Genomic DNA, 54,536 nt, shown 5'->3' on the forward strand with positions numbered 1-54,536 from the left:
TCGGGGGGTCGCCCCGCGGTTTGGTCCCCCCACCCTTGGCAACACCCCCCCTGGGGCGGGGTGTTGGCGGGGGGGGGGCGCCCACCCCCCCCACCACGCCAGACAATGGTTTGGAAACGCAAAACAAAAGACGCCGGCTGCGTCCTGCAAAGTGCAACGCAAGCCACGAGATCGTACGGAATCGTACAAGCTCTTTCGCTTTGCGGCAGTCTTGCTATCGTTGGCTGGGAGAGATGGGTGGAGGCTTCCGTGGGGCAGATCAAGTCGCCGCTAGGAATCGGTATTGACACCGACGCTGCCGTTCATACCATCATGGCCGACTATCATTCCGGCGACATTCTCTCGACCACCGTCGTCATAGCCGATTTGCGCAAACGCTTTCCCTGGTTCCGGCAAACCGACGAGGAGCTGGTTGGCTTCATCGTTCGGGCGCTGGACGGTCGGGATATCGCGGTCAGCTTCGACCACCGCGGCCGCTAGGCTGATTTTACGGCAAAACCAGCCGGCCGCGGAGCTTAAGCTCCGCGGCCTCGTCAGGCTGTGATAACCGGGCGCTTACTTGCCGCAGTGGTTGTCGTTCACCGTCGGCGCCATCGTGCCCGGAGCCTTGCCGGTCGCATCGGGCAGAGCCCCCTGCGGGCCCGGCGGGCAATTCCGGTCGGCATTCGAATTCGTCGTTGAGAAATCGCGAATGCTATTGGTGATGGTCGAATCCGTGCCGGTGTCAGGGCCGCCATTATCCGGGACTACGATCGTCCGCCCGCTACCGTCGGCAGCGGCTCCGGAAGGGTCGCCGACGTTCTGCGCCATCGCTGACGTAGCCAGACCGATCGTAAGCGCCGAAGCTGCGAGAATTTTCGTGAGCATGATGCTTCTCCTTTTTACGAGGGTCGTCGCGTTGCGACTACGAAAACAACCGTTCGGGCGAGCGAAGGTTCCGACAAATTTCCTATGAATTCAGCATGTTCTCAGGTGTTCAAGGTGGCCGCCATGCCATTCTCCGCGGGCACGCATCTGTGGACTTTTCTAACGGCACAGCCCGGCATTTTGCTCGCCGCATGAGCGTACGCCTTACCGTTCCGCCGGAACAGGAATGCTTCTTGCGAGTTCATACCTTTGTACGATGCGACGCGCTGATGCGAATGGCGGCAGCGCAAACAAGGAGAGCAGACATCATGGGCCTTGGAACCATTCTCATCATAATCTTGGTCCTTGCCTTGCTTGGCGGCTTCAGCGGCTTGGGCGGCGGACCGTTCTATGGCACCGGCTATTACGGTGGTGGCGGCCTCGGCCTGGTGCTGCTTATCGTCATTATCCTGGTCCTGCTTGGGCGCATTTGATGCACGTCGCGCAAAAGTGTGCAGCGGTTTTGTGATAGCGACATGCATAAAACAGGAACCTAAAGCGCATCGCATGAGGCCAGTCGAACGCGACGCGCCTTAGTGTCACGCTCGCGACAAAAACGCCTGCCGCTTGGTAACAAGCGCCGGGCGTTTTGGAGACAAGATTTCCATGATCCTTGGCCAACCAGGATCCCTGGCTAAAAAGGGCGACCCGGTGCCGAACCTTTCGGCACCGAGGACACCACCATAGCAGCAGCTTAGTGTTGGCGATCGGCGGCCAGCGCTTCTTTCAGATCGGCGCTGAGCACGCCTTCGTTGAACAGCGACATGATACGGGCGGCCAACCGCTCGCGGACAGGACTGTCGTCCGCAACACCCAACTCGCGGCAGCAGTCGTCGAGCGCTTTTTTCAGCACGCTCAGTTCGGCTGGAGTTGCTGCACCTTGCATCGACATGCCATCCTCCCTTGAAAAAGGGCGAAAGCGCGAAGCGTCTTTCAAGCGTCCACTCGCCATGTCTGTGTGGACGACTCCAATTCAATTAGCGCCGCTCTCGTCCAAACTCAATGTACGGAAATTACCAAACAGACAGTTTGGGAACGACTGCCTTGCACCTGCATTGTTGCTGCGATCCAACCCACCCCTCATTTGGATCATTGGGCGTAGCCCACGACGCCCGAATGGAGCCCGTTGCATCCCTCGCGACGGGCTCTTTCGCGTCCGGTGACCTCAATTGTCGTTTTCGTACCAAACCGTCTTTGGTACGTTTCCAACTCTAACTTTCAGTCGGATGTTTTCGTAGGCAAGCGGCAGGAGAAACTGTCGTGCATCGATTCATTTTTTTATTTAGTAGGCTCCATACCTTTCAGTGCCTATATGAGCGTTATCGTCCGCAGGTTATACCGGGCGCGGACGGCTGGGAGATAAAAAAGCTCTTGCCCTGTTTTGGGGCTAGCTATGTCTGATCCAGCAATTTCCAATAGAAATCGATACAGAAACAAGCTGTTGCGCCGGATGAGCGCCGGCGATTTCGCATCTCTCGAGCCGCACATCGAGCGCTGTTCACTGGAGTTACGGCAATCGCTCGAAGTGTCCGGATCCCCGATCGAGGCCATTTATTTCCTCGAGGACGGCATCGGTTCGGTGGTTGCGAAAATGCCGAACGGCAGCGATGCGGAAGTTGGCCTTGTCGGCTTGGAAGGTATGACCGGCTCGGCCCTGATAATGGGCGACGACCGTACGGTCCATGATTGCTATGTGCAGCTGGCGGGAGAAGCCGCCAGGATCGACGCCGAGCCGTTCAAGGCGGCGCTGACGCAAAGCCCGACGCTGCGGCTGTTCTTGCTGCGCTACGTGCAATATCTGCATGTCCAGACCGGCTATACGGCGCTGGTCAACGCGCGATCGAAACTTGAAGACCGGCTGGCGCGCTGGCTGCTCATGTGTGACGATCGGGTGGACGGCGGCCGGCTGACGATCACTCACGAATTCCTGTCGATCATGCTTGGCGTAAGGCGTCCGGGTGTCACGGTCGCGCTGCAGCTGCTCGAGGGGCGAGGGCTCATCCGGTCCCGCCGCGGCGAAATTATCATTCGCGATCGCGATGGTCTCGTCGCACTGGCGGATGGCGGCTACGGCCTGGCCGAGGCCGAATATACCCGCCTGGTCGAGCATATCGGCGAGCGCTGACGGCGCTTTCCTGGCCGATTGCTGCCGCAGGTCGAGGCCCCTTGCGACACTACACGGCGGGTCGGAAAAATTTTCAAAGCTCCCGGACCGTCAGGGAACTTGTTTCCCGTCGGAGGGTTATGGGACGCCTCTACTTTGCGAGGCGGCACCAACCATTCGGGAGAGGATCATGGCGACCACGAAAAAGGCCGCGAAGGCGGCAAGCAAGGGCCTTGAGGATCTGTTCCTCGACGGGCTCAAAGACCTCTACTACGCCGAGAAGAAGATACTGAAAGCGCTGCCTAAAATGGCCAAGGGCGCGGAGTCGGAAGAAGTGACCGCCGCCTTCGAGAAACACCGCATGGAAACCGAAGGACATGTCGACCGCCTGGAGGAGGTGTTCGAGAAGTTCGGCAAGCCGGCCCGTGGCAAGACCTGCCCGGCGATTGACGGCATTATCGAAGAGGGCTCGGAAGTGCTCGAGGAGTATAACGGTGCTCCCGCGCTCGACGCCGGGCTTGTCGGCGCGGCGCAGGCCGTCGAACATTACGAGATCGCTCGCTACGGCACTTTGATCGCGTGGGCGGAAGAACTCGGCAAGAGCGACGTTGTCGAGCTGCTCAGGGCAACTCTAAAGGAAGAGGTCGCGACCGACGAAGCGCTTTCCAAGCTCGGCGAAAGCGGTGTCAACGAACGCGCAATGCAAGAAGCCGCTTGATTTCAAAACCGCAACCGAGCCTCGGAAATGGTTGCCAAGGCTCGGTTGGCCGCGGTGAACCGGTGAATTCTGCATTGGTCTGTCATGAACGGTAGAGCGGGCAGCTAGAGCCTTGAAGCGGTGCATCGCTGCGGGCTTACTCGATCTGATCGAACGTGCATTGCCGGGGCTCTTTGTCCGGCCGCCAGCGCAACAGCTTGGTTCCGTGCCGGAACCGGTCGCCTGTCACATGGTCGAAACGAACCTCGACCACCAGTTCAGGCTTTATCGGCTCCCATTGTCCGCTGCGCTCCGTGCTCCAGCGGCTTGGCCCGCCCGGCGCCTTGCCGGTGAAACCCGGTTTGGCCCGCAGTTTTTCCAGCCGCCTGGTCAGCGTCGCGCGGTCGTCCTTGCCGATGGTCGAGGTGAACCCGACATGGTCCAGCCTGCCTTCGTTGTTGTAGAGGCCGAGCAGCAGGGATCCGACTTCGTTGCTGCCGGCGAGATAGCGAAAGCCGCCGACCACACAATCCGCAGTGCGCAGCCGCTTGACCTTGACCATGGCGCGCTCGCCGGGCCGGTATGGCCCGGCGATCAGTTTTGCAACGACACCGTCGGTCGAGCCATGGCCGGCGCCTTGCAGCCAGCGCTCGGCGGCAGCGGCGTCATGCGTATATTTGGACAGGTGCAGTTCGGGCCGTGCCGCCGACGCGACAAAGGCCTCAATCGCCTGCCTCCTGGTGGTGAGAGGCTCTTCGATGATGATCCCGCCGCCGGGTTCGGCCAGCATGTCGAACAGGACCAGCATGGCAGGCGTCTCGAGGCTCAACTTGCGGATCCTGCTTTCGGCGGGATGAAGGCGCATTTGCAGGGCCTCGAACGAGGACGATCCGTCGACCTCGATGACGATTTCGCCGTCGGCAACAAACCGCCGCGACCTCACATCGCGCAGCACCGCGACCAGTTCGGGAAAATAGCGGCCAAGCGGCTTGCCCGATTTTGCACGCAGATCGACGGCATCGTCGCCCTTGAACACGAGGCAGCGAAACCCGTCCCATTTCGGTTCGTACTGCCAAAGCCCGTCGCCGCCAGGAATTGCGTCGGCGGCTTTGGCTTCCATCGGACGAAGGTCGAGCGGCAACGGAAATGCGGTCATGGCTGGTCCGCGCCGCCGCTGAGGCATTCGCTACCGCCGTCGGCCATTCCCCTGCGCCCCGCTTTCCCGCCTCGGCACCTTGCGGCCGGTTTGGTCGGGTGAAGGCGACCGCGGATCGACCTCGTCGGACCCACCGATCTCCTTGGTGATGCGATAGGCCAGATAAGCGACGGCTCCGGCAAGCAGCAAGCGGACCATGACTGCAAATCCTTCGTTGGCGTGAACCCACCAACCCGCAGGCCGAAGGTTTTGTTCCGCCGCTGCCCATCGCCGGGGTGAATCGTCGGCGGCGCAACCAAAATCCAAGCGCATCGTTTGTTGCTTATCGACGAAAAGAATTTGCGATGAAGACGCTCTTGCCCTTGTTCGCTTTGACCCTGGCGCCATTCCTGGCCAGCAGCGCTTGGCCTGACGGGTGACCGCGATGCTCCTCGTTGTTCCGGTCTGGCAGGACATCGCGGCACGACTGCTTCTGACCGCGCTCGCCGGCCTGTTGATAGGCCTCAACCGCGAGGCGCGCGGGCACGCGGCGGGGCTACGCACCACCGTGCTGGTCGGATTGGCCGCCGCCATCACAATGATCCAGGCCAGTATTCTGCTCGAGACCGTTGGCAAGCACCCGGATTCGTTTGCATCGATGGACGTCTTGCGCTTTCCGCTGGGCGTGTTGACCGGCGTCGGCTTTATCGGCGGTGGCGCCATTCTTCGCCGCGGCAATCTTGTCAGCGGCGTCACCACGGCGGCCACATTGTGGGTGATGACGGCGATCGGATTGGCTTTCGGTGGTGGCCAATACGGCTTGGGCGCTGCCGGCACGGCGCTGACGCTGGCCACCTTGCTGGTCCTGAAATGGGTGGACCTTCGAATGTCGCGCGAACACCATGCCCAGTTGGCACTGACGTGGAAGGCCGCGGCTCGACAGGAGATCGATGCGCTCATCGGGCCGCTTGGCTACCAGGCACGCCTCGTCGCAATAGAGAGGCGCCCAGATCTCAAGGACCCTGTGTTCTCGTTCGAGATCAGTTGGAGGCGGCCCGACACTGGCGCACCGCCAATGGATCTGCTGGCATCGGTGGGCGAGCATTGCGAGATTCAAAAGTTTGATCTCCTCAGCGAGCCTGCCCGCTAGAGCGGTTCATCGTTTCACGGAAACGCCGAAACGCTCTATCTCTTTGTTTCTGCGCAATCCCGGACGGAAAACCGTTTCACACTTTTCCTGGAATTGCTCTAGCGGCTCGCAACGATCGCGGCCTGGAATCAGGCCATCGCTTCTTCGCGGCGCTTTCGATACCTATCTGTGGAGGCAGGACTCAAGGAGCAAGCAAAAGAGCGTGGCACAGCGATCGGGAAGTGCTGATCTTCCACTTCACGGCGGACGCGTGCCGAAATGGCTCGGCGACCGCATGACGCGGCTTGGCGCGGTCATGTGCGAGGCGATCATCCACCATTACGGCCGCGATGAGTTGCTGCGCCGGCTGGCGCATCCGTTCTGGTTCCAGTCCTTTGGCGCCGTAATGGGGATGGACTGGCACTCTTCCGGCATCACCACCAGCGTCGTCGGAGCGTTGAAGCGCGGTCTGTCGCCGCTTTCCGGCGAACTCGGCATCCACGTTTGCGGCGGCCGCGGCGCGCATTCGCGCAAGACCCCGCACGAGCTTGCCCTGATCGGCGAGCGTGTCGGCCTCGACGGGCAAGGCCTCGCGACTGCCAGCCGGCTTGTCGCCAAGGTGGACAGCGCCGCGGTCCAGGACGGTTTCGATCTCTATCTGCACGGCTTTATCGTCACCGACGACGGCAAGTGGGTGGTGGTGCAGCAGGGCATGAACGGCGACAGCAAGGTGGCGCGCCGCTATCACTGGCTGTCCGAAGGCCTGAAGAGCTTTGTCGACCAGCCGCATGCTGCCATCGAGGGCGCCAACCAGGGCGAGATCGTCAACCTGACCGACCGGCGCGCTGAAGCGTCGCGCCAGGGACAACTGGACCTTCTGCACGACCTTGGACCGGATCGCATCGTGAGGGAGCTTGCCGCTTTGGAGCGGGGTTCGGCGCCAGCGCCGGAGCCGGCACAAAAGCTGCTGCCGCATCTGGTGATGCCGGCGCACCACGATGTGCGCGAAAGCGACGTCGTCATGCGCCGCCTGCACGGCAACATCGCGGCGGCGGCCGAGCGCGGCCCGACAGATTTCGCCGGGCTTCTCCTGGTGCCCAATGTCGGCGCGCGCACGGTGCGGGCGCTGGCGCTGGTCGCCGAAGTCGTGCATGGCGCGCCGTGCCGTTTTTCCGATCCAGGCCGTTTCTCGCTGGCGCATGGCGGTAAGGACAGGCACCCGTTCCCCGTGCCGCTGAAGGTCTATGACGAGACGATCGGCGTGCTGAAGTCGGCTGTCCAGAAGGCCAGGCTCGGCCGTGACGAAGAGATCGGCGCGTTGCGGCGGCTGGACGACCAGTCGAGGCAGGTCGAGCGCTATGTCACCGGCCCAAGCCTGAAGGAAATCGTCGCCGGGGAGTTCGAGCAATCGCATCTGCTCGGCGGCCGCAGCGTCTTCGGTTGGGAGGTCGTACCCGAAACGGCCGCAGTCAAATCAACGAAGTGATCGGCTCGGATCAAGCCTCCAAGTCGATCAGGGCGACGCCGAGTTCGGGACGGTGCCTGCGGCGCAGATGGCCAGGCGTCTCCACCAATGTGACCTCGAGCGTCGGCCGCACGATGCCGTCCAGCAGATGACCGCCCCTCGTGGTGCCGTCACTCAATCCAAGGACTGCGTGGACGTGCAGGCTGGGCTTGCCGTCGTCGCCGATAGCAACATCGCCGATCGCGCTCAGCACTTCGCACTGTTCCCGGACGGGGATTTTCCGGTAGGTCCTTTCTCCAGGGTCGAACCAGCCGACGGTTGCGCTTTCGAAAGCGCCGAGCGCGGTCAGCGACGCGCCGCCGACGCCACGGTCGACTGCAAATGACGTCAGCTGCGCAAACGCCTCTTCGCCGGGATCAAGCACAACGACGAACGTTCTCTGTCCGGCGCTTTCGGCAACAAGCTGTGATTTCATGATTTCGCTCCAGCCGTCAGGAATTCAAATCCACCACACCAGCAATGCCAGCAAGACGAGACCCACTAGGCCGGCGATGAAAATGATCCGGCGCGCCCGCGTCCGCAGGATGATCTCGCCCTGCCGCGCCTGTTCCGCTGAAAAGACAGGACCATCCTTGTCCCGGTCGTTGCTCATCCATCGTCTCCTTTCGAGCAATTATTCAGCATTGAATAGATCTGGCGCCCGATAGAACACAATCTCGTTTGGCGGATGAGGTTCCACGATGGACCATCGACGGTTGGAACTGACTGGGACTCGGCCGTCTGCCGAGGTGGGACGGAGATCGACCACGAGGTGAACCCAGCCGGCTTGGGACCGGCTGGGCGCCGTTTGCATCTATTCCTTCGGCGCGGTCGCGGGCGCGGTATAGCGGCGGCGCACCGCGTCCAGGACGTGCTTGCGGCTCTCCTGCGCCGAAAGTGTGCCGTCTTTCTCCGCTTCGGCGGTTTCGCGCGCCAGTTCCTTGTCCCTGATCTGGTGGCGAAACCATTCGGAATAGTCGCCGGCGCGCAAATGATGTTCCCAGGTCCTGTCGTCGATGCCCTCGGCGATCTGGGCGAAAATCATCAGATTATGGGCGCGGAGGTTCATCGCATTGTCGGGGCCGCGGAAATAGAAGCTGCCCTTCTCGTCCAGCTGGCCCTCGGCATATTTGCGGCTGTGCCGCTTGAGCGATTGTCGCGGTTCGATCGGCTCGACCATGGCAGGTTTCTTGCGCGCCTGCGGCCGCCAGAACAGCACGCGCTCGTCTTTTGGAGAGTTCAGGTCCTTGTCCTTTGGCGGTTCGGTGCCGGTCTCGTGACAGAACGTCTTGATGACCTTTTTCGCCTTGGGGCCGAGTGCGATGACGGCGGTGACCAGCCGCAATGCCTCGGTTGAGATCGCGTCCGGATGAACCGTGATCAGGATCGTGCCCGGCAATTCCATGGCCAGCACCATTGGCGTGTCGTCGCGCCGCTTCGGCAAGAGGTGATGCGCCTCGTCGATGATCAGCCAGTGTGGTCGTGCCGTGCGGAAGCGAACACCGCCAAGGCCCGGCAGCAGGTCGGCAAAGAAGTCCGGCCGCTCGTTAACGCGCAGCGCCAGGCCATTGACGACCAGATTGTTGTCCGGCTTCTCCAGGAGATCGAGCAACTGCGTCTTCGTCGGCGCGTTCGAGCCGTCGCCCAGCCGGACGGCGCCTTCGAGACCGTCATAGTCGCCTTCCGGATCGAAGATGCAGAACTGGAACTTTCTCTCGACGAAGCGCTCCGTCAGTGCAGTCGCCAGGGTCGATTTGCCGATGCCGGAGCTGCCGGCGATCAGCACCGTATCGGTTGGCGACAGATACACCTCCTTGCCATCCTCCGAGCCAAGCAGAATGCCGTCGCGGTTCGGCACAAGCTCGCGATCGCGCTCGACCACCTTGGCGATCAGTTCCTCGACGCCTTTTCCGCGCGCGCCGCGTGTCACGAGATCCGCCGTATCCTTGACTGCCGGCAGTGCGTTGTCGACGGCCACGCTGAAGCCGCAGGCGCGCAGGAAGGCGTGGTCGTTTTCGGCGTCGCCGACACCGACGACGTTGTGCGGCGACAATCTGAGGTCCTGAAGCGCGGCTGTCAGCCCGGTCGCCTTGTTGATGCCGCTGGGCAGGATCATCACCGCGCCCTTGTTGAAGATGATTTCCAGCTCCAGCCCCAATTTCTTGATGACCTCGAGCGCGGTAGCCTGATGCGGTTCCCAGGTTGCGACGATCGAGCGTCCGACCGAAAGCGGTTTGACACCGCGTTTCCTGAGTTTGGCGATGAACTCGGGGGCGGGCGGCGGAGATATCGTCCGCTCCTCCTCGCTGGCCGGCGTGTAGATCAGCGCCCCGTTTTCCGCGACCACCTTGTCGAAGATCGCGACTTCGGGAAAGACGCGTTTCAGGTCGGGCAGCTCGCGCCCGGTGACGAGAATGAGTTTGCGGCCACTCTTCTTGAAGCGTTCAAGCGCCGCAAGCGTCTTCTCGGCAACGACCCCTTCATGCGCCAGCGTGCCGTCATAATCAGTGGCCAGGGCAATGAAATACATGCCGTCAATAGCCGCCCACGATCGGCAATATCTCGCCGGTGATGTAGCTCGAGCAGTGCGGCGAGGCGAGGAACACGTAGGCCGGCGCGATCTCCTCCGGCTGCGCCGGCCGTTTCATCGGCGTATCAGCGCCAAATTTCGAAACATCGCCGGCTTCCTTGTCCGAGGGGTTGAGCGGCGTCCAAACCGGGCCTGGCGCCACGGCGTTGACCCTTATGCCCTTGTCGACAAGGTTGCCCGAGAGCGCGCGGGTGAAGGCATGAATGCCGCCCTTGGTCATGGAGTAATCGACCAGTTGCTTCGAGCCCTCGATGCCGGTCACTGAACCGGTATTGATGATCGCCGAACCGGGTTTCATGTGCGGCACGGCCTCCTGCGCCATGTGGAAATAGCCGTAGAGGTTGGTCTTCAGCGTCGTATCGAAATGCTCCTCGGTCAGCTCGCTGAAATCGCTGGAATGGACCTGGAAAGCGGCATTGTTGACCAGCACGTCGATCCGCCCAAACTCCTGCACGATCTCAGCCACCGCGTTGTGGCAGTGGTTGCGTTCGCTGACGTCGGCCTTGATCAGGATGCAGCGCCGGCCTTCCGCTTCGACGGCCCTTTTGGTATCTTTGGCGTCCCTATCCTCCGAGAGATAGACGATCGCCACATCGGCGCCTTCACGCGCATATAGCACGGCCACCGCACGGCCGATGCCTGAATCGCCGCCGGTAATGACGGCCACTTTGCCGTCGAGCTTTTTCGATCCGATATAAAATGGCGCATCGTAAAGCGGCGCCGGCTCGATCGCCCATTCATGGCCCGGCTTCGGCTGGTGCTGCTCGGGGAAGGGCGGCTCGGGATATTTGCGGGCGCCGGCCTGCATGGCGCCTTTTTGCTTGCCATTGGATTTGGACTTGTCCTTCTCGTCGATACGGCGCTGGATATGCCGTTGCTTGGCGGCCTCGCCGGCGATTTCCGATTTCATCTGCATGGTCATCTCCCTGGCTTGAAACCCAACAACGCATATCCGGCGAAAAGGTTTATGCGACCACGTCATTCCTTGAGCCCGGCGACACGCTCAGCAGCGGCCGTTGCAGCAGCGGCAGATGGCCGACGACGCTGAAGGCCGCGTTCCTGACGCCTTGCATGATGCCGTTGTCCGATTGGGCCAGCGAGAGGATGCGCTCGCTGAGCGTGATCCACCGTTGCCCCACCGGGTGGCGTTCGCTTGTGTAGCCGGCAAGCGTGCCGTCGACGAAACGCCTGGCGAATGACGCGGCGTCCTCGATGCCGAGATTCATGCCGCGCGCGCCCAACGGCGAATGCACATGCGCGGCATCGCCTCCCAGGAAGACGCATGCGGTTTGATAGCGCGGCGCCTGTCGTACCGGAATATGGAAGCGGTCGGCCCGCAACAACCGCGTGATCCGGTAATTGCCGGGGATGCGCGCCAACGCATCCTCGCTGTTTGAAACCGCGCGATAGCGCTTCTCGCCGATCGGGATGACGAAACCGACGTCGCCGTTCCTGTGAAGAAATGCGTGGGCGGCCATCGGCTCATAGGGCCAATCGTCGATGTCGGCGTCGGCAATGCTCCATTGCCGCCGATGCGTGTAGCCATCGAAGCCGATGCCCATGGCATCACGCACGGTGCTTTGCGCACCGTCGGCTCCGAAGACAAGGTCGAAACTTGCCTCGTCACGGCCGTCTGGCGCCTCGATCCGCACCTCGGCGCGGCCTTTGTGCTCGGCCATGCCGACAAATGTGCTTCGCCATTCGACGTCGATGCCAAATCCCTTGAGCGTATCGGTCATCAGCGATTCGGTGTCGCGCTGCGGCAGCGACAGCAGGAAATTATGGCGGTGCGGCAGGATCGAGAAATCGATCTCGCCGAGCGCTCGTCCTTCGAAGTAGAAACGGGCTCGGCGAATTTTCAATCCTTCGGCGAGCAATCGGGCAGCGACTTTGGACGGTTCAAGGATGTCGAGGCTGTGCGAACTGATGCCGACCGCCTTGGCGAGCGGCGTCGGGCCTTCCTTGCGGTCGATGATGCGAGGTGCAATGCCGCGCCTTGCCAGTTCGACTGCCGCCGTCAGCCCGGTCGGGCCGGCGCCGACGATCAGGATGGAAGCGTCCCGCGAAGCCGTCATCGTCGGGCGTCAGCTTTTTGGCAGTGCGTAGGCAATGATGTCGTCGCCGATCCTGGTCTCCATGAAATGGTGGCCGCCGGGTGCAAGGGTCGCCAGCCAGGTCAGGACGTAAAGCCATACACCGGCGGCATTGCCGGCAAGCAGCAGGCTGCCGGCGGCCAGCAGGGCGATCCCGGCGGGCAGATAGTACCAGGATCCGCCCAGCGCGATCAGCCAGGCACCGCCCCCTCCGATCAGCAGGCCGAGGATCGTCAGCAGCGCGCCGACGAACATCGTCCACCAGAAGGCAACGCCGGACCGGCGGCGAATGGGATGGGGGTGGGGGATGGTCATGATGCTTATCCAGGTGAAACAGAACGTGACCTCATCCGAACGTATGGAGGGTTCGATGGTTTCCGGTCAGCCCGACCTGATGGGCCAGGGCGGGGTAACCATTCTGTGATCTCCGCTGCTCCAGCCGGAACTTACCCACGCAGCCGCAGTTAGGCACTTTGGGGGGTGAGTATGGTTTGCTGGATGCGAAATCGGCGAGGGGATGCCGCAGGTCTTTTCAAGGAGTGCCAACGGCATTTCACGCTTCGCTCTGTGGGGCGCGTGTTTCATGGCCATCTTTGCGGCTCTCGGCGGTACCGCCGTCTTGCGTTCGGACTTCGTCACCGGCGTTGGCCGGCCGTTGGCGCAACCAGTGCCGTTCAGCCACAGGCACCATGTCGGCGAGCTCGGCCTCGATTGCCGTTATTGCCATAGCGGCGTCGAGACTGCGTCATCGGCGGGTCTGCCGGCGACCGAGGTGTGCATGACCTGCCATTCGCAGCTGTTCACCAACGCGGACATGCTGGCGCCGATACGGGCAAGCCTTGCTTCCGGGCAGCCATTGCAGTGGCAGCAGGTGAACAGTGTCCCCGACTTCGTCTATTTCAATCATTCGATCCATATCGCTAAAGGCGTCGCCTGCGAGACGTGCCATGGCGAGGTCGACGACATGCCGCTGATGCGGCGGGCGCACGCACTATCGATGGAATGGTGCCTGGCATGCCATCGCGATCCCGAGCCTAATTTGCGTCCGCCGCAGGACGTGTTCCTGATGCTCTGGAAGCCACCGGCCGGCATCGCCGAAATCCGCCGGTCACTCATCAGCCTTCTCGATATCCACCCCGAGACCATGACCGACTGTTATGTCTGCCACCGCTGACAAACCGATCGCGGCTCCAGACATGGCCGGCCTGCGCGAACGGCTTTCGCCCGGCCCGGAGCTGTGGCGAAGCCTCGACGAGCTCGCCGATACGCCGGAATTCCGCCGCTTCGTCGATGCCGAATTTCCCTCGATCGCCGAGCGCATCCCGCGGCTCGACCGGCGCACGCTGCTGAAGCTGATGGGTGCATCGCTGACGCTGGCCGGGCTTGCCGCCTGCAGCCGGGCCGAAGACATCCTGCCTTATATCCGCCAGCCGGAAAACATCGTTCCCGGCAAGCCGCTTTATTACGCGACCACGCTTTCGAGCGATGGCTACGGTATCGGTGCGGTGGTCGAAAGCCATGAGGGCCGGCCGACCAAGGTGGAAGGCAATCCCGGCCATCCGGCCTCGCGCGGTGCGACGGACGCCATCATGCAGGCGGCGGTGCTGTCGCTTTTCGACCCAGATCGCTCGCGCATGCCGCTGAAACACGGCGAACCGGCGGCCTATGGCGACTTCCTTGCCGACATGGCCGAGCTCACCTCGCAGCTGGCCGGCTCAGGCGGTGCCGGCGCGGCGCTGCTGATCGAGGCGACGACCTCGCCCACCATGAAGGCGCAGCTCGAGGCGCTGCGCGCGCGCTACCCCAGGCTGAGGCTGTTCCAGCACGATCCCCTGGCAACGCCATCCGGCGCCGAAGCCACGCAGACTCTTTTCGGCAGGGCGCTTGCACCGGTCTACCGGTTCGATCGCGCCGACGCGATTGTCAGTCTCGACGCGGATTTCCTGGGCGAGGGCCCCGGCCGTCTCGCTTACGCCCGTGACTTTGCCGCGCGGCGTCGCGTGCGCCGGGCGGACGATACGATGAGCCGGGTCTATGCGGTGGAATCGACGCCGACGATCACCGGCGCTGCCGCCGATCACCGCAGGCCGGTGCGGCCGAGCGAGGTCGAAGCCGTCGCCGCGGCGCTGAGCGCGGTGCTTGGCGGCGAAGCGGCGCCAAGCGCCTTGGCACTGGACCCGGCCTGGTTGGCTGCCACTGCGGACGACCTGAAGGCGGCCGGCCGCTCGGCGCTGATCGTGCCGGGCGCCCATCAAACACCGTTCGTCCATGCCGCGGCTCTTGCCATGAATGCGCGGCTTGGTGCGCTTGGCAACACCGTGGAACTGATCGAGCCGCCCGACGCGATGCCCATCGAGGGCGACCTCGCTGCACTTTGCCAGGCGATCGCCGCGCGAGATATCGACACCGTTGTCATACTCGGCGCCAATCCTCTCCACACCGCACCTGCGGGGCTCGATGTCCGCGACGTGTTTTCGCAGCTGAAGCTTCTTGTCCACTGGGGTCTCTACCGCGACGAAACCGCCTTCGTCGCACACTGGCATGTCCCTGCTGCGCATGATCTCGAGAGTTGGAGTGACCTGCGCGCCCATGACGGAACCGCGTCGATCGTGCAGCCGCTGATCAGGCCGCTTTACCAGGGGCGGGCGGTGCATGAAATCCTGGCCGTGCTTGGCGGTGAATTAGCTGTTTCTGCGCTGCCGCTCGTCCGCCGGACATGGGCACAAACGACTTGGGCGCAAGCACTGGACGATCCCGCGTGGCGAAAGGCGCTTCGCGACGGCTTTGTATCCGGCAGTGCCAGCACTCCAGTCGATGTTGCGATGCCGGCGGATTTGCGCGGCCTGAACCCGCGCGTCGAAGCGGCCAAAGGCGTCGAAATCCGTTTCGTCGTCGATCCCTGGCTGCGCGACGGACGCAATGCCAACTCGTCCTGGCTGCAGGAATTGCCGCGGCCACTGAGCAAGATCGTCTGGGGCAATGCAGCGCTGATGTCGCCAGCGACGGCGGGGCGGCTTCAGGTGGAAAACGCCCGGGTCGTCAATATCGCCTCGAACGGCACGGACATCGATGCGCCGGTCTGGATCATGCCTGGCCATCCCGACGAGACCGTGACACTTGCTCTGGGCTTCGGCCGGAAGCTCGGTTCGGTGGCAGCACTCGCCGACGGCCACGACGCGTACAGGCTGCGAAGCCTCGAGGCTCCCTGGATCGTCTATGGCGCCACGGTCGCGCCGCGGGACGGCAGTGCGCGGGTCATCACCACGCAACACCATCAGGCGATGGAGGGCAGGGCGATCGTTCGCCATGCCTCGCTCGAGGCCTTCCGCAAAAATCCACACTTCGTGCGCGACGGCGCCCCGCCCGCGCCAACCGGATCGCTCTATCCCGACTGGCAATACAGCCAGGAAGCCTGGGGCATGTCGATCGACCAGTCGGCATGCATCGGCTGCATGGCTTGCGTTTCTGCCTGCCAGGCGGAAAACAACATCGCCACCGTCGGGCCGGACGAGTCGGCACTCGGCCGTGAGATGCATTGGCTGCGGATCGACCGCTACTACTCCGGCCCGCTCGACGATCCCGACGTCTTTTTCCAGCCGGTGCCTTGCATGCATTGTGAGAAGGCGCCGTGCGAGGTCGTCTGTCCGGTCAACGCCACCACCCACACCCATGACGGGCTGAACGCGCAGGTCTACAACCGCTGCATCGGCACGCGCTACTGCTCGCAGAACTGCCCCTACAAGGTGCGGCGCTTCAACTTCCTGGACTTCCAGGAATTCGACAAGGATGCGGCCGGACCGGAACAGGCCGCGCACAATCCAGACGTCAGCGTCCGTTCGCGCGGTGTGATGGAAAAATGCACCTACTGCGTCCAGCGCATTTCCGAAAAACGCATCAAGGCGCAGATCGAAAACCGCCACATCGCCGACGGCGAAGTGGTGACCGCCTGTCAGCAGGCCTGCCCGACACAGGCGATCGTTTTCGGGGACCTCAACAGCAAGGGCGCCGCTGTCGTGCAGGAAAAAGCAGCGCCGCAACACTACGCCTTGCTCGAGGACCTCAACACGCGACCCCGCACCACCTATCTCGGCAAGATCAGGAATATCAACGGCCGTCTCTCGCCAGGCGGGAAAGCCGATGGCTGAGGCTATTGCTGGAAAACCGGGCGCACTGCCCGTTCTGCGCGGCCGGCACGACCTTCCGGAGATCAGCGGCCGTATCAGTGCGATCGTCCTCGACGGCAGGCTGCCGCGCTATTTCTGGACCGCGTTTTTCGCCTGCTTCGTCTTCGTCCTCATCTTTCTCTATTCGATTACCTATCTGATCTCGGTCGGCGTTGGCGCCTATGGCGTCAACATTCCGGTTGTCTGGGGCACGATGATTGGCAATTTCGTCTGGTGGATTGGCATCGGCCATGCCGGCACGCTGATCTCGGCGGTGCTTCTGCTTCTGCGCCAACCATGGCGCGCCTCGATCAACCGCTTTGCCGAGGCGATGACGCTGTTTGCCGTGGCGATGGCGGGGCTTTTCCCGATCCTGCATCTCGGCCGCCCGTGGTTCTTCTACTGGCTGCTGCCGCTACCCAACACGCATATGCATTGGCCGCAATGGCGCAGCCCACTGGTCTGGGATTTCGCGGCGATCGCCACCTATGCCAGCGTTTCGCTGATGTTCTGGTATATGGGCCTGCTGCCCGATCTCGCCGTCCTGCGCGACCGGGCGAAATCGCGCCCGGCGCAGCTGTTCTACGGGATACTGGCGCTCGGCTGGCGCGGTTCGGCCTTTCATTGGGCGCGCTACCAGACGGTCTATTTCCTGATGGCGGCACTGGCCACGCCGCTGGTCGTCTCGGTGCATTCGATCGTCTCGCTCGACTTCACCTTCGCCATCACGCCGGGCTTCCATTCGACTATCTTTCCTCCCTATTTCGTTGCCGGCGCGCTGCTGTCCGGCTTCGCCATGGTGCTTACCATCGCCATCCCGCTGCGCTGGGCGTTTTCGGTCCAGGATCTGATCACGCCGCGGCACATGGACAATGCCGCCAAGCTGATGATCGCCGCCGGCATGATCGTCATCTACGGCTATGCCTCCGAGGCTTTCTTCGCCTGGTATTCGGGCGAAACCTATGAGCGCACGATGATGTGGCAGCGCGCCTTCGGACCTTATGCGCCGCTGTTCTGGACCATGCTCGCCTGCAACGGCGCTGTTTTGCAATTGCTCTGGTTCCGCCGGGTGCGCCTCAACATGGCGGTGCTGTTCGCCATTGCCCTGATCATCAATGTCGGCATGTGGGTCGAGCGCTACGTCATCGTCGTCACCGGGCCAAGCCGCGATTACCTGCCGTCGTCCTGGGGCGAACAATCACTGAGATGGCTCGACTTCGGCATCCTGTTCGGCTCGATCGGCACCTTCTTCGCATTGGTCTTCCTGTTCATCCGCGTCCTGCCGGCCATCACCATTTTCGAGGTCGAGGAGCTGGCCGGGGAGAGGGGCGGCGCAAGATGAGCCTTTACGGCGTCATTGCGGCTTTCGCCGATCCCGAAGCGCTGACCGAGGCGGTCCGCACCATGCGGGCGCGCGGCTACCGGCGCATGGACGCGTTCTCGCCGTTCCATGTGCATGGGCTGGCCGACATGCTCGGCATGCGCAAGACGCGCTTGCCATGGGCCATCCTTGGCGGCGCCGTCGCCGGCGCGGTGTTTGTCTATGGCCTGATCCTCTATTCGGTCGAGATCGATTTTCCGCTCAATGTCGGCGGCCGGCCGCTGCATTCCTGGCCGGCCTTTCTCGTCATCGCCTTCGAGGCCGCGATACTTGGCGCTGCGCTGGCCGCATTCTTCGGCATGCTGGCCGCCAATCGCCTGCCCGAATATTACCACCCGGTCTTCAACGCCACGAGCTTCACCTATGCGCGCGGCGGCAAGTTCTATCTGCTCGTCGAGGCCGCCGATCCGAAGTTCCGCAAGGGCGTGACCAAGGGCCAGCTGACACGGCTCGGCGCCGAAACCGTCGAGGAGGTGGAGGCGTGAACATGCGCACGATCCTGCTGTCGGCAGCCTTGCTGGTCGCCGGCTGCCGGCAGGACATGGAGGACCAGCCGCGCTACGATCCGCTCGAAAGCAGCAACCAATTCGCCGACGGCATGTCGGCGCGGGCGCCGGTCGAGGACACAGTCGCACGCGATGCCGATCTTTCGCCGGTACCCGACACTTTTCCCTATCCGGTCACGATGACGCTGCTGCGGCGAGGCCAGCAACGCTTCGACATCTTCTGTTCGCCTTGCCACGGCCGCGCCGGCGACGGCCACGGCATGATCGTCGAGCGGGGCTTTCCGGCGCCGCCGACCTATCACCAGGACGCGTTGCGCAAGGCGAGCGACAGGCATTTCTACGACGTCATCAGCAACGGCTATGGCGCCATGTATTCCTACGCGGCGCGTGTCCCGCCTGCCGACCGCTGGGCGATCGTCGCCTATATCCGCGCCCTGCAATATTCGCGCGATGCACCAATTGCCGAGCTGCCGGAAAGCCTCCGCGCCGAGCTCAATGCGGAGCCGGATCGATGATGCGGGCGATGATGCGGCTTGCCGCCGAACGTTTGATTCTGCCGGCGCTTGCTGTGGCCGCCGTCGGACTTGTGCTTTGCGCCACGGGATTGGCCTTCGACTTCAGAGCCACATTGGCCGGCTGGCTGCCTGCGGCGCTCTTCCTGCTCGGCCTGCCGCTCGGGGCGCTGACCATCCTGATCGTGCATGGGCTGACCGGCGGCCGCTGGGGCGAGGCAATCCGCCAGCCGCTGCGCGCTCTCGTCGCGACGCTGCCGCTGGCGCTGCTTCTGCTGCTGCCGGTTCTGCTCAGGCTCGACCTGGTCTTTCCCTGGGCGAGTGCCGACGCGGCTGCATTGCCCGAGACGGTGCGCCAGAAATTCTCTTATCTGAACGTTCCGTTCTTTTTGCTGCGCTTTGCCGCCTGCGCCGCGATCTGGCTGGTGGTGGCGTGGCGCGTGCTTGACTGGACAACGACCGATAGCGGCCGTGGCAGCGCCGGCCGCGGCAAGGCCTATGCCGCTGGATTGATTGCGCATGGGCTGGCGGTCACGATCTTTGCCATCGATTGGATGCTCTCGCTTGAGCCGGAGTTCTCCTCGACCATCTATGCGCTGCTGGAAGCGTCCGCCGAAGTCGTTGGCGCTTACGCCCTGGCGATGACGGTACTGTGCGTGAACCGCTCGATCGAGGTCATGCCGGGCGGCGAGGAGGATGTCGCGCTCGGCGAGGATTTGGCCAACATGCTGTTCGGCTTCGTGTTGCTCTGGACTTACCTGTCGTTCATGCAATGGCTGGTGACCTGGGGCGGCGACCTGCCGAACGAGATCCGTTGGTACCTCATCCGCAGCAGCAATGGCTGGCAGTATCTGCTCTGGCTGCTGATTGCGCTGCAATTCGCGGTCCCCTTTGCCGGGCTGCTCAGCCGGGATCTGAAGCGCAGCCATGCCGGCCTGCTGTCGATCTGCGGCATCGTGCTGGCCGGCCACTACGTCGATGTCCTCTGGCGGATCAGACCGCCGTTGGCGGACGGTAATGTGATCGCATTCTGGTACGATCTTGCCGCGCTGGCAGGAGCTGGCGGCCTCTGGCTTGCGCTGCTGCTTTTCGCGCTTGGCCGGCCGGACCGGATCGCCCTCTGGTGCCGGAGGCCGGTCCATGGCTAGGGCAGCCCGCCATCCCGAAACGCGCGACGTCTGGCCGGGCGCGCTGCTTGCCTTCGCGGCCGGCCTGCTGCTGCTCCTGGCCGCAACAGTCATCGTCCTCGGGCTCGTCTTCGACACCAGGCCGTTCGGGCCGCTGCCGGGGCCATCATCGGTCGGCAACCGGGCCAGTCCAGCCTTGCAGCGCTTTCCAGAAGACGACCTCGCTGCCTTCCGCAAGGCGGAGGAGCAGGAGCTGAACAAGGTCGGCTGGGTCGACCGCACCGCCGGCATTGCCCGCATTCCGATCGAGGACGCCATGTGGGCGATCGTCAGCCATGGTTTGCCGAACTGGGGGCAGCCGGCGCCGGCCGCCGGCGCCGACTGCCGATTGGTCGAGGCCGAGATACCACGCGCGCCACAGGCCGCGCGCTGCCGGACCGCGCCAGGCCAGGGAGGCCGGCCGTGAAGGCCTGGCTAACCGCTTTTTCCCTTCTCGCGGCACTGCCGGCCATGGCTTTCGCACGCCCGGCCTTCGATCCCGAGATCGGCGCGCAGCTCAGCCTCGACCGGGTGTTTCGCGATGCGTCCGGCGAGCAGCGCACGATCGGCCAAATGCTTGCCGGCCGGCCGGCGCTGCTGATTTTCGGCTACGACAAATGCCCGAACCTTTGTGGTGTGACCCAACAGGCGGTCGCCTCGGATTTGAAAAAGACCTCGCTCGACCCCGACACCTATCGCGCTTTGTTCGTCTCGATCGATGCCGCCGACACGCCCGAAGATGCGGGCGATGCGCAAGCCACGGTCGCCGCGGCGGCCGACGCGAGGAACCTGTCGGCGTGGCGGTTCCTGACCAGTGCCGACGGCGCCGGCGGCGCCCTTGCCGCGGAAGCCGGCATCAGTTTCGACACCCGCGCCAGGATCGACCAATTCGCCCATCCGATCGCGGTCATCGCGCTGACGCCAAAAGGCCGGATAGCGCAGGTGCTGCCGGCGCTGAGCTTCACGCCGCGCGATCTTGAGCTTGCCCTTGTCGAGGCATCTTCCGGCAGGCTCGGCTCGATCGCCGATCATGTCTTCCTGCTCTGCGCCGGCTTCGATGCGTCCAAGGGGCGATATACGCCGGCGATCTGGGCTGCGTTGAAGCTCGCCAGCATCGTCATGGTGGTGGGGTTGGCGACGGCCATACTGCTGGCGCGCGGGAGGCGGGCGTGAGCTTCGGCATCCGGTTTTTCCCGCAGGAAGCCTCGTCCATCGCAGGCAGCGTCGATGCCTTGTTCTACACATTGCTGGCTTTCTCACTCGCGCTCGGCCTGTTCCTGACCGTTCTCGTTGTCGGCTACGCCGTCAAATATCGTATCGGCTCCGCAGCCGACCGTACAGGGGCGCGTGCCCGCAGCCTGCCGCTGGAGATGACGTGGACCATTGCCAGCCTGGTGATGGCCTTCATCTTCTTCGGCTGGGGCGCAGTCCTTTTTGTCCGGCGCGACCGTCCGCCACCGGACGCCGTCGAGATCGCCGGCCTCGGCAAGCAATGGATGTGGGAATTCCGCCATCCCGGCGGCCAGCGCGAGATCAACGAGCTGCACGTGCCGGTCGGCAAGGCGGTGGTGGTGTCGCTGGCATCACAGGACGTCATCCACTCCTTCTACGTGCCAGCCTTTCGGGTCAAGCAGGATGCCGTTCCCGGACGCACGGCCAATGTCTGGTTCATCGCCACGCAGCCGGGGCGTTATCACCTGTTCTGCGCCGAATATTGCGGCACGCAGCATTCCGAGATGGGCGGCTGGGTGACGGTGCTGGCGCCGGAGCAATATGCATCATGGCTCGGCAGTCAAGGTGAAGGCGAAAGCCTTGCCACGAGCGGCGGGAAACTGTTCCGCGCGCTCGGCTGCTCCGGCTGTCACGGCAATTCCAGCAAGGTGCGGGCGCCCGGCCTCGATGGGGTTTTCGGCCAGCCGGTGGCGTTGGCCAACCGGCAGACGGTCATCGCCGACGAACGCTATCTGCGCGATTCGATCCTTGTCCCGAACAAGGAAATCGCCGCCGGCTACCAGCCGGTGATGCCGAGCTTCGACGGTCTCGTTGACGAAGCCGAACTGCAGATGCTGATGGCCTATCTCAAATCCCTATCGCTCCAATCTCCCTCGTTACCGGCGGCAAAAAACGAGGCGCCGCAATGAGCAGCGATTTGGCGTCGGCAAGCTATCTCGCAGAAGGTGCCGGGCCGCGCTCCTGGCTGCTGACAACCGACCACAAACGGGTGGCGTGGCTCTATTTCGTCTCGCTGACGGCCTTCTTCTTCCTCGGCGGAACCTTTGCCGTGCTGATGCGCATCGAGCTTGCGACGCCGGCCGGCGACCTGGTCTCCGACGATGTCTACAACCGGCTGTTTTCGCTGCACGGCATCATCATGGTGTGGTTCTTCCTGGTGCCGTCGATCCCGGCAACGCTCGGCAATTTCCTGCTGCCGCTGATGATCGGCGCGCGCGACCTCGCCTTTCCCCGGCTCAACCTGGCAAGCTGGTACGTCTTCATGTTCGGCAGCCTGTTCGCGCTCGCCTCGGTGGTTTTGGGCGGCGTCGACACCGGCTGGACCTTCTACACGCCGCTGTCGACGCTCTATGCCAACGGGTTTGTCTCGACCGCGGCATTCGGCGTTTTCATCGTCGGCTTTTCGACGATCATGACCGGCATCAATTTCATCGTCACCGTCCACACCTTGCGAGCGCCTGGCCTCACCTGGTTCCGGCTGCCGATCTTCGTCTGGACCCTGTACGCCACCAGCCTGGTGATGGTGCTGGCGACGCCGGTGCTTGCAGCATCGCTGATCCTCATCGTGCTGGAGCGCGTCTTCGGCATCGGCATCTTCAATCCCGCCCTCGGCGGCGATCCGCTGCTGTTCCAGCATCTGTTCTGGTTCTACTCGCACCCCGCCGTCTACATCATGATCCTGCCAGGTATGGGAGTGGTCTCGGAAGTGCTGCCTTGCTTTAGCCGCCGGCCGCTGTTCGGCTACAAGGCCGTCGCCCTGGCTTCGATGGCGATCGCCGTCTTCGGCTTTCTCGTCTGGGGCCACCACATGTTCGTCAGCGGGCAGTCGGCCTATGCCGGCGTGGTGTTTTCGTTCCTGTCCTTCTGCGTCGCGATCCCATCGGCGATAAAGGTCTTCAACTGGAGCCTGACGCTGCGCAAGGGCGAAATCAGCTTCGAGACGCCGATGCTTTATGCGCTGTTCTTCCTGGCATTGTTCACCTTCGGCGGGCTGGCCGGCCTTTTCCTTGCCGCGCTCGCCATCGACGTCCACGTTCACGACACCTATTTCGTCGTCGCCCATTTCCACTACATCATGGTCGGCGGCATGGTGACCGCCTACATGGCAGGGCTGCATTTCTGGTGGCCGAAACTCACCGGCCGAATGTATTCGGAGGTTTGGGGGCGTATAGCCGCGGCGGTCACCTTCATAGGCTTCAACCTGACCTTTTTTCCGCAATATGTGCTCGGCTTTCTGGGCATGCCGCGGCGCTACCATACCTATCCGCCGGAATTCGCTTTCTGGCACATCCTGTCGTCGGCAGGCGCCGTGGTGCTGGCGATCGGCTATCTGATGCCGCTCCTCTACTTGGCATGGTCGCTGTTTCGAGGCGCGCAGGCGCCGGCCAATCCGTGGCGAGCGACCGGGTTGGAATGGCAAACAAGCTCGCCGCCGCCAGCGCATAATTTCGATCGCATGCCGACCGTCACCAGACCAGCCTACGACTATCCGATGAAAGGCCTGACCGAGAAACGGTCGGACCCGGTGGAGGATCTGGTTTGAAGTCACCAACGACAAGCATCGCCTTCGACCGGCCGGCTCGCGAAACGGCAGCCGACAGCTTTGCCATGTGGGTGTTCATCGGCTCCGAGGTGATGCTGTTCGGCGCCATCCTGCTCGTCTTCATGTTTGCCCGGTTGAGTTATGGCGACGCCTTCGCCGGGGCGGCGAAGCATCTGTCGCTGCCGTTGGGCACGGCCAACACCGTCGTCCTGATCACCAGCAGTTTCGCTGTGGCGCTCGCCCATATGTACACGGCCGCGCGGCGATGGCGCGCCGCTGGCTGGGCATTGGCTGCGACGGCGCTGCTCGGCGTCGTCTTCCTGGCGATCAAGGCGACGGAGTACGCCAGGGAATTCAGCGAAGGGCTGGCGCCGGTGCTCGGCGCACCTTTCATCTATAAGGGCCCGGATCCTGTTCATGCCGAATTCTTCTTCGGCCTCTATTTCGCGATGACGTCACTGCACGCCTTGCATCTGATTTGCGGCGTAATCGTCATCGGCGGCATCCTCGCGCTGTGGCCACGCACGATCGAGGCCAGCCGGTTCCGGCGCGTGCAGGCAATCGGCCTCTATTGGCATTTCGTCGATATCGTCTGGGTCTTCCTGTTCCCCGTCCTCTATCTGATCAACAGATGAGCGAGTTCCGCAAACTCACGCTTGCTTATATCGGGCTTTTAGCCTTGCTGGCCCTGACCGTCGGCTCGTCCTTCCTCGCGCTCGGCGGCTTCAATTCGGCACTCAATCTGGTGATCGCCGCGGCCAAGACCGCCGTCATCGCCATCCTGTTCATGCATCTGGCCAGCGACGGCGTCCTGCCGCGTCTTGCGGTCGCTGCTGCCGGGTTTTGGCTGATGATCCTGTTCGGGCTGACGCTGATCGGACAATAGGCCGAAGCGGCGCACCTCGTGATGCCTTGCCTGCGCTCGGACCGGCCTTACAGGGCCGGCTTTTGCTCGGCCGCTGACGTAGAAATCTTTTGGCCATGGCCATTGCCATTGAGTTGCCTGGCCTCGTCCTCGGCTGCGTCTTCGAGCTTGGCGACGAGCAGATCCTTGAGGTCGCCAACCTCTTCCTCGATGTCTTCGATGGGTACGCCGGCGTCGGCCGCCTCTTCCTTGCATTCCCTGGCGAGGATTTCCGCCTCCCTTTCAAGCCTGATCGGAGGCGGCGGCACATGAACGTTTTCGTGGATCCAGTCCTGCAAGAATTCTATCGCACTGTCGCTCATGGCGCTCACCTATAGCGGCAACCCTGTAGTGCACATTAACGTACGTGTTGCAAAATGGATGCTTGGCAACGCCGGATTTCGGGTAGCGATACTTGACGATAGCGTGATCGCTTAGGAACTGGAGCTTCTGCAGCCAAATGGAATCACTTGGCGTCGCGGAATTGCGTCTAACCAGACAGTTGGAGCGGGATCTAATTTGAAAGCATCCCGCCCTAAGACGTGTTGCGCCGACGCGCCGGTGTTGCTCGATTCGGATCGCTTGTCGGCCGACCATCGTCATCGGCAGCAGCCGGTCGTGTCGGCCGCTCAGCGGCGCGGTCGGCGCGCATTTTGCGTTTATGCGCCATCCAGAACGGCAAGAGCTCGGCAAGAAAACTGTATATCGTGGTCTTCATCGGCATGCTCCGGACAACGGTTACAACTCGTGGTCCCGCATTTCCGTTCCGACAAAGAGTTGCGTTCCGACAAATCCGTCGCTTCTATAATTGCGATTCGATCGGCAGGCAGCCAACCAACGCTGCAACGATACGCCGATAGAGACTGGCCTCCGGTTCACGCGAACATTGCCGCATCTCGCCATCCGCGATGCCGAGCCACCGCACGGCGCCTTTGTCCAGGACCAGTTGATAGCTCGTCTGCGGCGACTTTTCGTGCTCGAACAGCCGGCGCAACTCCATCACCAGATTGGCATCGTGGAAAAGCACGCCCATTTCCGCATTCAACGACACCGAACGCGGATCGAAATTGAAGGAACCGACAAACCCGAGCGTATCGTCGACCGTGAAGGCCTTGGTATGGAGGCTGGCTCCCTTTGAGCCGAAAACGGAGATGTTGGCCTGGCGGTTGAAGGGTTGCAATTCGAAAAGCTGGATACCTTTTTTAAGCAGCTTGCGGCGGTATTTGGCATAAGCGCCGTGCACTGCGGCGACGTCCGTCGCGGCGAGCGAGTTGGTCAGGATTGCAACCTCGGCGCCACGGTCCACCAGCTTCGACAGGATGGCCAACCCGGTGCGGCCGGGGATGAAATAGGGCGAGACGATTTCGAGCCGCTGTCTGGTCGCCGCGATAGCGGGAAGCAGCTCCTTGGTCAGCCAGTTCCTGCGCCGCTTGCCGCGCACCTTTTCCGGCGGATCGGAAATGACGCGAACGCCTTTCGTCCAGCAGACCTCGTTATGCGCCGCAATGAACTCCGTGATCGTGCGCCAGGCACTGAGGCTGTTCAAAAGCTGGCCGTCCATCGACGCATCGAGATTATCGAGGAAATCGGCGCGCGAGCCCACCGCAGCCGGGTTGAGCAGCTGGATCGGCTTTGCCGCCTCGCAATTCCAGAACGCCTCGAAGATCTGCATCGTCTGCCCAACGGCAGGACCGAGAAGCAACAGGTCGAGATCACGGAAATTTGTCTCCGCGGCGTCGAAATAGGCATCGCCGATATTTCTTCCTCCGACGATGGCCAGGCTCCCGTCCGCGATCCAGGCCTTGTTGTGCATGCGGCGGGTCATCGCAAACAGCCGGGCGACCATCTCCAGCGAGCGAAAGATGCTGCCGTTCCTCATGCCGCTGGGGTTGAACAGCCTCAGCTCGATGTTCTTGTAGCTGTTGAGCGCCAGGTAAGCGGCGTCGCTGTTGCGCGGATTTATATCGTCCAGCAGCATGCGGACGCGGACACCGCGCTCCGCCGCCCTGACGACCTCTTGCATCAGCAGCCGGCCGCTATGGTCGTCGTGCCAGAGATAGTACATCAGGTCGAGGCTGCTGGTGGCACTGCGCGCGGCAAGGATTCGTGCGGCAAATGCATCATAATTGTCGGCGATCAGCAGCAGCCCGCTATCGCCGGCCGCGATCTTGTCCCGGGCAACCCGCGAAATGGCCGTATCCATGAAATACACCGGCAAATATCAGCGAAGCAAACGATCTGAATCTGACTAACAACCCTCCAGGTTCATTCTGGTTGCAGTCGCGGCTGCCTTATCGCGTCAAGGTTCAGGCGGGCCTTGATGGGCAGATGGTCGGAGGCGCGCTGCGCCAGCGGCGTCTTGTGCACCTCGATGCTGGAAATCAGGTGCGGCGGCCTGGCCAGAATGCGGTCGAGCGCAAACAGCGGAAAGCGCGACGGAAAGCTCGGCAGAACCGCATCGATCGGACCGAAATGCGGCAGCAGGGCCAGCAGCGAAGACCTGTTGCGGACCCGCCATTCGTTGAGGTCGCCGAGCAGGATTGTTGGCCGCAGAACCGGGTGCGTGGCTTCGACAAGTGCGTTGGCTTGCTGCGAGCGCGAGCGCCGCAGCAAGCCGAAATGCGCGGCTATAATCCTGAGCGAGACGCCCTTCAGCTCCAGGTCCGCGATGACCGCGCCGCGCGGCTCCAGGCCGGGCAGCCGGATCTGGTTCACGCTTTCGACCACGCCGCGGCGTGCCAGGATCAGATTTCCATGCCAGCCATGGCTGCGGCGGTTTTCCGGGATGTGTGTGGGGACGAGGTCGCTGTCGCGCTCGAGTGCTGCGAGATCCAGCAATCCCTGCCTGCTTCCGGTTCTTTCGTCGGCCTCCTGCAAAGCAATGATATCGGCGTCGAGTTCCTTGACCACGGCCGCGACCCGCTCCGGATCGAACCTGCCGTCGGTGCCGACGCATTTATGCACATTGTAGGATGCGACCGTAGTGCATGAAATTTCATTGCCGGGTGCCGCAAACCGCGGCACTTCCCTTCGCAGCGCAGCGCCAAGCGACCTTGGGAGGGTAGGCGATCGATCCAGCATGTGGTCCATTTGCTGTTGAGTCGGCGAGTGGCGGCCATTGCGATTATGGCGCGTGCGGAGGTCTGAAACAACGACGACCTTGCAGAACCGTTCCCGTCGGTCTTCTTCCACCGCGAGCAGCGGTGAGGTTTCACTGGAAGTCTGCCTCTGTCATGGAACAATCGCAGCCACGCGCGGTTCAGCAAACTTGCGCCGAAAACGATCTGACGCCATGCGGCGTGATCGAAACGGGATGGCCGGATCATGGAAACACCCGCCTTCTGCACCACGCCGTTGCTGCGCATCGCGTACATCGCCGGTGGCCCTGGAGCCGGCGCGCCCGTCCTGCTTCTCCACGGCTGGCCGGACGACGCAACCACCTTCACGCGCATTGCGCCTGTCCTGCATCGTGCTGGCTTCCGCACCTTTGCGCCGTGGCTGCGTGGGTTCGGCAAAACCACCTTCCTGTCGGACGAGACCATGCGATCCGGTGAAATTGCCGCCATGGCTCAGGACGTGATCGATTTCGCCGACGCACTTGGCCTCGGCCGTTTTGCGGTCGTCGGCCACGATTGGGGCGCTCGGATCGCTTACCTGCTCGCCTCGGTATTTCCCGAACGGATACGGTGCTGCTCGGCATTGTCGCTTGGCTGGCAGCCGGGCGAACTCGCAACGCCGCCGCTGGGCCAGGTCAGGGCATTCTGGTACCAATGGTTCATGGCAACGGATCGCGGCGCCGAGATCGTTCGCCAACAAGGCAAGGCGTTCGCGCATTTTCAATGGGAAAGCTGGAGCCCGCCCGGCTGGTTCGAGGAAGAGCTTTTTGACAGCGTTTCCGCTTCCTTCGAAAATCCCGATTGGGCCGACGTGACGTTGCACTCCTACAGGGTTCGCTGGGGCGAAGCCGATCCCGATCCGCGCTACGCCGATCTTGCCCGGCGCCAGATTTCCGCCAAGTCCATTCCCGCGCCTACTCTGACGATCCACGGCGATGCCGACCGCGTTGTGCTGCCGCAATCGTCCGAAGGCAAGGAACGATACTTCACGGCCCATTACGAGCGCCAGCTTCTGGCTGGCATCGGCCACTTTCCGACGCGCGAAGCACCCGAGCGCGTTGCCGATCACCTTGCCAGGTTCCTCGACAGTTTCGGAAGAGGAGAAGCGTAGAACTGGAACCCTGACCGGCGATAGTACGTTTCGGGAAGGCAGCGCAGTCAACGGAGAAGTCGAATGCAGTCCTTAGCCGCAGATTCCGCCCCCCGCCCAGGCCCGCTCAGGATTGTCCCGTTTGATGGAACCGTGACCATCCGGTTCTCCGATGCCATTATTGCGTCGAGCGAGCGGGCAAAGGTGCTCTATGAAGACGGCCATGATCCTGTTTTCTACATACCCTTCGAGGACATCTATTTCGACCTCTTGGAGAAGACGAACACGACGAGCCACGGCCCGCTGAAGGGCACGGCAAGCTATTGGCGTGTTCATGCGGTCGGTTCGTCGGCAGAAGACTTCATGTGGGCCTACGAGACGCCCGACACCCCGGCATTGGCGATCGCCCGCCATGGTGCGTTCGATCCCGGCAGGGCGCGGATCGACGCCGATCCCGCGGAAGACAAGCGGCACACGCCGCACGTCACCGAGTAGACCCACATCGGCGACAGCCGCCAGCTGTCCGTCAGCTCGCGAACTCTTCCCTGAGAATGCGCAGGCCGTCTTCGTATTTCGCTGTCGAGGCACCGATCTGCCGTGCCTGCCATAGATTGTCGGCGAGATCGGCGCGCTTGACCGGCAATGCCAGCGGGCTGGCCGCAGCCCTGCGAACGAACGCGGCATCGCCCTCGTTCGGCCGCCGCGTCATGGCATCGACGGCCGATACGATGGATGGCCCGAACCCGGCCGCCTCAAGCCGGTCGCGGTTCCAGCCGTCGCCTTTTTCGATGACGTCGTGAAGATAGGCGATGGCTTTCTGGTCGAGCGTTTCGACGGCATCGACGACCCGGCGGCAATGTTCGATATAAGGCCGCCCTGTCTTGTCCGTCTGCCCGGCATGAGCCTGTTCGGCGATTTTCGCTGCGCGATATAGCACGCTCATTGGGTCGACCCCGTAACGAACAGCGCATGTCCTGGCTAACGCGCCATCGTCAGCGCGAGTTCCGATGCACCGCGGGAACCCTGCTGCCTCACTTGCGAGCTGAATGCCGCGGCGGCGGGCGCGATAGTCAGGAGACGCGTTCAAAACTGTCGAGGCTGGTTCCAAACGCGCGCCAGGCGGGGAGTTTCCTGGCACGGGCCGGGGCACCTTCCTGTTCCGCCGACAAAGCAGCATCCGCAACGGTGTGCCACAGCATCTCCAGCTTCCCGTTCCTGAGGATGCCGGTATAGCTCACCGCCGCGGCTCCGACCCGCCCTTCGGCCGCGCAGGTGAATCCGATGACGTCTCCATGGCAGGCTCCGAACAGCGGCACGGTCATGCCGAAGAAGGCGCTGTCCTCTAGCGCCGTCCTGAAGGTTCCGCTGATCCGTCCGCCCTCTTCGGTGGTCAGTTCGACCACCGACCCGTACTGATTCCGCCAGGTGCCCAGCCAACTCATCGCTGCTCCTCCTGATTGCTACCAAAGGGATTGCGTTGCCACACGGCCGCCAAGCCGCGGCCGGTGTAGCGGCCTTCAATCAGCCGCGATGCCAGCCATCGACATCTGAACGAAGCGCAGCGGCGCTTCCAGCGTCCAGGTGATGCCGTGCCTGGCGAATTCCAGGCGGCCGGTGCCGCTGAGCGCCTGCGGCGTGACGCGTTTGAGCACAACCGTTCCGAAACCGCGTCGCGTGTTTTCATCCACCAATGGTCCGTCCAGTTCCCGCCAGACAAGGCGGAAGCCGTCGCTGCCATCGGCGGCTGGGGTCACGGTCCATTCGACCTCGACCCGTCCGTCATGGTGCGACAGCGCTCCGTGTTTTACCGAATTGGTGGCCAGCTCGTGAAAGGCAATGCCGAGATATTGCACCGCGTTCGGCTGCAGCATGATCGTCGGCCCGCTCATCGACAGACGGGCCTGTGTCGCGAAGGCCTTGGTCTGTGCATGGATCAATTCGCCGATGGTCGCGCCACGCCATTCCGCATCGACCAGGAGGTCGTGCGATTCCGAAAGGGCCATGATGCGTTCCCGGACCCGTGAAAGGAAGGCCTCTGGCGTACCCGCCAGCTTGCTGGTCTCGCGGATCATCGAGACGATCACCGAATACTGGTTTTTAACGCGATGGTTGACTTCGCGCATGAGTGTGCGGATGCGCCGTTCGCTTTCCTTGTGGGGGCTGATGTCGCGCGCGATCTTGGAGGCGCCGATGATACGCCCGATGCCGTCGCGTATCGGCGAGATGGTGAGCGAAACCGGAACCAGGGTGCCGTCCTTGCGCTGCCGGATAGTCTCGTATGAAGGAATCCGTTCGCCGGCGCGAATGCGGCTGATGATCATGGCTTCCTCGTCCAGATGGTCGGGCGGGATGAGGATCGTCACCGGGCGCCCGATCGCCTCGGCGGGCGTATAGCCGAACAGGCGTTGTGCCGCGTCGTTCCAGCTGGTGATAATGCCGTTCAGGTCTTTGGACACGATGGCGTCCATCGAGGATTCGACGATGGCGGCGAGCCTTATGCCGGCGTCGTCGGCCAGCGTCTGCACGCGCAGGTCGAGCAGGGTGTTGATGGCGCCGACAACCTCGCCGGCTTCATTGCGAAGCAGGACCGGATGCGCACTGAACGGGATGAGTTGGCCGTCCGGCCGCTCGGCGATGGCTCGGCCCCCACGAACGTCCCGCTCCTCGAGCAAGGCAACGGCCATTGGACACTCGTCATGCGCCATCGGTCGCCCGTCGAGGTGGCGAAGCTTCCATGACCCGCACCAGCGATCCTGGCCGATAACCGGACGATATCCCCAGAGATCGGCAGCGGCTTCGTTGAAGAAGGTGATGTAGCCTTGTTTGTCGGTGGTGTAGACGGCCACAGGCAACGCCTGCATCAGATCGGCGGAGGAAACTTGCGGGATCCCGCCAGTCCTTAGTTCAACGACGTCCACCAGTCCCCCGCTCCGCTTGGCTTGCCGACGGATTGCTACGTCATCTAAATGCGCGCGAGCGTTTTCGGTTCCGTTCGATCCGCTTTCGGACATTCAGGCTGAGTTGCGTTTCGGGGCCGTTCTCGGCTTCTTGCTGGGAGCCTTGCCGCCTTCCTGCGCCAGGCTTTTGCGCAGAACATCGGCGAGATTGATGACGTTCGTCTTGGGCTCAGGTGCCGGCTTGGGCGGTTTCTTGCCCTTGCGCTTGGCCTCGATCATTGCAACCAGCGCCTTTTCATAAGTATCGTCGAACTTCGACGGGTCGAATTTGGCGGGCTTCTTGTCGATCAGCAATTGCGCGATTTCCAGCATCTCGGGATCGACCTTGCGAGCCTTCAGCCCTTCGAACACCGCGTCCGCCGCGACCACTTCATTGTGGTTGCGTAATTCCGTCATCAGCATGCCCTTGCCCAGCGGCTGGATCAGCACCTCTCGGCCTCGCTGGTACAGCACGACGCAGGAGCGGGCTGCTACCTTTTTCCTGGCCATGGCGTCCCGGATCACCGCGAAAGCCTCCGTGGAGGGCGCGTCGGCCGGAACGAGATAGTAGGGTTTTTCGAGGTAGCGTGCGTCGATTTCGGCGGCAGGCACGAACTCGCCGATCTCGAGCGTATGCTGCGATACCATCTTCAGTTTCTTGATTTCGTCCGGCTCTATATGGATGAACTCACCCTTTTCGACCTCATAGCCTTTTACCTGCTCCGCCGCCTCGACCGTATCGCCGGTCTCCTCGTCTAGATAGGCGCTCTTGACCGGGAGACCGTCCTTGCGGTTCAGGATCCTGAAATGCACTTTCTCGGCCTCGCTGACGGCACCGATGATCTTGACGCCACAGGAAACCGATCCGACTTTCATAAAGCCCTTCCAGGCAGCTCGCGGCGTCGCCATGTCGATCACTCATTTGTCGAACGGACGGAACGGCTGCGCGCGGAAATCGTTCCGCCATGGCAGGCTGTTCCATATGCCGGCCCGGACGTTCGTTTCATTTTCGTCAGGGGAATAGCGGAATGGCCCAACGCAGCGCAGGATTGCTCATCTTTCGCCGAAGGGAAGGACATCTCCAGGTCTTGCTGGTGCATCCGGGCGGCCCATTCTGGGCGAAGAAGGACGACGGCGCATGGTCGATCCCGAAGGGCTTGGTCGACGAGAACGAGGACGAGCTGGCGGCAGCAAAACGCGAGGCCGAAGAGGAACTCGGTCTTGCCATCGACGGGGATTTCGAAAGCCTTGGCAGCTACAGGCAGCCGGGCGGCAAGCTCGTCATCGCATGGTGCGTCGAGGCGGATTTCGACAGCGACGCCATCAGCAGCAACACCTTCGCCATGGAATGGCCGCCAAGGTCCGGCTCGATGAAGGAATTTGCCGAAGTCGACAAAGCGGGCTGGTTCTCCCTGCCTGAAGCCAACCTCAAGATCCTGAAAGGCCAGCGCGCCATGCTGGCGGACTTTGCCGGCCGGCATGGCGACGGATGAATTTGTTTCAGCCCAGTTCTTAGGGCAGTGCTCGGGCTTCCTCACCGCTCTGCTTTAAGCGCGTTGCGGCCGCAGCGTGCGCAAGGTGATCGAATAGCGGTGCTCCGCAACCGGCGGAATGCTGTGCTCCCATTCGCTGCGCGCGGCGCCCGTCATCAGATAGGCCGATCTTGGCTCGACGGTGACCGTCTTGCGGTCCCATCGCGTGCCGTTTTTCCGCCGCAGGCGAAAGCTGCAGGCGGCCAGCAGGGAAACACCGGCGACGGCCTCGAAATGAGGCTTGTCGCGGTGCCAGCCGATACCGGCGCCCGGCCGGTACTCGTTGATCAGCACCTGCACGAAGGTCTCGGCGGGCAGGCGGGCGAAGGCTGCAACCTTTTCCCTGAGCGGCAGCAGAAAGCCGGGTATCGGCGGTGCCTCGACGACTTCGCGCCGGTCGTAATCATAACGCAGCCCAAAACCGACCACCCGCCGGTTTGCCAGATGGCCGTGAAAGTCGAAGGCCTGAAAAGGCAGGCTTGCGAGCTGGCTCGCCAACGCTGCTTCTTCGTCCGGCGTGATCAGTTCGGGCCGGTAGCGGAATCCTTCCGGCAGGTCGTCGGCGGCGGCAAAGAGATCGCCCTGGCGGGCTGCAGCCGATGTCTTGGGCGATGGCATCAACCGTATTTGGTGAAGCCGGCCCGTAGCGGCAAGGCTGCTTCGGCAGCAAGGAACCTCGCTCTCCGTGCAGGGTTATTCACATGACGATATGGAATGGAGCACTGCCGAGCATTGGACCTGTCGAGGATGCCTTCAACTGCGATCAGAAGCATCGATTACCAACCGGCGACGAGGATCCTCTCCGTATGGTTCGTCCCGAGCGGAAACCGCTATGATTACGAGGACGTGCCGCCGCAGGTCCACGCGGCATTCCGCAAAGCCTCGTCAAAGGGCCGGTTCTTCAACGAGCATATTCGCGACCGGTACAAATACCATCTGGTCGAGCAGAGCCAGTCGAGCTGAGCCTTCAGCCGCTTCTCAACCACGATCTCGGCTCTCCGCCATGCCTGGCCGCGTGGTGGCAATGAGCGGCCTTCGCAGTTGGCGAGCGACCTGATATTGATCATGGTCCCACCCAAAACATCGAAAGCTTGGAATGTCCGCCGAGCCGAAAAAACCGAGCGAAGGCGAGACCTGGCCGAAACCCGGCAAGCTCGGAGCACTGATCGCTCAATCGCTGACCGAAAAATGCCAAAGCCCGGTTCGAGGTGGATTCTGCCCCCGGCAAAGGAACGCGGGTGACCATCGTGTTCAACAGATCGGCCGCCCTCGCGACGTAGCCGGTCGAGCAAGCGCCGCCATTCGAGGCCATCCGCCTCAGCCGGGCCCCTCCATCACCTTGCGCGTGTGGCGGGCGATGACACCTTCTTCGTCGGTCGCCACGACGCGGACTTCCACCTTGCTCTCCGCCTGGCTCATCAGCGCGGCATGAGAGCTGTTGGCGGCCTCGTCGATCGCCACGCCGAGCCAGTCAAGCCTGTCGCAAATCGCTTTACGGGCCGTGGCCGAGTGCTCGCCGATGCCGGCGGTGAACACCAGGCATTCGAGGCCACCCAGCGTGTTGGCGAGGGCGGCAACTTCCCTGGCGGCGCGGAAGGCGAAAAGCTCCACCGCTTCGCGGGCCCGGCCGTCGTCGCTGGCTTCCAGCGAGCGCATGTCGCCGGAAATACCGGACACGCCGAGCAGCCCGGATTCCTCATAGAGCATGTGCTGCAGTGCCTCTCCCGAAAAGCCTCTTTCCAGCAGCAGGTACAAAAGCACGCCCGGATCGATGGCGCCACAGCGCGTGCCCATGACCAGGCCGTCAAGCGCCGAAAAGCCCATCGTCGTATCGACGCTGCGCCCGGCGCGCATGGCGCACAGGCTCGCCCCGTTGCCGAGATGGGCGACGATGGTTCTTTTCGCCGCCAGATCGGGCGATATCTGCTTGAGCCGGCCGGCGACATATTCGTAGGAAAGCCCGTGAAAGCCGTAGCGGTGGATGCCGTCTGCCTCATAGCGGCGCGGCAGCGCGAAACGGCTGACCAGAGGCTCGATGGTCCGATGGAAGGCGGTGTCGAAGCATCCGACCTGCGGCAGGTCGGGCCGCAACGCGGCAAGCGCCCGGATCGGCGCGAGGCTGCGCGGGTGGTGCAGTGGCGCAAGCGGCGTCAGCCTGTCGAGAGCCTCGACAATTGTCGGCGTCAGGCGGACAGGTTCGACGAAGTCGCGGCCGCCATGGACGATGCGATGGCCGGCGGTGATGAGTTTCCTTCCGCCAAGTTCGTTCTCGATCCATTGCAGCATCTGGCCGATGCCTAAATCGGGCGATGCGTCTGCTGCAAGTGGCCGATCGCACTGCACCGCCCCATCGGCGGCTTTTGCGGTCAGCCTTGGCGCATCGCCCAAATCCAGCGAACCGCGCGAGGCAAGATCCAGCTCGGCGGACACTCCAAGATCGTAAAGCCCGAACTTGATGCTGGAAGAGCCGGCATTCAGCGCGAGGATCGATCGTCGCATCAATCGCCGGCCCTCGTCGCGCCGTCCTGCGGCCAGGACCATTTCTGGATCTCGGGCATGTCCTCGCCATGTTCGCGGACATAGGCCGTGTGCTCAGCCAATTTCCCGTGCAACGCCGCGGCAAGATCCTTCGCCCGCTCGGCCAGCCCCGGCACACGCGCGATCGCGGCGAGCGCCAGATGATAGCGGTCGAGCTGGTTGACCACCACCATATCGAACGGCGTCGTCGTCGTGCCTTCCTCGCGAAAGCCGTGCACATGCATGTTGTCGTGGTTGGCGCGCCGGTAAGTCAGACGGTGAATGAGATAGGGATAGCCGTGATAGGCGAAGATGACCGGCTTGGCCCTGGTGAACAGCGCGTCGAACCTGTCATCGGCAAAGCCATGCGGATGCTCGGAATTCGACTGCAAAATCATCAGGTCGACGACATTGACGACGCGGATATTCAGGTCCGGAATGCCCGAGCGCAGGATATCGGCTGCAGCCAGCGTCTCCAGCGTCGGCACGTCGCCGGCGCAGGCCAGGACCACATCCGGATCTTCGTCCTTGGCAACCGTCCCGGCCCATTCCCAGATGCCGGCGCCGGCCTTGCAGTGTGCTTCCGCGTCTTCGGCGGACAGCCATTGCGGCGCCGGCTGCTTGCCGGCGACGATGACGTTGATGCGGTTGTAGGTTTTCAGGCAATGGTCGGTGATCCACAGCAGCGTGTTGGCGTCGGGCGGGAAATAGAGCCTGACCGTGTCGGCCTTCTTGTTGGCGACGAAATCGGCAAAGCCCGGGTCCTGATGGCTGAAGCCGTTGTGATCCTGTCGCCAGACATGCGAGGTCAGCAGGTAGTTGAGCGAGGCGATCGGCTTGCGCCAGGCAAGTTCGCCGGAGGTCTTCAGCCATTTGGCGTGCTGGTTGACCATGGAATCGACGATGTGGACGAACGCCTCGTAGCACGAGAACAGGCCGTGGCGGCCGGTCAGCAGATAGCCCTCCAGCCAGCCTTGGCAAAGATGCTCGCTGAGCACTTCCATGACGCGGCCGTCGCGGGAAAGATGGACGTCGTAAGGCTCGATCCGCTCCATCCAGATCCGATCCGTGACCTCGAACACGTCGTCCAGGCGGTTGGAGGACGTCTCGTCGGGTCCCATCAGCCGGAAATTCCTGGCCTCGGCGTTCAAGCGGATCACATCGCGAAGATAGCTCCCCACGGTCCGCGTCGCCTCCCCGACAGTGCCGCCCGGACGCGGTACGTCGAGCGCCAGGCCTTTCCAGTCGGGAAGCACGAGGTCTTGTTTCAGCAGGCCGCCATTGGCGTAGGGTATTGCACCCATGCGTCTTGACCCTGTGGGTGCCAGCGCCGCGAGCTCCGCCAGGAGATGCCCGCCTTCGTCGAACAGCGTCTTCGGTTCGTAGCTGCGCATCCAGTCTTCGAGGATCTGCCGGTGCGCCGCGTCGCCACGTGCGTTCGACACCGGCACTTGATGCGAACGCCAGAAATCCTCCACCTTCTTGCCGTCGACCTCTTTCGGCCCGGTCCAACCCTTTGGGCTGCGCAGCACGATCATCGGCCACAGCGGCCGCTCTCCCTTCCAGCCCGCGGTTCTTGCAGGCTCCTGGATGGAGTGGATCCGGTCGAGCACGGTATCGAGCGTGCGGGCCATCTCCCGATGCATCGGGGCAGGCTCATGGCCTTCCACGAAAAAGGTTTCGTAGCCATAGCCGAGGAACAGGCTGCGCAACGCCTCGTCTTCCATGCGGCCGAGGATCGTCGGGCTGGCGATCTTGTAGCCGTTGAGATGCAGGATCGGCAGGACGGCACCGTCGGATGCAGGGTTCAGGAACTTGTTGGAATGCCAGGCCGCGGCGAGCGGGCCGGTCTCGGCTTCGCCGTCGCCGACGACGCAGGCAACCACAAGGTTCGGATTGTCGAAGGCGGCGCCGAAGGCATGGACCAGCGCATAGCCGAGCTCTCCGCCTTCGTGGATCGAGCCGGGTGTCTCCGGAGCCGCGTGGCTCGGCACTCCGCCGGGAAACGAGAACTGCCGGAACAGCTTTCGCAGGCCGTCTTCGTCCCCGCCGACCTCGGGATAGATTTCGCTGTAGGTGCCCTCGAGCCAGCTGTTCGCGACCATTGCCGGGCCGCCGTGACCCGGGCCGCAGATGAACAGGACATCGAGACCACGTTCACGGATAATCCGGTTTAAATGCACATAGATGAAATTGAGGCCGGGCGTCGTGCCCCAATGGCCGAGCAGCCGCGGCTTGATGTGCTCGGGCCGCAAGGGCTCGCGCAAGAGCGGATTGTCGAGCAGGTAGATCTGGCCAACCGAGATGTAGTTCGCGGCGCGCCAGTAGCGGTCCATCAGATCGATCTGGTCAAGGCCGGTCGTGTGCGCAGCGGTGCGGACCTCGTCGTTCATGGAAATGCCTCCGGAATACCCTCGTCCGTCGTTATCTGGAGTGGCGTCGCGTCGGAGAAAGGATTTGCCTTGAAATAAGTTTGGGCGGCGTGGCTAGCGATTGCCGATCCTGCAACCCGCCTCGCCGGACAAAAGCGGGTCGGTCTTTTGGGGAACCTCGGGGCTTGCCAACGGTTAGGGAGATGCACCGCATTGCTTGGATCCAAAGGGACTGCCGAGGCCCTGAGATACGAGCCGGCCGAGGTGGCGTTGAGCAGCTTGGGCGATTGTAGCGGAGGCCCATAGGAGGAGCAAAAAGATGCTCGATCTCTCCCATGCCCGCAACCAAATGGTCGACATCCACTTGAGCCGCCGTGGCATTCGCGACCGCAATGTCCTTCAGGCGATGCGCGAGGTCCCGCGCGAGGCTTTCGTCGATCCTGGCTTTGAAGAATTCGCCTATGAGGACGGGCCGCTGCCGATCGCCGAAGGTCAGACGATATCGCAGCCCTACATCGTTGCGTTCATGATCGAAATGGCCGAGGTCGGAGCCGGCGACCACGTCCTCGAGGTTGGCACCGGCTCGGGCTATGCGGCTGCCGTAATGAGCCGGATCGTGGAACGCGTCTACACGATCGAGCGCCACGCCGCGTTGGCTGAAACGGCAAGGCAGCGGTTCAAAAAGCTTGGCTACGACAATATCGAAGTCCGCACCGGCGACGGCACCAAAGGCTGGCCCGAGGCGGCACCCTTCGATGCGATCCTGGTTGCGGCCGCCGGACCCGGCGCACCGCTCGCTCTGCAGGAACAGCTCGACGTCGCTGGCCGGCTTGTCATCCCGGTCGGCGATGAATTCGACTCGCAGCGCCTGCTCAAGGTCACCCGTACCGGCGCCGCAACCTACACTGAGGAGGATTTCGGCGGCGTGCGGTTTGTTCCGCTGATCGGCGAGCAAGGCTGGGGCGAGCCAGGCAGCGACAGCCAGATAGCGGCCGATCTTCCGCACCGGCATCAGCGCAGGAGCAGCCTGCCGCAGATGATCGCGGCCGCCGCCGAACCGCTTCCGGATTTCGACGATCCGGCCTTCGGTGCGCTGTTCGACCGGTTTGCCGACCGCCGCGTCGTCTTGCTCGGCGAAGCCAGCCACGGCACGTCGGAGTTCTACCGTGCGCGCGCCGCGATCACTCGCAGGCTGATCGAGAAGCATGGCTTCACCATCGTCGCGGTCGAGGCCGACTGGCCCGATGCCGCGGCGATCGACCGCTACGTCCGCCATCGGCCGCCGCGGCCTGGCGCAGATCCGCCGTTCCAGCGCTTTCCCACCTGGATGTGGCGCAACACCGACGTCGCCGAGTTCGTCGACTGGATGCGACAGCATAATGAGCGGATCAGGCTATCCTCCCGGCGGGCCGGGTTCTATGGCCTCGACATCTACAATATGGGTGGATCGATTGCGGCGGTCCTGCAATATCTCGACCGGGTCGATCCGCAGGCGGCGAGGATCGCGCGCGAACGCTATGGCTGCCTGACGCCGTGGCAGAACGACCCGGCCACCTATGGCCGTGTCGCACTCACCTCCGGTTACCAGAAATGCGAGAAGGCCGTGCTCGAGCAATGCCGGGAACTGCTTTCCAGAGAGCTCGACTACGCGCAGCAGGACGGCATCGATTTCCTCGACGCGAGCCAGAATGCCCGTCTGGTCGCCTCCGCCGAGCGCTATTACCGCACCATGTATTACGGCGGCGCGCAATCCTGGAACCTGCGCGACACCCATATGTTCGAAACGCTGGAGCACCTGCTGCAGGCCCGCGGCCCGAACGCCAAGGCGGTGGTGTGGGCACATAATTCCCATATCGGCGATGCCCGCTATACCGAAATGGGGATCGTCAGGGACGAACTGAATATCGGCCAGCTCTGCCGCCAGCGTTTTGGCGACGAGGTTGCCTTGATCGGGCTCAGTACGCATTCCGGGACGGTGGCCGCCGCCACCGACTGGGACGGCGACATGGAAGTGAAACCGGTTCGGCCTTCCCACAACGACAGCTATGAGCGGCTTTGCCACGACAGCGGCGTCTCGCCTTTCCTGCTCGATTTCGATCGCGACGACACGCTGCGCGAACGGCTTCTGGAGCGCCGGCTGGAACGCTTTATCGGCGTCATCTACCGGCCCGAAACCGAGCTCCACAGCCATTATGCGGACGCCTCGCTCGCCCGCCAGTTCGATGCTTTCGTCTGGTTCGATGAAACCAGTGCCGTGACGCCGCTTGGGCCGGAACATGCGGGGACAGGCCTTCCCGAGACCTATCCTTTCGGGCTGTAGCGAATTTGGACCCTGGGAAAGTGGAAAATCAAAAGAAGGAGGTCACCGATGGCCGGAAAAAAGACTCATGAGCAGCAATTGCGCGTCATCGAAGAGCGCGAGAACACGAAAAACGCCGGCAAGGATTTCGACGCGGAAGCGGATTTGAAAAAGACCAGGCAAGAGCGCGAGGCGTTCCGGCGCGGTGCCGAGCTCAGATCGGACCCGAAGGACATTGCCGATCCCGACGACCGCAACATCATCCGCGGCGAGCACCAGGAAAGCGCCCACAACAAGCATCGCACCGACCGCTGAAACGGCAGGATCGCTTGACGTTAAGATAGTACGCCGGTTCCGTTCCCTGATCTGACGGATGCAGCGTTCGTGGCGGCAAGTTGGCGGACGAGGGCCGTCTTGATCCCTGGCGCCATTCAGCAAAAAATGTCGCGGCGACAGCAATTGAGACGAGGCTCAGCATCGCCAGGCCTGCCCTGGCGACATGCGAAGCCTCCCAGACGTTGTGCAAGTCTCTCCAGTCGCCGGTCTGCTTTCGAGAGAACATTGAAAAAAAGGTCGCGGCTGATTGCGGCATGGCAACGTCTTGCACCCAGAAATTATTGACGGGATGCGTGATCAACCAATAGGTCGCATGTTCCGCCAGCAGGAAGGCGAGCGCCGCCAAGGTCCACCAGAATCGAGCGCTTGGATAAGGCGTCAGGTAGAGCATGATGGCGAGGGCAATGATGCCGCCGATCTCGGCAAAGCCGCCGATCGTGAAGCCGGGATAATAGATCGCCTGCACTGATCTGTAGGTGGCCTCCTTGAGGCGCAACTTGCCGGGCAATTCCAGTGCGTGCGCAAGTGAGAGCGCCATCGTGACAGCGACCAGAAGGACGGTGGCGATCATCAATGCGCGCATGTTCCTGCTCCCTGAATGATGCCCTCGTGGCGCGCGCGTACTTAGGGTGGTTGGTGATCCGGTAAAGGCAACGACACCCGACTTCGCCGGCAAGTCCGGTTCGGTCATTCCCCGATCTGGCTGGTCGACCGTTCGTGGACTGTGGCGCCGGTCTGTGCGTCGACCGCAGCCATGCTGACCTCGTAGCCCCAGAGCTTGCGGATATGGCGCAGCGTGGCGTCGCGGCTGCCGCCTTCCAGCACTATGCCGTCCTTGACCTTATGCTGCAGGCGCAGATGCCGATCGCCGAGCAGGTCCACGTCCACCACCTGGATGTCCGGCCGGCTGGCGCCGATGTCGTAGCTGTGGGCGAGTGCGGCGCGGATGCTCTCGTAGCCGCGCTCATTGTGTATCGAGGCGACTTCGTAGTGCGGATCGTTGGCCGCATCGGCAAGCACAAAGAACCGCCATTTCCGGATCAGGGTGGGGCTCAGATACTGGCGGATGAAGGACTCGTCGCGATGGTTGGCCCAGGCGTCCAGCAGGGTCTGGCGCCAGTCGCCATTGCCGGCGATATCGGGAAACCAGTCGCGGTCCTCGGCGGTCGGCGCGGTCGAGATGCGCTGGATGTCCTGCATCATGTCGAGGCCCAGCGCGTAAGGGTTGATGCCGGAAAAGCGCGGATCGTCGAAGCCCGGCTGGAAGATCACGTTCGAATGGTTGCGCAGCACTTCCAGCATGGCGCCTTCGCCGATCAGGCCGCGGTCGAACAAAAGGTTCATCAGCGTGTAATGCACGAAGGTGGCGCAGCCCTCGTTCATCACCTGCGTTTGGCGCTGCGGATAGAAATACTGCGCGATGACGCGGACAATCCGGATGACCTCACGCTGCCAGGGTTCCAGGATCAGGCTGTTCTTCTCCAGGAAATAAAGCAGGTTTTCCTCGGGCAGCTTGAGCGATTTCCTGCGCTCCGCCATTGTATCCGTCTCGCGGGGCTTGGTGCCGTCCTTCGAAGGCGGCAGCGTGCGCCATAGGTCATTGTAGGAACGCTCCTCGTATTCCAGGCGCTCGCGAACGCCCTCGCGCTGCTTTTCCGACGACAGTTTCGGCGGCCGGTGATATCTGAACACGCCCTGTTCCATCAGCGCATGTGCGGCATCGAGGATCTCTTCCACCGCATCGACGCCATGCCGCTCCTCACAGCGGGCAATGTAGCCCTTGGCGAAGTCCAGATAACTGAGGATAGCGCTGGCGTCAGTCCACTGCTGGAACAGATAATTATTCTTGAAGAAATGGTTATGGCCGAGTGCCGCGTGCGCCGTCACCAGGGCCTGCAGGGCCATGGTGTTTTCTTCCATCAGATAGACGATGCAGGGATTGGAATTGATGACGAGTTCATAGGCGAGCCCCCGTCCGCCTTTGCGGTAGAGCAATTCCTGGTAGAGGTAGTGCTTGCCGAACGACCAGTGGCGGTACATCAGCGGCATGCCGACAGAGGAATAGGCGTCGAGCATCTGTTCTGAGGAGATGATCTCCATCTGCACCGGATAGACGTCGAGGTGGAGCTCTTCCGTGGCGACCGCCTCGATGGTCTCGTAGGCACGCGACAGCGTCCTGAAATCCCAGTCGGAACCGGAAAACAGCAACCCGGATTTGCTCGCCATCAGCCCCCTCTTTCAGCGCTCTTTTGATAACCCGGCTGTCTGGCGAAGAGCTGGCGGAAAACCGGGTAGATGTCGGCCGCCGTGGCGATGCGGCTCATCTGGAAGTTCGACCACCTCAGCTTGACCGCACTGTAGGCACGCCACAGCGACGTGCCGTTGTCGGTGGCGCCGAAGATGTGGCTCTCACGCTCGTCGAGGATCTCGACATAGGCGAAATACTGGCAAAGCCGCATGATCTGTTCGTCGAGCAAGGCGATGCAGCGCTCGGAATCGGTGACGAAATTGTCGCCGTCCGAGGCCTGGGCGACATAGATGTTCCATTCGCGGCTGGGATAGCGTTGCTCGACGATGCGGTGCATCTCCTCGAGCGCCGTGGAAACCACCGTGCCGCCGCTCTGAGTGTTGTAGAAGAAGGTTTCCTCGTCCACCTCCTGCGCCTCGTGCGTGTGGCGAATGAAGACGACCTCGGTGCGGTCATAGCGCCGTTTCAGGAACAGGTGCAGCAGCACGAAGAAGCGCTTGGCCAGATCTTTCTCGCGTTCGCCCATCGAACCGGACACGTCCATCAGGCAGAACATCACCGCATTGGCGTTCGGCACCGGCTGGGCGTCGAAGCGGTTGAAGCGGATATCGACCGGATCGACAAAGGCGATCCGCTTGCGGCGGCGCTCCAGCCGCTCAAGCTCTTCCTGCAGCGCCACGATGCGCTGCCGCATCTCGGCGTTTTGCGGCTTCGTCTCCAGCGTCGCGATCTCCTGCGCGACAGCGTCGACCGCCTCCTGCTTGGGGCGCCTGAGCGCTATGCGGCGGCCATGGCTGTTGCGCATCGTGCGCCCGACATTGATGTTGGTCGGCGAGCCGGTCGCGGCGAAGCCGGCCCGGCGCGGCTTGAAGGCGAGGATCTCCTTGAGGTTGAGCTTGACCATATCAGGCAGTTCGAGGTCTTCGAAAAAGAGGTCGAGCACCTCCTCGCGCGACAGCACGAAACGGAAATCGTCCTCCGATTCGGTTCTCCCCGGGGCGGATCCCATGCCGCCGCCCTGGCCGGGTTTAGGCAGCCGGTCGCCTCGGGCAAAATGCTTGTTGCCGGGCAGGACGTGCTGGCGGCTGCCGCTGTTCCGGGCATCCTTGAAGCTCGGCTCGCCGGTGCCTCGCGCCGGCATCGAAACGGCATGCTCGGCGTCCACGTCGGCGATCTTGCCGGTGCGGATCTGATCGCGGATGGTGCGCTTCAACTCTTCGCGCGCCCGCCGCAGGAAACGCTGCCGGTTGCCGAGGCTTTTGTCCTTCGGGTTCAGTCGGCGATCGATGAAGATCGGCATATGTTACCCCGGGCTGGCTTCAACCCGCCTTGTTCACCCGCATGTACCAGTCCACCAGCCGGCGGACCTGGCGCTCGGTGTAGCCGCGCTGGATCATCCGCTGCACGAATTCGGTATGCCGCTTCTCCGTCACGCTGTCCTGCTTGGAGCCGAAGCTGATCACCGGCAGCAGATCTTCGACCTGCCCGAACATCCGCTTCTCGATGACTTCGCGCAGCTTTTCGTAGCTTGTCCATGATGGGTTGCGGCCATGGTTTCTGGCCCGCGCGCGCAGCGTGAACTTCACCACTTCGTTGCGGAAGTCCTTGGGATTGGCGATGCCGGCCGGCTTTTCGACCTGCGACAGTTCGTTGTCCAGAACCTCGCGATTGAGGATCTGGCCGGTATCGGTATCCTTGTAGTCCTGATCCTCGATCCAGGCATCGGCATAGGCGATGTAGCGGTCGAACAGGTTCTGGCCGTATTCGCTATAGGATTCCAGATAAGCCTTCTGGATCTCGTGTCCGATGAACTCGGCATAACGGGTCGCCAGCTCCGACTTTATGAAATCGAGATAGTCCGCCTCTGTTTCCTTCGGGAACTGCTCGCGCTTGATCGCCTCTTCCAGGATGTACATCAGATGCACCGGATCGGCGGCCACCTCTTCGGTGTCGTAGTTGAAGGTCTGCGACAGGATCTTGAAGGCGAAGCGGGTGCTGACGCCGGTCATGCCTTCATCGACACCGGCCGCGTTTCGGTACTCCTGGACCGACTTCGCCTTGGGATCGGTTTCCTTGAGGTTCTCGCCGTCATAGACGCGCATCTTGGTGTAGAGCGGCGAATTGTCGTGTTCGGCCAGGCGGGTCGAAACGGTGAACCGGCTGAGGATATCGAGCACTTCCGGAGCGCAGGGGCTGGAGGCCAATTCGCTTTCGCGCAACAGCTTCTCGTAGATCTGCCGCTCTTCGGTGACCCGCAGGCAATACGGCACCTTGACCACCAGGATACGGTCGAGGAACGCCTCGTTGTTCTTGTTGTTCTTGAATTGCAGCCATTCCGATTCGTTGGAATGGGCAACGATGATGCCCTGATAGGGGAAAGCGCCGAAATTCTCGGTGCCGTTGTAGCTGCCTTCCTGGGTCGCGGTCAGCAGCGGATGCAGCACCTTGATCGGCGCCTTGAACATCTCGACGAATTCGAGCAGTCCTTGCGTGGTCCGGTTCAGGCCGCCGCTATAGGAATAGGCATCCGGATCGGACTGGCTGAAGTTTTCCAGCTGCCTGATGTCGACCTTGCCGACCAGGGCCGAAACGTCCTGGTTGTTCTCATCGCCCGGCTCGGTCTTGGCGATGCCGATCTGGCGAAGCCTGGACGGCATCAGCTTGACGACGCTGAATTTGGAGATGTCGCCGGACAATTCGTCGAGGCGCTTGGCCGCCCAGGGCGAGATCAGGCCGTTCAGCCGCCGCCGGGCGATGCCGTATTTATCCTCCAAAAGGTCGCCCATGCGGTCGGGGTCGAACAGCCCGAGCGGCGATTCGAACACCGGGCTGACCTGGCCGCCGACCTTCAGCGTATAGATCGGACGCTGCTCCATCAGCCTTTTCAGCTGCTCCGCAAGCGAGGACTTGCCGCCGCCGACCGGGCCGAGGAGATAGAGTATCTGCTTGCGTTCCTCGAGCCCTTGCGAGGCATAGCGGAAATAACCGGCGATACGCTCGATCGTATCCTCCATGCCGTAAAAGTCGGCGAAGGTCGGATAGATCTTGATCGTCCGGTTCGAAAAAATACGGCCAAGCCGCTCGTCCTTGCTGGTATCGACAAAGGTCGGCTCGCCAATCGCCTCGACCATCCGCTCGGGCGCCGAGGCGTACATCGACTTGTCCTCGCGGCAGGCAAGCAGATATTGCTGGAGGCTTATCTCCTCCTGCGCCGCATTCTTGTAAACCTCGGAAAACAGATCGAAGACGTCGGATTGATTCTCACGCATGGTATTCCTAGCCCCGGAGCCGGTGTGGCTGCACGTTTGTCTCTTGAACAACCAAATGTCGGAAAGCCCTTGTGGTTCCCTTCACTTTGCAGAGAGTGCCTGTGACCGAATGATAAGACTCTAGATAAGGGCATCCTGAGTGCAGACAAGGCGTGGAACGCCCCGCTCGAAGCATTAAATCCTGAATCGCGCCACGCCGTGCGGGCGACCTCCGATAAGACGGAGGAACGGTTCTGGTCCTTCCCGGTTGTGAAGGAAAGGAGACGGTTCGATGTTTGAGACTAGTTTGTGGTTGCTCGTTGTTGCAGGCGGTCCACTGCTGCTGGCAATCCTGATCGCCTACGCCCTGCTCACGCAGCGCCGTCGCGGCCCGGCGGAGCGCAGGGAAAGCGACCGCGCCACCGAGCGCCTCTACCAGGAAAAGAAGGACTGACCGACAGGATCGCAGCTCAGCTGCCGGCAACCGCCAGCCCGGCCACTTTTTCGGCGCGCAGCAGCATGCCGAACAGGTCACGCGGTTCATCGGGATCGGCCAGAAGGTCTAGTTCCTCGTAAAGGCCGGTCCGCTGAAGCTGATCGCGGACGTAGCGCAGCGCGGAAAAATCCTCGATCGCAAAGCCGACGGAATCAAACAGCGTGATCTGTCCGGCGTCCGTCCGGCCTGCTGCCTTTCCTGTCATCACCTGCCACAATTCGGTGATCGGATGGTCCGCATCGAGCTGCTGGCTCTCGCCTTCGATGCGCGTCTGCGGCGGATACTCGACGAAAATATTCGAGCGCAGCAGAATGTCGCGATGCAGCTCGGTCTTGCCCGGGCAGTCGCCGCCGACCGCGTTGATGTGCACGCCGGACCCGACCATGTTGTCGGTCAGGATTGTTGCCGACCGCTTGTCGGCGGTCACCGTGGTGATGATCTCTGCACCTTCGACGGCCTCCTGCGCCGACGCGCAGAGCTTGATGTCGAAACCCATGCCGGCAAGGTTCTTCATGCATTTGGTCGAGGCCGCCGGGTCGATATCGTAGAGGCGCAGCCTGTCGACGCCAAGCAGCGCCTTGAACGCAATGGCCTGAAATTCCGATTGCGCGCCATTGCCGATGATCGCCATGCACCGGGCGGCCTTGGGAGCGAGGTATTTCGCGGCAACCGCCGAGCTGGCCGCCGTTCGCAGGGCGGTCAGGATGGTCATTTCCGAAAGCAGCATCGGATAGCCGTTGCCGACATCGGCAAGCACGCCGAAAGCGGTCACGGTCTGACGGCCGTCACGCGTGTTCTTCGGATGCCCGTTGACATATTTGAAGCCGTAAAGCTGCCCGTCGCTGGTCGGCATCAGCTCAATGACGCCGTCAATGCTGTGCGAGGCGACGCGCGGCGTCTTGTCGAACAGCTCCCAACGCCTGAAATCCTCTTCGATATAGGCGGCAAGCTCGACCAGAAAGCGCTCGATGCCGATGGCAAGCACCAGCTTCATCATGCGGTCGACGCTGACGAAAGGAACGATGTTCAAATTGACCGTCATGGCTCAGAACCCCCTCGTCGGGCGATCCATGATCCGCCGGCCCATCAAGCTTGCGGTCAGGTCGACCAAAAGCGTGGCGGTGCGGCCGCGCTCGTCAAGAAAAGGGTTGAGCTCGACCAGGTCGAGACTGGTGACGAGGCCGCTGTCATGCAGCATTTCCATCGCCAGATGCGCCTCGCGGAAGGTGGCGCCGCCTGGGACGGTGGTGCCGACCGCCGGGGCGATCGACGGGTCGAGAAAATCGACGTCGAGGCTGACGTGGAGCATGCCGTTGGCGGCGCTCACCCGTTCGAGAAAGGCGCGAAGCAGTTGCGCGATGCCGTGCTCGTCGATCGAACGCATGTCGTGGACCGTCACGCCGGCTCTGCGCAATGCATCCCTTTCCGCCAGGTCCACGCTGCGGATCCCCAGCGCGCATATGCGAGCCGGCTCCACCTGCGCTGCAAGGCGGGGGAAATAGCCCTCGAAGCCGGGCTGCCCGCTGGCATAAGCCAGCGGCACACCATGCAAATTGCCGCTGGTCGTCGTGTCGAGCGTATGAAAATCGGGGTGCGCATCGAGCCACAGCACGAAGAGCGGCCGGCCGGCATTCGCCGCCCGGCGGGCAATGCCGGCGAGCGTGCCGGCCGAAATGCTGTGGTCGCCGCCGAGAAAGATCGGCATCGCATCGGCGCTCGCGGCATAGGCGGTTTCGCTGATTGCCGCCGTCCAGGCGGCGATTTCCGGCAGCGCCTTCACCGCCGCATTGCCGTGTACGACAGGGCGCATATCGGCAGGGACAATCGTTCCGAGGTCGGTCAGCGTATGGCCAAGCTCGGTCAGCGCGCCGGCCAGGCCGGCCGTGCGCAGCGCACTCGGCCCCATCTCGCAGCCCATCCTACCCGAGCCGGCCTGGATCGGTGCCCCAACGATTGTGCAATGCATTTGTCATACCCCACCGAATTACGATGCCTTTATTGAAGCGGGCATCGCTGGCAGAATGAACATGTCAAATTGGCAAATTTGTCGAAGTGCCTTACCATTGTGGCATCATCTACTTCCGTTGTGAGCAATCATGGACCAGCTCGACGAGCAGATCATCACCTCTTTGCGGCACGACGCCCGGCGCAGCATTTCCGATCTTGCCGTCAGCCTGGGTGTCTCCCGGGCAACGGTAAGGTCCCGGATCGAGCGACTTGAAAGGGACGGCGTCATCGTCGGCTACACCGTCATTCTGCGCGCCGACGCGGTCGATCAGCGCGTGCGTGGCATCATGATGATCGAGATCGAAGGCCACGCCGCCGATCGCGTCATTCGGGCGCTGGGCGGCTTCTCCGAGGTCTCGACCATCCACACCACCAATGGCCGCTGGGATCTGGTGATAGAACTCGGAACCCAGACCCTGAGCGAGTTCGATGCGGTGCTGAGACGTATCCGCCTGATCCCCGGAATTACCGGCAGCGAAACAAGCCTGCTCCTGGCAACGCCACGCACCACCAAGGCTCGGCTGTGACTTCGAGGAACTGCGCTTGACCTGCAGCGGTAACGAAATCCGCCAAGGAACCTTCAATTGTCGCCGCGGTTAGAGCAATTCCAGTAAAAGTGTGGAACGGTTTTCCGTTCGGAATTGCGTCAAAACGAAAAAATAGAGCGGTTCAGCGTTTCCGGGAAACGACGAACCGTTCTAGGCCCGGACAGGCCTCCTTCGAGGGAGAACAATCATGGCTCACGCCCAGCAGGAACTGGTCGAATTCGTTATCAGCAAAGCCTTCAACCCGGTCATGCGGGCCAAACCGGACGGAAAATCCGATGCCGAGCGCAAGACGCTCGAACATGTCCAGCAGGCCACGAAGACCGAGATTGAGCGCTATCGCCGTTACGGCTCGGCCGAGGAGGTCGCGACCAATTTCAAGCGCGACCTGAATTCCGACGCTGCCAAAAAGTTGCACGCCCAGCTGCGCCGACTGCATCTGCCGACGATCGAGGACATTCGTGACGACTTCGAGGACAAGGCCCGCAAGCTCGGGGTCAAGGCCTCGTCGTAGATCCGCGACCGATCGCCTCGGTGACGTCCGTCAGGCTGTCATCACAAACCGTCCTTGGTCGGAGGCCACCCTGACCGAACCGTCTCGGGGATGTTGTCCGACGTCAGATCGCCCCGATTGAGCTTTTCAATCGCTTCATCGGCTTCGCTTTCGTCGAGACCGGAAAGCGGCAATCCATCGACCACGACGGCTTCGTCGCTCTCGCTGTCATAGACCTCCCAGAGGCCTTCCGGATCCTGTCGTTTGTCGTAAACGGTTGGCATGGCCATTTCCGTAACCACTCCTGCAGGCAACGCCGCTATTGCACGCCCGCCACCCATTTCAGGGCCTGGACCTTTTCGTCCTCCGGGAACACCCGCGCCTCGATTTGCGGAAACAGCGCGTCCGTCATTTCCGTGGCGGCCTTGATCTACTGCTTGTCGGAAATCACCGCGGCACGTTTGAAGCGGTGGAGCTCGCCAAGTTTGCTCAGCCCATACTGCAGGTCGCGCCGCAAGGCGCCAGCCGTCATGTCCTCGAAATCGGCAAGATCGGTCAGGACGCCGATGTCCTTGTGGTCGCTCAGTTTCGCTTCGATTGCCGGGATGACTTTGTCGTAGTCGTCCGCCGTCACGGTGCCGGTGACACGAAAGGCGGCTACGTTCTGGGGAGCGGAAATCATCTCGATCATTTTTTCCTCCGGTCTCTGACTTGCTGCCTGCCCGAAACAAACTCGGCCATTGGTGGATGTTCCCTGCCGGAGGCGTGCTTGACTTCAACCTGACATGGCTAGAATGACGATCGGCCGGCTTCCCCGATCGGCCCTCGGATCGCCTGGGTGACGACGGTATAACGCGTGATTTGACCCTCCTCGGGGTCCTCCCCGTGGAAGTGGATTGCTGCGTTCGGCGGCAGCCGCGCAGTGCTGCCGAACTGCTTGACGGCGGAGACATGCACGATCTGCATGTCGGGGTCGCGCTTCATGGCGTCCATCGCTGCCAGCTCGGCGCTGCTGCTGCCACCGATCCGCCAGCTGGCTTCCAGCACACCCGATCGCCAGATGCCCGAGGAATCGACACCTTGGCCGATGTCGTAGTTGCGCCGTGAGGCGAAAAATCCGGGATAACCATCCATCGCTGCGTCATAGGTTCTCGCCTGCGCCACGGCCAAACCCAGCGTCGGCGATAATCGCAGCTCATCCAGCGCCTCCCATCCGCCGCGCACGACGACCAGATCGGATCCGCCGTAAACGGGCTGTCCGTCGTTGTCGGTCGTCGTCCGCTGGGTGCCGTAATAGCTGATCGACAATTCGTCGATCATGGTTCTGCCAACGCTCAGCGTAACGATGTCGCGAAGCTGCGTTTCGAGAACAAGGCCGTATTCGCTTAGGTCAGAGGATGGATATTGGTCCAGCAGCCTTTCGACATCGCCGACCGTCGCGGCGGTGTGCTGGTCGCGGCCCCGCGAAGCGCGCGGTGGCTTGAACCGGACCAGCCCGAGCTCCAGCAGACGTTGCGCTGCGCGCAGCGCGTCGTGGCGTGAAAATGCGGTGTAACCGGGCAGTACGGCCGCGGCGACGGCCCTGCCGAAGCCGGCGTGCCATTCTTTTGGCCGTGCCGCCGATCCGTCCACCAGCTCGTGGGTTATGGCCTTGGTGGTTGCGAGGCGCCAGGGCACCACACCGCCGAAGAGGTCGTCCGGCCCGTTTATGCCCAGTTGGAGCGCATCGACGGCAAGCAGGCTGTCGTCCGGCACGAAATACAGTCGGCCACTGTCACCGCCGCCGTCACGCAGGCCCTGGCGGAAGGCAAAGCCCTTCAACGCCGCAATCGTGCGCGCAACGGCAGCGACGGTTTCCCGCTCGTGGGTATAGATTGTCTCGCCGCCCGGCACGGAGAATGCGACCACAACACCTTTCGCCCCGCTTGGTTGCTTACCGCTTAGCCCGGTCATGTCGCGCCCTTCGTCCATTGCCGAGCCTCTTGCCGCCATTCCGCGGCGATGCGTCCGAACCGAAAAACCCGCTTCCTCGGCGAATGTTCCGGCCAACGGCCGGCTGCGGGTTTGACCAGGTGGCTGCCCGGAACATCGGTGGCTCGCGGTTGTTATGCGGGAACCTCAGCCAGGGAGATCGAGACCATGGCTTTCACGCTCAAAGCTCTGCCTTTGCCGATGGCGAAAAAATACCGCCGCGCTATTCCCGCGACGGCGGCAACGTCTCGCCGCCATTGGAGTGGACGGACGCGCCGCAAGGAACCAAAAGCTTCGTCCTGGCCGTCGAGGACCCCGACGCCCCTTCAGGCATGTTCCGTCATTGGGCGGTCTACGACATCGACGCACAGCGGAACTTTCTTCCCGAAGGCACGACCGCCGGCGCCAAGACCGAGAGCCTCGGACACGGCGTCAATGATTTCGGCAATCCTCATTATGACGGCCCCCAGCCGCCGCCTGGGCATGGGCTCCACCATTACCATTTCCGGCTTCTTGCGGTCGACGTCGAGACGCTGCGTCTCGACGAGAAGGCTGCCGTCGAAGACGTGCTGAAACAGGCCGCGCCGCACGTCGTGGGAGAGGCCGAGCTCGTCGGCACATTCGAACGGGCTTGAGACCGGAGCTCGCTGTCGCATGAACTGCGGCGAACGGCCGGAATAATCGCTAAAGCGCGTCGCGTTCGATCGGCCTCATGCGACGCGCTTTAGATTCTTGTTTTTACGCATGTCGTTATCACAAAACCGCTGCACACTTTTGCGCGACATGCATCAGCGGTTCATGTTCATGATCGCGTTCATCGGCATCAAATTGTGGTCGAGGTTGGCCATGATCCAGATCGAGCCGCCAATCACCAGAACTACGATCAGCACGCCGAAGGCAAGCGCTAGAGCGTTGTTGGTGTTGTCCGGCCCCGTCGTGATGTGCAGGAAGAAGACGAGATGCACGCCCATCTGGGCGATCGCAAGCACGACCAGCGCCACCGGAATGCCGGGTGCCCATATCAGGTTGGTTCCGAGCAACCAGAACGAGGCGATGGTCAACAGCGTTGCCAGCCCGAGGCCGATCACATAGCCGCGTAGCCCGGATCCGACTTCGGTGTCGCCGAGGTATTCGTCACCCGGCGCCGTATCGATGTCGTAGCGCTCCAGCCCATCGGTGTCGCGCCGTTGCGCGTGGCGATCGTCCGCATTGCTCATCGACTTGCTCCCAGGAGATAGACCACCGTGAACAGGGCGACCCAGATGATGTCGAGGGCGTGCCAGAACAGGCTGAAGCACATGAAACGCCGAAGAATATCGTCACGGAATCCCTTGGCGAAGATCTGCGCCATCATCGTGAGCAGCCACAGCAGCCCCGCCGTGACGTGAAGGCCATGGCATCCAACCAGCGTGAAGAACGCCGACAGGAAAGCGCTGCGCGTCGGTCCGGCACCGCTGGCAACCATATGCGCGAACTCGCGCAACTCAAGCAGGATGAAGCTGGCGCCGAGCACGAAGGTGACAGCCATCGCGACATAGAACCAGGAGCTTCGCCGCGCTGCCACGGCGAGGCTGGCGAGACCGCAGGTAAAACTCGACAAAAGCAGGGCCGCCGTCTCGATCGCAACGTTGCGCAGGTCGAATAGCTCGGCCCCGCTCGGCCCGCCCGCCGTCTTGCCCGCCAGCACGGCATAGGCGGCAAAGAAGGCCGAGAACATCACGATGTCGCTCAGAAGGAAGATCCAGAAGCCGTAGCCGACGACGATCCGGATCGGTGCCGGGCCGCCGTCGCCGTGGCCGGGTGCATGGCCGTGCCCGCCATGGAGGCGGTAGGGGTCACGCTCTCGAACATCGATCGCGGTCATGGCCTTGGCCCTGTGTAGGTAACCAGCGCCTCGCGGCGGGCACTTCGGTTGGCGCGGTCGATCCGGGCGACTTCGGCGGCAGGAATGACGTATTCGGGGATGTCGCGCCACGCGAATACGACGAAGGTGGCCAAAGCACCGAGCGCGCCGAGCGCCACCATCCACCAGATGTGCCAGATGAGGGCAAAACCCATCACAGTCGCAAAGAAGGCGCAGATGAACCCGGTGGGACTGTTGCGCGGCATCTCGATCGGCTCGTAGTCAGGCTCGTCGCGCAGCCGGTTTCGCTCGCGTGCCCGCTGCTTGATGCTCCAGTAGGGCTCTTCGCCTTCGACATGCGGAAGCGCGGCGAAGTTGAAGACCGGCGGCGGCGAGGGCGTGGCCCATTCCAGCGAGCGGCCGTCCCAGGGATCTCCGGTGGCGTCGCGAAGTGCCGCGCGCTGCCGGATGCTGACGACGAGCTGTACGATCTGCGCGACCACGCCGGCGGTGGTGATTAACATGCCTGCGCCGGCAACCAGCACCCACGGATACCAGGCCGGCACGTCGAAATGCTGCATGCGGCGGGTCATGCCGAGCAGGCCGACAGCGTAGAGCGGCACGAAAGTGGCGTAGAAGCCGATCAGCGTCAGCCAGAAGGCCAGCTTGCCCCAGCCCTCGTGCAGCCGGAAGCCGAATGCCTTGGGAAACCAGTAGGTATATCCCGCGAAGGCGCCGAACAGCACACCGCCGATGATGACGTTGTGGAAATGCGCTACCAGGAACAGGCTGTTGTGGAGCAGGAAATCGGCCGGCGGCACCGCCAGCAACACGCCCGTCATGCCGCCGATGACGAACGTCACCATAAAGCCCAGCGACCACAGCATTGGCGTCGCGAAGCGGATGCGGCCGCCATACATGG

General features: G+C 62.6%; 60 protein-coding genes and 1 pseudogene (1 of these 61 running past the window's edge). 29 read left to right on the forward strand and 32 right to left on the reverse strand.

The window, feature by feature from the left end:
• Positions 1-249 precede the first annotated feature (249 nt).
• Positions 250-480 (forward strand): hypothetical protein, encoded by a 231-nt coding sequence (locus NKJ28_RS24850; protein ID WP_156937349.1) that lies wholly within the window; start codon positions 250-252, stop codon positions 478-480.
• A 75-nt stretch (positions 481-555) separates the two neighbouring features.
• Here NKJ28_RS24850 and NKJ28_RS24855 read toward each other — a convergent pair whose 3' ends face one another.
• Positions 556-867, reverse strand: a complete 312-nt coding sequence (locus tag NKJ28_RS24855) for a hypothetical protein (protein ID WP_023677109.1) — start codon at positions 865-867, stop codon at positions 556-558.
• Positions 868-1,175: 308 nt separating this feature from the next.
• Between NKJ28_RS24855 and NKJ28_RS24860 the strand changes: the two genes are divergently transcribed.
• Positions 1,176-1,340, forward strand: coding sequence for a DUF3309 family protein (locus tag NKJ28_RS24860; RefSeq protein WP_023677107.1), 165 nt, complete (start codon positions 1,176-1,178; stop codon positions 1,338-1,340).
• A 260-nt stretch (positions 1,341-1,600) separates the two neighbouring features.
• On the opposite strand, the gene NKJ28_RS24865 is transcribed toward NKJ28_RS24860, so the two are convergent.
• Positions 1,601-1,798, reverse strand: a complete 198-nt coding sequence (locus NKJ28_RS24865; protein WP_292655400.1) for a hypothetical protein — start codon at positions 1,796-1,798, stop codon at positions 1,601-1,603.
• Between the two features lie 558 nt (positions 1,799-2,356).
• Here NKJ28_RS24865 and NKJ28_RS24870 point away from each other — a divergent pair.
• Together NKJ28_RS24870 and NKJ28_RS24875 are read left to right on the forward strand one after the other, a co-directional pair.
• Positions 2,357-3,031 carry a Crp/Fnr family transcriptional regulator gene (locus tag NKJ28_RS24870; protein ID WP_502894902.1) on the forward strand — a complete coding sequence of 225 codons (675 nt, stop codon included), beginning with the start codon at positions 2,357-2,359 and terminating at the stop codon, positions 3,029-3,031.
• Between the two features lie 169 nt (positions 3,032-3,200).
• On the forward strand, positions 3,201-3,728 hold the full coding sequence (locus NKJ28_RS24875; protein ID WP_023677104.1) for a YciE/YciF ferroxidase family protein: 528 nt from the start codon (positions 3,201-3,203) through the stop codon (positions 3,726-3,728).
• A 136-nt stretch (positions 3,729-3,864) separates the two neighbouring features.
• On the opposite strand, the gene NKJ28_RS24880 is transcribed toward NKJ28_RS24875, so the two are convergent.
• Together NKJ28_RS24880 and NKJ28_RS24885 are read right to left on the reverse strand one after the other, a co-directional pair.
• Complete coding sequence (locus NKJ28_RS24880) at positions 3,865-4,863, reverse strand: ATP-dependent DNA ligase (protein WP_352637305.1); 999 nt, start codon at positions 4,861-4,863, stop codon at positions 3,865-3,867.
• A gap of 30 nt (positions 4,864-4,893) precedes the next feature.
• On the reverse strand, positions 4,894-5,061 hold the full coding sequence (locus NKJ28_RS24885) for a hypothetical protein (RefSeq protein ID WP_023677102.1): 168 nt from the start codon (positions 5,059-5,061) through the stop codon (positions 4,894-4,896).
• 226 nt (positions 5,062-5,287) lie between these two features.
• On the opposite strand from NKJ28_RS24885, the gene NKJ28_RS24890 reads away from it, so the two are divergent.
• Entirely contained in the window at positions 5,288-5,992 is a 705-nt protein-coding gene (locus tag NKJ28_RS24890; protein ID WP_352577685.1) for an MgtC/SapB family protein, read from the forward strand.
• 202 nt (positions 5,993-6,194) lie between these two features.
• Complete coding sequence (locus NKJ28_RS24895) at positions 6,195-7,457, forward strand: DUF763 domain-containing protein (RefSeq protein ID WP_352449581.1); 1,263 nt, start codon at positions 6,195-6,197, stop codon at positions 7,455-7,457.
• Between the two features lie 10 nt (positions 7,458-7,467).
• Here the strand turns inward: NKJ28_RS24895 and NKJ28_RS24900 are convergent, their stop codons facing one another.
• The 6 genes from NKJ28_RS24900 to NKJ28_RS24925 form a co-directional block, all read right to left on the reverse strand.
• On the reverse strand, positions 7,468-7,911 hold the full coding sequence (locus tag NKJ28_RS24900) for a PPC domain-containing DNA-binding protein (RefSeq protein WP_352637306.1): 444 nt from the start codon (positions 7,909-7,911) through the stop codon (positions 7,468-7,470).
• Positions 7,912-7,935: 24 nt separating this feature from the next.
• Complete coding sequence (locus tag NKJ28_RS24905) at positions 7,936-8,088, reverse strand: peptide ABC transporter permease (protein WP_352457805.1); 153 nt, start codon at positions 8,086-8,088, stop codon at positions 7,936-7,938.
• 201 nt (positions 8,089-8,289) lie between these two features.
• Positions 8,290-10,005 (reverse strand): HAD family hydrolase, encoded by a 1,716-nt coding sequence (locus NKJ28_RS24910; protein WP_023677097.1) that lies wholly within the window; start codon positions 10,003-10,005, stop codon positions 8,290-8,292.
• Positions 10,006-10,009: 4 nt separating this feature from the next.
• On the reverse strand, positions 10,010-10,981 hold the full coding sequence (locus tag NKJ28_RS24915) for an SDR family oxidoreductase (protein WP_352637307.1): 972 nt from the start codon (positions 10,979-10,981) through the stop codon (positions 10,010-10,012).
• A 49-nt stretch (positions 10,982-11,030) separates the two neighbouring features.
• A complete protein-coding gene (locus NKJ28_RS24920; RefSeq protein WP_352571870.1) occupies positions 11,031-12,140 on the reverse strand; it encodes an FAD-dependent oxidoreductase in 1,110 nt (369 codons plus the stop codon).
• Positions 12,141-12,149: 9 nt separating this feature from the next.
• Positions 12,150-12,473, reverse strand: coding sequence for a hypothetical protein (locus NKJ28_RS24925; protein WP_352571869.1), 324 nt, complete (start codon positions 12,471-12,473; stop codon positions 12,150-12,152).
• 202 nt (positions 12,474-12,675) lie between these two features.
• Here NKJ28_RS24925 and NKJ28_RS24930 point away from each other — a divergent pair, with 202 nt between their 5' ends.
• From NKJ28_RS24930 to NKJ28_RS24985, 12 genes are read left to right on the forward strand one after another with little or no spacing between them, the layout of a single operon-like run.
• Positions 12,676-13,332 carry a cytochrome c3 family protein gene (locus tag NKJ28_RS24930; RefSeq protein ID WP_502902213.1) on the forward strand — a complete coding sequence of 219 codons (657 nt, stop codon included), beginning with the start codon at positions 12,676-12,678 and terminating at the stop codon, positions 13,330-13,332.
• Entirely contained in the window at positions 13,316-16,303 is a 2,988-nt protein-coding gene (locus tag NKJ28_RS24935) for a TAT-variant-translocated molybdopterin oxidoreductase (protein ID WP_352637311.1), read from the forward strand. Before NKJ28_RS24930 ends, NKJ28_RS24935 begins: the two co-directional genes overlap by 17 nt.
• Complete coding sequence (gene nrfD, locus NKJ28_RS24940) at positions 16,296-17,663, forward strand: NrfD/PsrC family molybdoenzyme membrane anchor subunit (protein ID WP_352571866.1); 1,368 nt, start codon at positions 16,296-16,298, stop codon at positions 17,661-17,663. The genes NKJ28_RS24935 and nrfD overlap by 8 nt, the downstream gene beginning before the upstream one ends.
• On the forward strand, positions 17,660-18,187 hold the full coding sequence (locus NKJ28_RS24945; RefSeq protein WP_352457813.1) for a DUF3341 domain-containing protein: 528 nt from the start codon (positions 17,660-17,662) through the stop codon (positions 18,185-18,187). The genes nrfD and NKJ28_RS24945 overlap by 4 nt, the downstream gene beginning before the upstream one ends.
• A 2-nt stretch (positions 18,188-18,189) precedes the next feature.
• A complete protein-coding gene (locus tag NKJ28_RS24950; protein ID WP_352457837.1) occupies positions 18,190-18,723 on the forward strand; it encodes a c-type cytochrome in 534 nt (177 codons plus the stop codon).
• Positions 18,720-19,868: a hypothetical protein gene (locus tag NKJ28_RS24955; protein WP_352571865.1), complete on the forward strand. Its 1,149-nt coding sequence runs from the start codon at positions 18,720-18,722 to the stop codon at positions 19,866-19,868. Before NKJ28_RS24950 ends, NKJ28_RS24955 begins: the two co-directional genes overlap by 4 nt.
• A complete protein-coding gene (locus tag NKJ28_RS24960) occupies positions 19,861-20,313 on the forward strand; it encodes a hypothetical protein (protein WP_023677086.1) in 453 nt (150 codons plus the stop codon). The genes NKJ28_RS24955 and NKJ28_RS24960 overlap by 8 nt, the downstream gene beginning before the upstream one ends.
• On the forward strand, positions 20,310-21,059 hold the full coding sequence (locus NKJ28_RS24965) for an SCO family protein (RefSeq protein ID WP_352457816.1): 750 nt from the start codon (positions 20,310-20,312) through the stop codon (positions 21,057-21,059). The genes NKJ28_RS24960 and NKJ28_RS24965 overlap by 4 nt, the downstream gene beginning before the upstream one ends.
• Positions 21,056-22,027 (forward strand): cytochrome c oxidase subunit II, encoded by a 972-nt coding sequence (gene coxB / locus NKJ28_RS24970; protein ID WP_352637312.1) that lies wholly within the window; start codon positions 21,056-21,058, stop codon positions 22,025-22,027. Before NKJ28_RS24965 ends, coxB begins: the two co-directional genes overlap by 4 nt.
• On the forward strand, positions 22,024-23,661 hold the full coding sequence (ctaD, locus tag NKJ28_RS24975) for a cytochrome c oxidase subunit I (RefSeq protein ID WP_352571862.1): 1,638 nt from the start codon (positions 22,024-22,026) through the stop codon (positions 23,659-23,661). The genes coxB and ctaD overlap by 4 nt, the downstream gene beginning before the upstream one ends.
• The gene (locus NKJ28_RS24980; protein WP_352571861.1) at positions 23,658-24,296 is read left to right on the forward strand and encodes a cytochrome c oxidase subunit 3; all 639 of its coding nucleotides are present in this window, start codon (positions 23,658-23,660) and stop codon (positions 24,294-24,296) included. Before ctaD ends, NKJ28_RS24980 begins: the two co-directional genes overlap by 4 nt.
• Positions 24,293-24,547 carry a cytochrome C oxidase subunit IV family protein gene (locus NKJ28_RS24985; RefSeq protein WP_023677081.1) on the forward strand — a complete coding sequence of 85 codons (255 nt, stop codon included), beginning with the start codon at positions 24,293-24,295 and terminating at the stop codon, positions 24,545-24,547. Before NKJ28_RS24980 ends, NKJ28_RS24985 begins: the two co-directional genes overlap by 4 nt.
• A gap of 47 nt (positions 24,548-24,594) precedes the next feature.
• Here the strand turns inward: NKJ28_RS24985 and NKJ28_RS24990 are convergent, their stop codons facing one another.
• The 3 genes from NKJ28_RS24990 to NKJ28_RS25000 all read right to left on the reverse strand — a co-directional run bounded on the left by NKJ28_RS24990 (position 24,595) and on the right by NKJ28_RS25000 (position 27,646).
• Positions 24,595-24,888 (reverse strand): hypothetical protein, encoded by a 294-nt coding sequence (locus tag NKJ28_RS24990; protein WP_352571860.1) that lies wholly within the window; start codon positions 24,886-24,888, stop codon positions 24,595-24,597.
• A 479-nt stretch (positions 24,889-25,367) separates the two neighbouring features.
• Positions 25,368-26,768, reverse strand: a complete 1,401-nt coding sequence (locus NKJ28_RS24995; RefSeq protein ID WP_352637313.1) for a phospholipase D family protein — start codon at positions 26,766-26,768, stop codon at positions 25,368-25,370.
• 62 nt (positions 26,769-26,830) lie between these two features.
• The gene (locus tag NKJ28_RS25000; RefSeq protein ID WP_023677076.1) at positions 26,831-27,646 is read right to left on the reverse strand and encodes an endonuclease/exonuclease/phosphatase family protein; all 816 of its coding nucleotides are present in this window, start codon (positions 27,644-27,646) and stop codon (positions 26,831-26,833) included.
• A 243-nt stretch (positions 27,647-27,889) separates the two neighbouring features.
• Here NKJ28_RS25000 and NKJ28_RS25005 point away from each other — a divergent pair, with 243 nt between their 5' ends.
• Entirely contained in the window at positions 27,890-28,792 is a 903-nt protein-coding gene (locus NKJ28_RS25005) for an alpha/beta fold hydrolase (protein ID WP_352577670.1), read from the forward strand.
• Between the two features lie 63 nt (positions 28,793-28,855).
• Positions 28,856-29,266, forward strand: a complete 411-nt coding sequence (locus NKJ28_RS25010) for a DUF427 domain-containing protein (RefSeq protein WP_502898210.1) — start codon at positions 28,856-28,858, stop codon at positions 29,264-29,266.
• Positions 29,267-29,297: 31 nt separating this feature from the next.
• Here the strand turns inward: NKJ28_RS25010 and NKJ28_RS25015 are convergent, their stop codons facing one another.
• The 4 genes from NKJ28_RS25015 to ku form a co-directional block, all read right to left on the reverse strand.
• On the reverse strand, positions 29,298-29,714 hold the full coding sequence (locus tag NKJ28_RS25015; RefSeq protein WP_352577668.1) for an HD domain-containing protein: 417 nt from the start codon (positions 29,712-29,714) through the stop codon (positions 29,298-29,300).
• Between the two features lie 127 nt (positions 29,715-29,841).
• Positions 29,842-30,213: an avidin/streptavidin family protein gene (locus tag NKJ28_RS25020; RefSeq protein ID WP_352577667.1), complete on the reverse strand. Its 372-nt coding sequence runs from the start codon at positions 30,211-30,213 to the stop codon at positions 29,842-29,844.
• Between the two features lie 75 nt (positions 30,214-30,288).
• On the reverse strand, positions 30,289-31,689 hold the full coding sequence (locus tag NKJ28_RS25025; RefSeq protein ID WP_352577666.1) for a PAS domain-containing HWE histidine kinase family protein: 1,401 nt from the start codon (positions 31,687-31,689) through the stop codon (positions 30,289-30,291).
• Between the two features lie 93 nt (positions 31,690-31,782).
• Entirely contained in the window at positions 31,783-32,616 is an 834-nt protein-coding gene (gene ku, locus NKJ28_RS25030) for a non-homologous end joining protein Ku (protein WP_352637314.1), read from the reverse strand.
• A 119-nt stretch (positions 32,617-32,735) separates the two neighbouring features.
• Here ku and NKJ28_RS25035 point away from each other — a divergent pair, with 119 nt between their 5' ends.
• A complete protein-coding gene (locus NKJ28_RS25035; protein WP_352637316.1) occupies positions 32,736-33,200 on the forward strand; it encodes an NUDIX hydrolase in 465 nt (154 codons plus the stop codon).
• Between the two features lie 54 nt (positions 33,201-33,254).
• Here NKJ28_RS25035 and NKJ28_RS25040 read toward each other — a convergent pair whose 3' ends face one another.
• Positions 33,255-33,857: an alpha-ketoglutarate-dependent dioxygenase AlkB gene (locus tag NKJ28_RS25040; protein WP_023677069.1), complete on the reverse strand. Its 603-nt coding sequence runs from the start codon at positions 33,855-33,857 to the stop codon at positions 33,255-33,257.
• 129 nt (positions 33,858-33,986) lie between these two features.
• On the opposite strand from NKJ28_RS25040, the gene NKJ28_RS25045 reads away from it, so the two are divergent.
• Both NKJ28_RS25045 and NKJ28_RS25050 read left to right on the forward strand, forming a co-directional pair.
• A complete protein-coding gene (locus NKJ28_RS25045; RefSeq protein WP_352449552.1) occupies positions 33,987-34,202 on the forward strand; it encodes a KTSC domain-containing protein in 216 nt (71 codons plus the stop codon).
• A gap of 160 nt (positions 34,203-34,362) precedes the next feature.
• A pseudogene (locus NKJ28_RS25050) lies at positions 34,363-34,519 on the forward strand (histidine kinase); the annotation flags it as partial.
• A 37-nt stretch (positions 34,520-34,556) separates the two neighbouring features.
• Here NKJ28_RS25050 and NKJ28_RS25055 read toward each other — a convergent pair.
• Positions 34,557-35,738, reverse strand: coding sequence for an acetate/propionate family kinase (locus NKJ28_RS25055; RefSeq protein WP_352637317.1), 1,182 nt, complete (start codon positions 35,736-35,738; stop codon positions 34,557-34,559).
• Positions 35,738-38,149, reverse strand: coding sequence for a phosphoketolase family protein (locus tag NKJ28_RS25060; RefSeq protein ID WP_352637318.1), 2,412 nt, complete (start codon positions 38,147-38,149; stop codon positions 35,738-35,740). The genes NKJ28_RS25055 and NKJ28_RS25060 overlap by 1 nt, the downstream gene beginning before the upstream one ends.
• Positions 38,150-38,447: 298 nt before the next feature.
• On the opposite strand from NKJ28_RS25060, the gene NKJ28_RS25065 reads away from it, so the two are divergent.
• Positions 38,448-40,448 (forward strand): protein-L-isoaspartate(D-aspartate) O-methyltransferase, encoded by a 2,001-nt coding sequence (locus NKJ28_RS25065; protein WP_023677064.1) that lies wholly within the window; start codon positions 38,448-38,450, stop codon positions 40,446-40,448.
• Between the two features lie 48 nt (positions 40,449-40,496).
• Positions 40,497-40,742: a hypothetical protein gene (locus NKJ28_RS25070; protein ID WP_023677063.1), complete on the forward strand. Its 246-nt coding sequence runs from the start codon at positions 40,497-40,499 to the stop codon at positions 40,740-40,742.
• On the opposite strand, the gene NKJ28_RS25075 is transcribed toward NKJ28_RS25070, so the two are convergent.
• The 4 genes from NKJ28_RS25075 to NKJ28_RS25090 all read right to left on the reverse strand — a co-directional run bounded on the left by NKJ28_RS25075 (position 40,687) and on the right by NKJ28_RS25090 (position 46,280).
• Positions 40,687-41,346, reverse strand: coding sequence for a DUF1772 domain-containing protein (locus NKJ28_RS25075; protein ID WP_352637319.1), 660 nt, complete (start codon positions 41,344-41,346; stop codon positions 40,687-40,689). The genes NKJ28_RS25070 and NKJ28_RS25075 overlap by 56 nt on opposite strands.
• Before the next feature lie 104 nt (positions 41,347-41,450).
• Positions 41,451-42,989, reverse strand: a complete 1,539-nt coding sequence (locus NKJ28_RS25080; protein ID WP_023677061.1) for a SpoVR family protein — start codon at positions 42,987-42,989, stop codon at positions 41,451-41,453.
• Positions 42,989-44,311 carry a YeaH/YhbH family protein gene (locus NKJ28_RS25085; protein WP_023677060.1) on the reverse strand — a complete coding sequence of 441 codons (1,323 nt, stop codon included), beginning with the start codon at positions 44,309-44,311 and terminating at the stop codon, positions 42,989-42,991. The genes NKJ28_RS25080 and NKJ28_RS25085 overlap by 1 nt, the downstream gene beginning before the upstream one ends.
• Before the next feature lie 19 nt (positions 44,312-44,330).
• A complete protein-coding gene (locus tag NKJ28_RS25090; RefSeq protein ID WP_023677059.1) occupies positions 44,331-46,280 on the reverse strand; it encodes a PrkA family serine protein kinase in 1,950 nt (649 codons plus the stop codon).
• Positions 46,281-46,551: 271 nt separating this feature from the next.
• Here NKJ28_RS25090 and NKJ28_RS25095 point away from each other — a divergent pair, with 271 nt between their 5' ends.
• On the forward strand, positions 46,552-46,713 hold the full coding sequence (locus tag NKJ28_RS25095) for a hypothetical protein (RefSeq protein WP_023677058.1): 162 nt from the start codon (positions 46,552-46,554) through the stop codon (positions 46,711-46,713).
• 16 nt (positions 46,714-46,729) lie between these two features.
• Here the strand turns inward: NKJ28_RS25095 and ocd are convergent, their stop codons facing one another.
• The gene (gene ocd, locus NKJ28_RS25100; RefSeq protein WP_352571844.1) at positions 46,730-47,797 is read right to left on the reverse strand and encodes an ornithine cyclodeaminase; all 1,068 of its coding nucleotides are present in this window, start codon (positions 47,795-47,797) and stop codon (positions 46,730-46,732) included.
• Between the two features lie 3 nt (positions 47,798-47,800).
• Complete coding sequence (rocF, locus tag NKJ28_RS25105; RefSeq protein ID WP_352588776.1) at positions 47,801-48,721, reverse strand: arginase; 921 nt, start codon at positions 48,719-48,721, stop codon at positions 47,801-47,803.
• Positions 48,722-48,851: 130 nt separating this feature from the next.
• On the opposite strand from rocF, the gene NKJ28_RS25110 reads away from it, so the two are divergent.
• Positions 48,852-49,289: an Lrp/AsnC family transcriptional regulator gene (locus NKJ28_RS25110; protein ID WP_352588773.1), complete on the forward strand. Its 438-nt coding sequence runs from the start codon at positions 48,852-48,854 to the stop codon at positions 49,287-49,289.
• Positions 49,290-49,497: 208 nt separating this feature from the next.
• Positions 49,498-49,821 (forward strand): hypothetical protein, encoded by a 324-nt coding sequence (locus tag NKJ28_RS25115; protein ID WP_352588770.1) that lies wholly within the window; start codon positions 49,498-49,500, stop codon positions 49,819-49,821.
• Positions 49,822-49,862: 41 nt separating this feature from the next.
• Here the strand turns inward: NKJ28_RS25115 and NKJ28_RS25120 are convergent, their stop codons facing one another.
• The 3 genes from NKJ28_RS25120 to NKJ28_RS25130 form a co-directional block, all read right to left on the reverse strand.
• Positions 49,863-50,084, reverse strand: a complete 222-nt coding sequence (locus NKJ28_RS25120; RefSeq protein WP_352588767.1) for a hypothetical protein — start codon at positions 50,082-50,084, stop codon at positions 49,863-49,865.
• Between the two features lie 146 nt (positions 50,085-50,230).
• Positions 50,231-50,491, reverse strand: coding sequence for a SpoIIAA family protein (locus tag NKJ28_RS25125; protein ID WP_352588764.1), 261 nt, complete (start codon positions 50,489-50,491; stop codon positions 50,231-50,233).
• 98 nt (positions 50,492-50,589) lie between these two features.
• Positions 50,590-51,771 carry a DUF3182 family protein gene (locus NKJ28_RS25130; RefSeq protein WP_352637321.1) on the reverse strand — a complete coding sequence of 394 codons (1,182 nt, stop codon included), beginning with the start codon at positions 51,769-51,771 and terminating at the stop codon, positions 50,590-50,592.
• A 131-nt stretch (positions 51,772-51,902) separates the two neighbouring features.
• On the opposite strand from NKJ28_RS25130, the gene NKJ28_RS25135 reads away from it, so the two are divergent.
• Positions 51,903-52,406, forward strand: a complete 504-nt coding sequence (locus NKJ28_RS25135; protein WP_352588960.1) for a YbhB/YbcL family Raf kinase inhibitor-like protein — start codon at positions 51,903-51,905, stop codon at positions 52,404-52,406.
• A gap of 153 nt (positions 52,407-52,559) precedes the next feature.
• Here NKJ28_RS25135 and cyoD read toward each other — a convergent pair whose 3' ends face one another.
• The 3 genes in view from cyoD to cyoB are tightly spaced (each overlapping or abutting the next) and all read right to left on the reverse strand, a layout consistent with a single transcriptional unit that may run on beyond the window.
• Entirely contained in the window at positions 52,560-52,988 is a 429-nt protein-coding gene (cyoD, locus tag NKJ28_RS25140; protein WP_023677049.1) for a cytochrome o ubiquinol oxidase subunit IV, read from the reverse strand.
• Entirely contained in the window at positions 52,985-53,635 is a 651-nt protein-coding gene (cyoC, locus tag NKJ28_RS25145) for a cytochrome o ubiquinol oxidase subunit III (RefSeq protein WP_352637323.1), read from the reverse strand. The genes cyoD and cyoC overlap by 4 nt, the downstream gene beginning before the upstream one ends.
• Positions 53,632-54,536, reverse strand: the 3' end of a protein-coding gene (cyoB, locus tag NKJ28_RS25150) for a cytochrome o ubiquinol oxidase subunit I (protein WP_352637324.1). It continues 1,102 nt past the right edge of the window; only the last 905 of its 2,007 coding nucleotides appear in the window; the start codon falls outside the window, past its right edge — the gene reads right to left on this strand; the stop codon is at positions 53,632-53,634. The genes cyoC and cyoB overlap by 4 nt, the downstream gene beginning before the upstream one ends.

The sequence above is a fragment of the Mesorhizobium sp. M0145 genome (assembly GCF_040322355.1).
In the GTDB taxonomy this organism is placed as follows: domain Bacteria; phylum Pseudomonadota; class Alphaproteobacteria; order Rhizobiales; family Rhizobiaceae; genus Mesorhizobium.

Bases quoted from the DNA above. Each gene is read 5' to 3' on its own strand.
- NKJ28_RS24855 (WP_023677109.1), bottom strand. From the start codon at position 867: ATGCTCACGAAAATTCTCGCAGCTTCGGCGCTTACGATCGGTCTGGCT.
- NKJ28_RS24860 (WP_023677107.1), top strand. From the start codon at position 1,176: ATGGGCCTTGGAACCATTCTCATCATAATCTTGGTCCTTGCCTTGCTT.
- NKJ28_RS24865 (WP_292655400.1), bottom strand. From the start codon at position 1,798: ATGTCGATGCAAGGTGCAGCAACTCCAGCCGAACTGAGCGTGCTGAAA.
- NKJ28_RS24870 (WP_502894902.1), top strand. From the start codon at position 2,357: ATGAGCGCCGGCGATTTCGCATCTCTCGAGCCGCACATCGAGCGCTGT.
- NKJ28_RS24875 (WP_023677104.1), top strand. From the start codon at position 3,201: ATGGCGACCACGAAAAAGGCCGCGAAGGCGGCAAGCAAGGGCCTTGAG.
- NKJ28_RS24880 (WP_352637305.1), bottom strand. From the start codon at position 4,863: ATGACCGCATTTCCGTTGCCGCTCGACCTTCGTCCGATGGAAGCCAAA.
- NKJ28_RS24885 (WP_023677102.1), bottom strand. From the start codon at position 5,061: ATGGTCCGCTTGCTGCTTGCCGGAGCCGTCGCTTATCTGGCCTATCGC.
- NKJ28_RS24890 (WP_352577685.1), top strand. From the start codon at position 5,288: ATGCTCCTCGTTGTTCCGGTCTGGCAGGACATCGCGGCACGACTGCTT.
- NKJ28_RS24900 (WP_352637306.1), bottom strand. From the start codon at position 7,911: ATGAAATCACAGCTTGTTGCCGAAAGCGCCGGACAGAGAACGTTCGTC.
- NKJ28_RS24905 (WP_352457805.1), bottom strand. From the start codon at position 8,088: ATGAGCAACGACCGGGACAAGGATGGTCCTGTCTTTTCAGCGGAACAG.
- NKJ28_RS24910 (WP_023677097.1), bottom strand. From the start codon at position 10,005: ATGTATTTCATTGCCCTGGCCACTGATTATGACGGCACGCTGGCGCAT.
- NKJ28_RS24915 (WP_352637307.1), bottom strand. From the start codon at position 10,981: ATGCAGATGAAATCGGAAATCGCCGGCGAGGCCGCCAAGCAACGGCAT.
- NKJ28_RS24920 (WP_352571870.1), bottom strand. From the start codon at position 12,140: ATGACGGCTTCGCGGGACGCTTCCATCCTGATCGTCGGCGCCGGCCCG.
- NKJ28_RS24925 (WP_352571869.1), bottom strand. From the start codon at position 12,473: ATGACCATCCCCCACCCCCATCCCATTCGCCGCCGGTCCGGCGTTGCC.
- NKJ28_RS24930 (WP_502902213.1), top strand. From the start codon at position 12,676: ATGCCGCAGGTCTTTTCAAGGAGTGCCAACGGCATTTCACGCTTCGCT.
- NKJ28_RS24935 (WP_352637311.1), top strand. From the start codon at position 13,316: ATGTCTGCCACCGCTGACAAACCGATCGCGGCTCCAGACATGGCCGGC.
- nrfD (WP_352571866.1), top strand. From the start codon at position 16,296: ATGGCTGAGGCTATTGCTGGAAAACCGGGCGCACTGCCCGTTCTGCGC.
- NKJ28_RS24945 (WP_352457813.1), top strand. From the start codon at position 17,660: ATGAGCCTTTACGGCGTCATTGCGGCTTTCGCCGATCCCGAAGCGCTG.
- NKJ28_RS24950 (WP_352457837.1), top strand. From the start codon at position 18,190: ATGCGCACGATCCTGCTGTCGGCAGCCTTGCTGGTCGCCGGCTGCCGG.
- NKJ28_RS24955 (WP_352571865.1), top strand. From the start codon at position 18,720: ATGATGCGGGCGATGATGCGGCTTGCCGCCGAACGTTTGATTCTGCCG.
- NKJ28_RS24960 (WP_023677086.1), top strand. From the start codon at position 19,861: ATGGCTAGGGCAGCCCGCCATCCCGAAACGCGCGACGTCTGGCCGGGC.
- ctaD (WP_352571862.1), top strand. From the start codon at position 22,024: ATGAGCAGCGATTTGGCGTCGGCAAGCTATCTCGCAGAAGGTGCCGGG.
- NKJ28_RS24985 (WP_023677081.1), top strand. From the start codon at position 24,293: ATGAGCGAGTTCCGCAAACTCACGCTTGCTTATATCGGGCTTTTAGCC.
- NKJ28_RS24990 (WP_352571860.1), bottom strand. From the start codon at position 24,888: ATGAGCGACAGTGCGATAGAATTCTTGCAGGACTGGATCCACGAAAAC.
- NKJ28_RS24995 (WP_352637313.1), bottom strand. From the start codon at position 26,768: ATGGATACGGCCATTTCGCGGGTTGCCCGGGACAAGATCGCGGCCGGC.
- NKJ28_RS25000 (WP_023677076.1), bottom strand. From the start codon at position 27,646: ATGCTGGATCGATCGCCTACCCTCCCAAGGTCGCTTGGCGCTGCGCTG.
- NKJ28_RS25005 (WP_352577670.1), top strand. From the start codon at position 27,890: ATGGAAACACCCGCCTTCTGCACCACGCCGTTGCTGCGCATCGCGTAC.
- NKJ28_RS25010 (WP_502898210.1), top strand. From the start codon at position 28,856: ATGCAGTCCTTAGCCGCAGATTCCGCCCCCCGCCCAGGCCCGCTCAGG.
- NKJ28_RS25015 (WP_352577668.1), bottom strand. From the start codon at position 29,714: ATGAGCGTGCTATATCGCGCAGCGAAAATCGCCGAACAGGCTCATGCC.
- NKJ28_RS25020 (WP_352577667.1), bottom strand. From the start codon at position 30,213: ATGAGTTGGCTGGGCACCTGGCGGAATCAGTACGGGTCGGTGGTCGAA.
- ku (WP_352637314.1), bottom strand. From the start codon at position 32,616: ATGGCGACGCCGCGAGCTGCCTGGAAGGGCTTTATGAAAGTCGGATCG.
- NKJ28_RS25035 (WP_352637316.1), top strand. From the start codon at position 32,736: ATGGCCCAACGCAGCGCAGGATTGCTCATCTTTCGCCGAAGGGAAGGA.
- NKJ28_RS25040 (WP_023677069.1), bottom strand. From the start codon at position 33,857: ATGCCATCGCCCAAGACATCGGCTGCAGCCCGCCAGGGCGATCTCTTT.
- NKJ28_RS25045 (WP_352449552.1), top strand. From the start codon at position 33,987: ATGCCTTCAACTGCGATCAGAAGCATCGATTACCAACCGGCGACGAGG.
- NKJ28_RS25055 (WP_352637317.1), bottom strand. From the start codon at position 35,738: ATGCGACGATCGATCCTCGCGCTGAATGCCGGCTCTTCCAGCATCAAG.
- NKJ28_RS25060 (WP_352637318.1), bottom strand. From the start codon at position 38,149: ATGAACGACGAGGTCCGCACCGCTGCGCACACGACCGGCCTTGACCAG.
- NKJ28_RS25065 (WP_023677064.1), top strand. From the start codon at position 38,448: ATGCTCGATCTCTCCCATGCCCGCAACCAAATGGTCGACATCCACTTG.
- NKJ28_RS25070 (WP_023677063.1), top strand. From the start codon at position 40,497: ATGGCCGGAAAAAAGACTCATGAGCAGCAATTGCGCGTCATCGAAGAG.
- NKJ28_RS25075 (WP_352637319.1), bottom strand. From the start codon at position 41,346: ATGCGCGCATTGATGATCGCCACCGTCCTTCTGGTCGCTGTCACGATG.
- NKJ28_RS25080 (WP_023677061.1), bottom strand. From the start codon at position 42,989: ATGGCGAGCAAATCCGGGTTGCTGTTTTCCGGTTCCGACTGGGATTTC.
- NKJ28_RS25085 (WP_023677060.1), bottom strand. From the start codon at position 44,311: ATGCCGATCTTCATCGATCGCCGACTGAACCCGAAGGACAAAAGCCTC.
- NKJ28_RS25090 (WP_023677059.1), bottom strand. From the start codon at position 46,280: ATGCGTGAGAATCAATCCGACGTCTTCGATCTGTTTTCCGAGGTTTAC.
- NKJ28_RS25095 (WP_023677058.1), top strand. From the start codon at position 46,552: ATGTTTGAGACTAGTTTGTGGTTGCTCGTTGTTGCAGGCGGTCCACTG.
- ocd (WP_352571844.1), bottom strand. From the start codon at position 47,797: ATGACGGTCAATTTGAACATCGTTCCTTTCGTCAGCGTCGACCGCATG.
- rocF (WP_352588776.1), bottom strand. From the start codon at position 48,721: ATGCATTGCACAATCGTTGGGGCACCGATCCAGGCCGGCTCGGGTAGG.
- NKJ28_RS25110 (WP_352588773.1), top strand. From the start codon at position 48,852: ATGGACCAGCTCGACGAGCAGATCATCACCTCTTTGCGGCACGACGCC.
- NKJ28_RS25115 (WP_352588770.1), top strand. From the start codon at position 49,498: ATGGCTCACGCCCAGCAGGAACTGGTCGAATTCGTTATCAGCAAAGCC.
- NKJ28_RS25120 (WP_352588767.1), bottom strand. From the start codon at position 50,084: ATGCCAACCGTTTACGACAAACGACAGGATCCGGAAGGCCTCTGGGAG.
- NKJ28_RS25125 (WP_352588764.1), bottom strand. From the start codon at position 50,491: ATGATCGAGATGATTTCCGCTCCCCAGAACGTAGCCGCCTTTCGTGTC.
- NKJ28_RS25130 (WP_352637321.1), bottom strand. From the start codon at position 51,771: ATGGACGAAGGGCGCGACATGACCGGGCTAAGCGGTAAGCAACCAAGC.
- cyoD (WP_023677049.1), bottom strand. From the start codon at position 52,988: ATGAGCAATGCGGACGATCGCCACGCGCAACGGCGCGACACCGATGGG.
- cyoC (WP_352637323.1), bottom strand. From the start codon at position 53,635: ATGACCGCGATCGATGTTCGAGAGCGTGACCCCTACCGCCTCCATGGC.